Genomic DNA, 57,671 nt, shown 5'->3' on the forward strand with positions numbered 1-57,671 from the left:
CGGTCGAGGGCGAGGAAGACGGTGCCCATGCCGCCGGCGCCGAGCCGCCGCACGACGCGGTAGCTGCCCACCCGCCTCGGATCACCGGGCCGTAGGTCGCCGGGGCCCCAGCTCGACTGGTCGGCTCCCCGCTCGGTGATCCGGGTCCGTACGCGCACCTCTCCACGATGCATCGACAGTGCAACGACCAGGTCTCCAACGCGCCTCAACTCCGCCGATCGGCTGACCGCTACGGGGGAGCGACCTGCTGACAGCGCTCGTGCGGCCCAGGTCACGGCCAGATTACGAACAGGTATAGCGCTATCTGCTATATGGCAACTTGTGGCCTAGCGGACAGTGATGCGGCGCCGCATACTCAGGTTACCGGTCAGAAACAACCGCCTGTGGGTGAGAACGCACCGGCACCCGACGGGCCACCGGGTGGCATTGGCGCCTCAACTCCGCCGCGAGCGCACCCTCCTCCCCGCTCGCAAGGAACGAGAGGGCAGGGAGATGACGATCTACTACCGGGGCCCTGAGGTCTTGATTACCGACCAGGTCTTCGTCGCTCGCCGGCCTACCCCTCGGACGTTCGTGATCGACGAGCTGGACGACGTCCATGTGGTGGTGCTGACCATGCGCTGGTTCGGTCCGCGCCGTCACGAGCTTCGGGCCAGGCACCGCTCCGTCGCGGTGCTGCTGTTCGCGTCCTTCGACCCCACGACGTTCGGGCAGGTCAGGCGAGGTTTGATGCGCGCTGTGGAGTGCCAGCGGGAGCAGCGAGAGGAGTGCGGCGAGCTGGGCTACCGCTGACGTCGCACGCGACGCGCCCAGGCACCGCGTGACTCGGCGGTCCGGCCGTCGAGCGGTCCGCCGGACTGACCCGCCGGCAGCGCGGTCTCCCGCCGACCGGGAGGGGGCTGCGATGGTATGGGACACCGCAGCACCCACCCGGCCGGCGGGAGTTGGTCTCAGTCGGCTTCGCCGCGTACGTCCGTGTGGGCGGCGGGGATGCTGCCGAGGCGCCCCGCCTGGTAGTCCTCGAACGCCTGGACGAGCTCGGCCCTGGTGTTCATCACGAACGGGCCGTACGCGACGACCGGCTCGCGGATCGGCAGGCCGCCGAGCAGGAGGACGTCGAGCTGCGGGCTGCGGCTCTCCTGGCTCGCGTCGGCGGCCACGGTCACCGTGTCACCGGCGCCGAAGACGGCGAGCTGCCCGGCCTCGATCGGGCGCAGCTCGTCGCCGACCGTGCCCCGGCCGCCCAGCACGTACGCGAGGGCGTTGAAGTCCGTACGCCAGGGCAGCGACAGTGCCGCGCCCGGGCTGACCGTCGCGTGTACGAGCGTGATCGGGGTGTGCGTGGACCCCGGACCGGAGTGTCCGGCGACCTCACCGGCGATGATCCGTACCAGGGCGCCACCGTCGGCCGACGAGAGCAGGGCGACGCTGGTGGCGCGAATGTCCTGGTAGCGCGGTGGCGCGAACTTCATCACCTTCGGCAGGTTGACCCAGAGCTGGAAGCCGTGGAACAGGCCACCGCTCATGACCAGGTGCTCGGGCGGCGTCTCGATGTGAAGCAGGCCACTGCCCGCTGTCATCCACTGCGTGTCCCCGTTGGTGATCAGCCCGCCGCCGCCGTTGGAGTCGGAGTGGGCCATCTCGCCGTCGATCATGTACGTGACGGTCTCGAAGCCCCGGTGGGGGTGCCACGGGGTTCCCTTCGGCTCGCCCGGCGCGTACTCCACCTCACCCATCTGGTCCATGTGGATGAAGGGGTCGAGGGCGCGCAGGTCGACCCCGGCGAACGCCCGGCGTACCGGGAAACCCTCGCCCTCGAAGCCGCGCGGCGCCGTGGTGACCGAGACGACCGGGCGCGTACGGGCGGTCGCCGGATCGGACCCCGGGACGCGGGGGAGGACCAGGATGTCCTCGACGGTCACAGCAGGCATGGGAGCCCTCCAGGAAAGCTGGCCGGGGTCTGGTCCGTTCCGGCGCGTCCTCCACTGTACTTGCTCGAACAATATTACGCAAAGCAATAAAGTACGTGGAAGGCATCACATGATCAAGGAGATCCAGGGCGATCAAGTTGCCGGGGCACCGATATCGAGGTGGACTGGACCGCGTGGGCGAGATCCGGGTCGGTACCGCCTCGTGGACCGACAAGACGCTACTGGCCTCCGGCTGGTACCCGAACGGGGCCAACACCGCCGAGAAGCGCCTGGGGTACTACGCGCGCCAGTTCCCGCTGGTGGAGGTCGACGCCACCTACTACGCGCCGCCGGCGGAGCAGACCGCCAGGCTGTGGGCGCAGCGCACTCCCGATCACTTCACGTTCAACGTCAAGGCGTTCGCGCTGCTGACCGGGCATCCGGCGAAACCCACGGCGCTGCCGACCGATCTGCGCCCGGAGACCGACAAGAAGAACATCTACCCCAATGATCTTAAACCGCAGGTGTACGAGGACCTGTGGAGCCGTTTCCTGTCCGCGCTCGACCCGCTCGCGGACGCCGGCAAGCTCGGCGTGATCCTGTTCCAGTTCCCGCCCTGGTTCACCATCCGTAAGTCCAACAAGCAGTACATCCTGGAGGTGGCCGAGCGCTGCAAGCCGCTGCGGGTGGCGGTGGAGTTCCGGCACCAGTCGTGGTTCGCCGGTGACAACGCCGACGAGACCCTCGACTTCCTGCGCGAGCACGACCTGCCGTTCGTGGGAGTGGACATGCCGCAGGGGTACCGGTCCTCGGTACCGCCGCTGCTGGCAGCCACCTCGGACCTGGCCGTGGTCCGCTTCCACGGCCACAGCGACAACTGGACCAGCCACGACATCCAGGAGAAGTTCAGGTACCTCTACTCCGACAAGGAGCTGGCGGAGTGGGCGCCGCGGATCCGGCAGCTCGGGGACGAGGCCGATCAGACCCACGTACTGTTCAACAACTGCGCCGGCGACAACGCCCAGCGCAACGCCGCGGAGCTGATGAGCCTGCTGGAGTCGGAGTCAGGGGACGGGCAGTAGCAGGTCCGGGATCGTCCGCCCCTTCGCCAGCAGGGCGTCGACCTCGTGCGCCTGGAGCGGTTTGGAGAAGAGGTACCCCTGCCCGAGCTGGCAGCCGGACCTGCGGAGCTGTACGAGCTGGTCGGCGGCCTCGATGCCCTCCGCGACGGTGCTCAGCCGCAGCTTGCGGCCGAGCTGGACGATGGCGAGGGCGAGGGCGGAGTCGTCCGGTTCACCGGCGATCTCGTCCACGAACGACTTGTCGATCTTGATGATGTCGATCGGGAACTTCCGGAGGTAGGCGAGCGACGAGTACCCGGTACCGAAGTCGTCGATCGCCAGCCGCAGGCCCAGCGTCTTGAGCTGTCGCAGCCGCCGGGTGGTCGCCACGGTGTCCAGCAGCAGCAACGACTCGGTGATCTCCAGGACCAGGCAGGACGGGTCGAGCTGCGTCTCCAGCAGGATCTGCGCGACCACGCCGGGCAGGTCGGGCTGCTGGACCTGGCGGGCGGACAGGTTGACGCTGACCGTCAACGGCGGCTGCCCTCCCCGCCCGGCGTTCCAGGCACTGGCCTGCCGGCACGCCTCGCGCAGCACCCACCGGCCGATCGGCACGATCAGGCCGGTCTCCTCGGCGAGCGGGACGAACGTCGACGGCGCGATGACGCCATGCTCCGGATGGCGCCAGCGCACCAGCGCCTCGACCCCGGTCACCCGGCCCCCGGCCAGCTCCACGATCGGCTGGTAGTGCAGCACGAACTCGTTGCGGCCGACCGCCCGGCGCAGGTCGGCCTCCAGCTCCAGCGTGCTCGTCAGGGCGGCCTGCATCTCGCACTGGAAGATCTCGTACTGGCCGGTGCCGTTCTTCTTCGCGCGGTACATCGCCAGGTCGGCGTTGCGCATCAACTCCTCGCCGCACCCGGCGCCGTCGGTGTTGAACGCGACGCCGATGCTGGCGTTGACGAAGACCTCCTTGCCCGCGATCACGAACGGCTGGCCCAGCGCCTCATTGATCCGCTCGGCCACCGCGGTCGCCTGGCCGGCGTGGTCCACGTCGTGCAGGAGGACGGCGAACTCGTCGCCGCCGAACCGGGCGGCGCCGTCGGTACCGCGCAGGCAGGCGCGCAGCCGCTCGGCCACGCCGATGAGCAGGGTGTCGCCGGCCGCGTGGCCGAGGGAGTCGTTGACCACCTTGAACCGGTCGAGGTCGACGAAGAGGACCGCGAGCCGGGTCTGCTGCCGCGAGGCCCGGATCAGGCTCTGCTCCAGCCGCTCCATGAACAGCGCCCGGCTGGCCAGGCCTGTCAGCGAGTCGTGGTACGCCTCGTGCATCTTCTGGCGGGTGTTGTGGTCGGTCACGGCAAGGCTGACGTGCTCGGCGAAGACCTGCAACATCTCCTGCTCGCCCCGGCTGTAGGTGCGCGGGGAGAACGAGGCGACGACGAGCGCGCCGGCCACGTCGCCGGCGTCGTGGACGGGTGCCGCCATCGCGGCCCGCAGCCGGGCGGCCGCCGCCTCGGGGGCGTGGTGCGGGGAGGCGGTGTAATCCTCCATCACCACCAGCTCGCCCTGGTGCACGGCGCGGCCGGCCGCACCGGCGTCCTGGACGCTCACCCGCCACACCTCCCTGGCGAGCTCGGGCGGCACGCCGGTGTGCGAGACGAGTACCAGCATCCGGGGATCGTCCGGGTCGCGGATCCGCAGGCCGACCACCTCGTCGTCGGCGAACAGCTCCTTCGCGCTCGCGGTGATCGTGTCCAGGGTCTCGGCCAGCGGCTCGCGGCGACTGATCGAGCGCTGGATCCTCGACATCTGCTCCAGTAGCCGGTTGCGGTCGCGCAGCGAGGCGAGGAGCCGTACGTTCTCGTCGGCCTGCCGCCGCTCGGCCTCGATGCGGTGCAGGTTCTCGATGGTCAGGTCGAGCACCCGCGCGATGCCCCGGAGCAGGCTCACCTCGTCGACGGTGAACCCGTCGTCACCCGAGCGGGCGATGACCAGATGCCCGGGTACGGGCCCGCGCAGCGGCGTCACGGCGGTGTGGCACGGGCCGGCGCCCGGTACGTCGATCCGGCACCGGTCCCCGGCGACCACGTCGGTCAACTCGGCCACCGGCACCCGGCCCAGGGGAAAGCCGACGGAGCTGACCACGGCGTCGGCCCCCTGGCCGTCGCGCCGCAGCAGGACGGCGACCTCGGCCTCGAGCGCTCGGGCCGCGCGTTCGGTGGCGACCCGTGTGGCCGATCGGGTGTCGGGCATCGCCGACACCGAAGCGAGGAACTCGGCGAGCTGCTGGGTGGAGAGGGCGGTCGTGGATGGCAGCATCTCAGGCCACCGCGAGGACGACCAGCGTCTGGTTGTGGAAGCCGTTGATGCCCCGGGTCCGCCCGATCTCGCCCCACGTGTACATGCCCGCGACCGGAGCGCCGCCGGCCTGCCCCGTCATCCGGGCGAACTCTCGGCCCGTTCCCTCCGGGCCGAGGAACCGGCCGCGCGACTCGCAGTCGAACGCCACCAGCCCCAGCGGCGGCTGCCCGCCGAGCGCCTCCACCGCATCCCGGCAGGCGTCCGTCGCGGCGGCCAGCACCGACTCCTCGTCGCCCACCATCGGCCAGACGAGGCAGCCCTCAGGAACCTCGCCGCTGGAGCACAGCAGGCCGTCGCGCAGCAGCGCCGGTGAGCTGACGCCGCGAACTTCCACGCCGCTGCGCCGCCGGATGCCGATCGGCCGGGACTGCGCGAAGTTCGAGAAGGTCGCCGGGTCGGTGTAGGCCTCCGGCGGCGCGTCCAGTCGCTGCAGGTACGCCGACAGGGCCGGGCGGTCGTCGAGCGTGAACACGTCACCGCCGGTACTCTTCGTCACGATCATCGGCTCGCCGACCTCGCGCCAGCCGTGGCGGAGCGCCACGCCGAGGGGGCCGTCGGAGGCGATCGACGCGCCCACCACCGAACCGGTCAGCACCTCGTCGCCGTGCAGTTGGAACGTGCGCGGCTCGGTCGGATAGTGCGGACTCGACGAGCCACCGAGCAGGGGTACGCTCGCGCCGACCACGCTGTACGCCCCGGCCAGGATCTCCTCCTGCCCGGACCGCAGACCGTCGGTGAGCAGGACGAGCACCTGGTGCGGGCGGTCTTCGACCAGCCCCGCCGTCATGGCGACGGTCGCGCCCGCGGCGCGCTGCTGCCCGTTCGCGCCGTCGGCGGCGGCGGTGACCACGGAGAAGCCGGGGCCGCCCAGCGCCACCACGACGACGCCGTCCTCGATGGGCCCGGCCGGCCCGATGACGGCTCGGGATGAGCACCCGATCAGCGGTACTCCGGCACCGACCGCCCTGATGCCGGCGAGGACCGCCCGTGGATCGCGCAGCGCGGAGCAGAAGACCATCAGCAGCCGCGGACTCGCGCCGGTCAACGCCGCCCGCGCCGCGATCTCGCCGGCCAGGCGCGGGTCGGTGGCTGCCGACCTGCCGACGGAGAGCCAACGGTGGGCCGTGGCCGCCGGGCTGGGGACCGGGGTGGGGTCCTCCGTCAGATCCATGACCTTAGTTTTGGGCACCGTGCCCCGCCCTTCAAGGTTGCCTGCGCAAACCGGCCACAAAGGAGGGTGCGTGGGGTCTCGGCGGCCGACGCCGAGGGGGAGTGTACGCGGCGGTGAGCCGGGGCGGGCGCCCGACGTATCCACCGACGGCGATGCCCGGGCCGGGTCGACGGACCCGGCCCGGGCATCTGGACGTCAGCGCTCGACGTTCCTGGCCGTCACGGCGGCGTACGCGTCCACGATGCCGTGCCCGTAGAACCCGTTGAACCGCTCGTCACCGGCGCAGTAGGCGTCGAACTCCGGCGACTGCCCCTCCGCGGCGTAGCTGCGCAGCCGCGGCTCGGGGCAGGCGTGCCGGGCGGCGGTACCGGTCAGTACGGACTCCACCGTGGACGGAGCCATGGTCAGCGTGCCGGCGTGCGCCCGGTCCGGCTTGCCGAACCTGCTCACGATCAGGGCGGCGACGCCCGCCGCGTGCGGCGAGGCCATCGAGGTGCCCTGCAGGTACGTGTAGTACCCGCACCTGCCGTCCGCGGTGCACTCCTTGAACACCGTGGCCGCGGCGGCCGGCACCACGTTGCCGTCCGCGTCGACCAGCTTCTTCTCCTGCAGCACCTTCTTCGGGTACGTGGACAGGATCCGGTTGCCGGGGCTGAGGTACGACGGGGTGCCGACGAAGTCGCGGGCGAAGCCGCCCGGCGCGGACACCGAGATCTGCTCGGTGCCGTAGTTGGAGTAGTCGGACTTGCCGCCGGACGGGCCAAGCGCCGACACGCCGATCACGAACGGGCCCTCGACCGGCAGGTCCAGGCAGGCCCGGTTGTCGATCGGGCGGTCGTACGCGGCGCCGTCCGGGTAGTCCGGGCTGCTCTTGTCGGTACGCGGGTTGCCGAGGTCCTCGTGGTTGTTGCCGAGCGCACCGACCAGCGTCACTCCCCGCAGGTGGGCGTAGGTCAGCGCCCGGGTCATGGCCTTGATGATGGTGCGCTGCTCGGCCTGTGCGGCCGGCGCGTCGGCCGAATTGCTGACGCAGTTGTACAGCCACGGGTCGAGGTAGAACGACATGTTGACCACGTCGAGGCCGGCGTCGCCGGCGTGGGTCAGGGCGTTGACGACCGGCTCGAGGAAGAACAGGCCGGCGTCCTGGCCGCCCTTGAGCTCCACCAGGGACACGTTGGGCGCGACGCCGGAGACGCCGAAGCCGTTCGCCGCGGCGCCGATGGTGCCGGCCACGTGCGTGCCGTGCCCGTTGTCGTCGGTGCCGACCGGGTCCAGGCAGCTGGCGACCTCGCAGGGGCCGTCCGCCTCGGGGATGTCCTTGGCGAAGTTGCGTGACAGCTTCCAGTCGAAGTTGGCGGCGATGTCGGGGTTGCTGGCGTCGACGCCGGTGTCGAGGACGCCGACCGACACCCGGCGGTCCCCGGCGGTCACCGTGCGGGCCAGGTCGGAGCGGACCATCCGCAGCCCCCACAGCTTGTCGTCGAGGGGGTCCATGCCGGCGATCTTGGGGCCGGCCTTGGCGGGCGTGGTCGCGGCGGTCGGGCCGAAGGCCTCCTGCTCCACGTCGGACTTGCGGGGTGCCGGCGCGCGGCCGATCGGGGTGCGGTGCGCGGCGCCGGTCAGCTTCGGTGACGCGGCCACGCTGTCGGTGAAGCCGGAGGCCGGGCCGGTCACCCGGAACATGCCGACCGCGTCGTTGCGCTCCACGACCCGTCCGCCGGCCCGCTCGATGGCGGCCACCGCGTCCCTGGTACCGACGTTGTCCGCCGCGAGCACGGTGTACTCGGTCGACCCGCCGTTCTCCGCGGCGGCCGGCGACGCGGCCGCGCCGAGCCCGGCGCCCGTCACGACGAGCGCGGCGGCGACCAGCGAGCGCCTGATGCGCCGATGTCTTGTCACCTGTCACTCCCTCTCCAACTGGTGCCGACATGACATCGGACTTCGGCCGCGCATGCCAGGTGTCACAGCCGATGTCATCCCTTTCGGGCACCCTCGCTGTCGACCCTCGACGGACGCTGGGCGGCACGGACGATCAGAAAAGCCGCATATAGGGTGCCGGCACGGGGGAGTATAAGTAGCTTCTATAAGCGCCTGATATAAATGCCCGCATGGCGAACGGCGGCAACCCCGACCCGACCCAGCTGGCGATCAGCTTCGAGCGCCTGTTCATCTCGGCGGTGCGGCTGAACCCGCGTACGGATATCAGCCTGACCGCGGTGTCCACGCTCCGCACCCTGGAGCGGGACGGGCCGCACCGCCTCTCGGAGCTGGCGGTCAAGGAGGGCGTCACCCAGCCGGCAATGACCCAGCTGGTCTCCCGGCTCGAACGCGACGGGCTGGCGCGGCGCTGTACCGACCCGACCGACGGCCGGGTGGTGGTCGTACGCCTCGCCGACGCCGGACGGGACCTGCTCTCGGCGCGGCGCGAGGCGCGGGCGCAGAGGCTGTCCGAGCTGATGGGCGCGCTGGCCGACGACGACCGGGCGGCGATCCTCGCCGCGCTGCCGGCACTGGACCGCCTGGCCGACCTACTCCCGCCGTGACGGATGACACCACGGGGGCAACCACGACGAAGGAGACCTGGCGCAGATGGCATCGAGCACGCCGGCCGGCGTGATGACCGCGACCCACCCGAGCTACAAGTGGGTGGCGCTGTCCAACACCACGCTCGGAACCCTGATCGCCACGATCAACTCGTCGATCGTGCTGATCTCGCTGCCGGCGATCTTCAACGGCATCAGGCTCGACCCGCTCGGCGCCGGCAACGTCAGCTACCTGCTGTGGATGCTGATGGGGTACATGCTCGTCACGGCCGTGCTGGTGGTGACGCTCGGGCGCCTGGGCGACATGTACGGGCGGGTGCGCATCTACAACGCCGGCTTCGCGCTGTTCACCCTCACCTCGGTCGCGCTCGCGCTCGATCCGTTCAGCGGCGGCAAGGGTGCGCTGTGGATGATCGGCTGGCGGGTGGTACAGGCGATCGGCGGATCGATGCTGATGGCCAACTCGGCCGCGATCCTCACCGACGCCTTCCCGGCCACCCAGCGCGGTATGGCGCTGGGAATCAACATCGTGGCCGCGATCGCCGGACAGTTCATCGGCCTGGTACTCGGCGGCGTGCTCGCCGAGTGGAACTGGCGCTCCATCTTCTGGGTCAACGTACCGATCGGCGTCCTCGGTACCGTCTGGGCGTACCGCTCCCTGCGGGAGACGGCGCACCGGCGCAAGGCGCGGATCGACTGGTGGGGCAACCTCACCTTCGCGGTGGGCCTGACCGCGCTGCTGGCCGGCATCACGTACGGCATCCAGCCCTACGGCGGGCACACCCAGGGCTGGACCAACCCGTGGGTGCTGGCCGGCCTGATCGGCGGCGCCGCCGTACTCGTGATCTTCTGCGTGATCGAGGCGAAGGTGGCGGAGCCCATGTTCCCGCTCGAACTGTTCCGCAACGCGGCGTTCGCCAGCGGTAACGCCGCCAACCTCCTCAGCTCGATCGCGCGGGGCGGCCTGCAGTTCATGCTCATCATCTGGCTGCAGGGCATCTGGCTGCCGCTGCACGGGTACGACTACGCGCAGACCCCGCTGTGGGCAGGCATCTACCTGCTCCCGCTGACCATCGGCTTCCTGGCCGCCGGGCCGGTCGCCGGCGCCCTGTCCGACCGGTTCGGCGCCCGGCTGTTCGCCGCGGGCGGCCTGCTGGTGATGGCGGCCTCGTTTGTCGGCCTGCTGCTGATCCCCAGCGACTTCAACTACGGAGTCTTCGCCGTCCTGGTCTTCGTCAACGGACTCGGCGGCGGCCTGTTCGCCGCCCCGAACACGTCGCTGGTCATGTCCAGCGTCCCGGCCCACCTGCGCGGCGCCGCCTCGGGCATGCGGGCGACGTTCCAGAACTCCGGCATGGTGCTGTCGATCGGCGTCTTCTTCTCGCTCATGGTCGCCGGGCTCGGCAACTCGCTGCCGAAGACGCTCGACACCGGGCTGACCGCGCAGGGCGTACCGGCGTCGGCCGCGCACACCATCGCGTCCCTGCCTCCGGTCGGTACACTGTTCGCCGCGTTCCTCGGTTACAACCCGGTCGAGGAGTTGCTCGGCAGCCGGATACTCGGGAACCTGCCGGCCGCTAACGCGCACACGCTGACCGGCCGGCAGTTCTTCCCGCACCTGATCTCGGGACCGTTCCACGACGGCCTCGTCATCGTGTTCTGGCTGGCGATCGCGATGGCCGTGGTCGGCGCGCTGGCTTCGCTGCTCACGCCGAAGGCGCCACGGCCGGCGCCCGAACGGGACCTCGTCGCATTGGAGGACACGTTGGAAGAAGAGGTCTACGGCGCCACTCCGCTGGCCCCGTTACCCGGCGCCGCTCCGGCCCTGGCTGACAACGCCCCGAGCATCGACGGTCCCGGTATCGCGGGTCGGGTCGAGGGCCCGGACCGGCGGCCGGTCGCCGGCGCGGTGTTGACGGTGACCGACTTCGCCGGCCGGCAGGTCGCGCGCGGCGTGACCGGCGCCGATGGCGCGTACCGGTTGGACCTGCCCACCGGCGGCTCGTACCTGCTGATCTGTGCCGGCGAGCAGCACCAGCCGGTGGCGTCGCTGGTCGCGGTCGGCGCCGGTACGGTCAGTCGCCACGTCACGCTGGTCGGGGCGAGCCTGGTCGAGGGGCGGGTGCTCCAGCACGGTGGCGAGCCGATCTCCGGTGCGACGGTGACGCTCACCGACGCCCGTGGCGAGGTGGTCGGCGCGGCCGTGACCGGCCCGGACGGGGAGTACGTGCTGGCCGACCTGTACCCGGGGGAGTACACGCTCACGGCGTCGGCGCAGGACGTCCGTCCGGTCGCCCAGGCGGTGTCGGTCGAGGGCATCGGGTCGCACCGTGTCGACGTGGTGCTGCGCTCGAACGCCACCGCCGGGGGTACGGTCCGCGAGGCGCGGACCGGGCAGCCGGTGGCCGACGCGTCGGTGATGCTGGTCGACGGGTACGGCAACGTGGCAGGTACGGCGGTGACCGGTGCGGACGGCCGGTACGAGTTCCGTGATCTGCTGCCCGGCGGGTACACGGTGACCGCGAGCGGCTATGCGCCGGTGGCGGCCCGGATCGACCTGGTGGGTGACCGCGTCGAACGCGACGTAACGTTGGGCGGTCCGCAGCCGCAGGCCGCGGTATCGCCATCGAACTACCGCCGGGATGAGGGCTGAACAGGTGTCGCAATTGGATCTTGAGACGGGGTCGGCCACCGGAGCGGGCCCGGATCCGGTACCGGGCGTACGCGGGGTGGTCTCGACGGTGGACGGGTGGCCGTTGCCCGGGGCTGCGGTGACGGTGGTGGGTGCTACCGGGGCGCAGTTGGGGCGGGGTGCGGCCGACGAGGCTGGTGCGTTTTCGGTGGCGGTGGCGGCGGCGGGTCCGGCGACGTTCATCTGTGCGGCGCCGGGGGTGGATCCGGTGGCCCGGTCGATCACGGTCAGTGGGCGTGGGGCGACCGATGTGGGTGTGGTGTTGATGGACAGTCCGCGGCGGACGGCGTTGCCGGAGCCGGGGGTGTGGGTGTTGGATCCGGCGCATTCGATCGTGCGGGCGAAGGCGCGGCATCTGGCGTTGTCTCATGTGGAGGGCCGGTTCATGGCGTTCTCCGGTGAGGTCCGTGTCGCTGATCCGGTGGAGGCGTCGACGGTCGAGGTGACGATCGAGGCGGCGAGTATCGATACGGGTAACGCGGATCGGGATGCGCATCTGCGGTCGCCGGACTTCCTGGATGTGGAGCGGTTTCCGGTGTTGCGTTACCGGGGTGAGCGGGTGGTGCGCCAGGGCGAGGACCGGTGGCGGGTGGAGGGGTCGTTGACGATCCGGGACGTGACGCGTGCGGTGGCGTTGGAGGCGACGTATCTGGGTAGCGGGTCGGATCCGTGGGGTGGTCAGCGGATCGCGTTGGTGGCGTCGACGCAGTTGGCGCGCCGTGATTACGAGATGAACTGGAACATGGGGCTGCCCGGGGGTCTCGTGGTCGTCGGTCCGACGCTGCGGGTCGACCTCGAGATCCAGGCGGTCCGTCAGCAGTAGCGCTCGGCCGGACCGGATCTCGGTGTCCGAACGCGACAGGCATAGACTTTCCCGGATATCCTGCACGTGCTCGGACACCTGGGGGCTGGCACCCATGACGCACCCGCACGGGCGGAACCGACCGTGGCTCTCGGCCTGCGCCACCGCCGTGGCGGTCGCGGTGGCCCTTCCGCCCGCGGTGACACCACCGCCGCCGCGGCCACCGTCGCCCGGTGCAGCGGTCACCGGCCCCACCGACTTCTCGTCGTCGCTGGAGCCGACCGACCCCCAGCCCACCTGGACCGACACGGCGGAGACCGACGCCGCCGGGCGCAAGAAGATGTCCGGGGTCATCGGCGACCAGTCGGCCGGGATCCCGGGCAACATCATGGGCAAGGTCGTGGACGTCCGGGCCAGCGGCGACAACCCGCCCAGCGAGACGGTGCGGCAGGTCGTCGACGGCGACGTCAACACCAAGTGGCTGGTCTTCTCGAACACCGGCTGGGTGCAGGCCAGGCTGAGCGAGCCGGTCGCGGTGGTGGAGTACGCGCTCACCAGCGCCAACGACGCGCCGGGGCGCGACCCGAAGGACTGGAAGCTCCAGGGCTCGGCCGACGGCCAGACCTGGACCGACCTGGACGCCCGCAGCGGCGAGCAGTTTCCCGACCGGTTCACGACCCGGCGGTACCGGATCGTCAACACCACGGCGTACCCGTTCTACCGCCTGAACATCACCGCCAACAGCGGTGACGGGCCGACCCAGCTCGCCGAATGGCAACTGTCCAATGGTGACACCACCCCGCCGCCCGCCTCGGACATGAAGGCGTTCGTCGGCGGTGGCCCGGCCAACAGCGCGACCGCGAAGCCCAACGCGGGGTTCAGCGGCCTGAAGGCACTCCGGTACGCCGGCAATCACATCGTCACCGGGCGGGGGTACGCCTACGACAAGGTCTTCGACGTCGACGTCGCGGTCACCCGGGACTCCGAGCTGTCGTACCTGATCTTCCCCGAGTTCACCGCGGCCGACCCGGCCTACCCCAGCACGTACGCGGCGGTCGATCTCGCGTTCGACGACGGCACGTACCTGAGCGACCTGAACGCCGTGGACCAGCAGGCCGTGCGGCTCAACCCGCGCGCGCAGGGGGAGTCCCGCACCCTCTACGCCGACCAGTGGAACCGCAAGGCCGCGGACATCGGCGCGGTGGCGGCCGGCAAGCGGATCCGCCGCGTCCTGATCGGGTACGACAACCCGAACGGGCCCGCCCTGTTCGGCGGCTGGGTCGACGACATCCGGATCGTCGGCAAGCCGGCCCGCAACACGTCGACCCACCCGTCCGACCATGTCATCACCACCCGCGGTACGAACTCCTCGGGCGGGTTCTCGCGCGGCAACAACATCCCGGCGGCGGCCGTCCCGCACGGGTTCAACTTCTGGGTACCGGAGACGAACGCCGGCACGACGACCTGGCTGTACGAGTACGCCCGCGCCAACAACGCCGCCAACCTGCCGACGATCCAGGCGTTCGCGGCGAGCCACCAGCCGAGCCCGTGGATGGGGGACCGGCAGACGTTCCAGGTGATGCCGCAGGCGCTGCCGTCCACCGGGCTGAACGCCGACCGGCGCGCGCGGGCGCTGGCGTTCCGGCACGACAACGAGATCGCCCGGCCCCACCACTACGCGGTGACGTTCGACAACGGACTGCGTACCGAGATCGCACCGACCGACCACGCCGCGATGTTCCGGTTCACCTTCCCCGGTACCGACGCCAGCCTCATCTTCGACAACGTCAACGACAGCGGCGGCCTGACGGTCGACGCGGCCGCCGGCGTGGTGACCGGCTACTCGGACGTGAAGAGCGGCCTGTCCACCGGCGCGACCCGGCTGTTCGTGTACGCCACGTTCGACCGGCCGATCGCGGGCGGCGGCAAGCTTCCCGGGGGCGGCGGGCCCGACGTCACCGGGTACGCGACCTTCGGCGGGGTCCAGCCCGGTGGTTCCGTCACGATGCGGATCGCCACCTCGCTGCTCGGGGTCGACCAGGCGCGGCGCAACCTGGAGCAGGAGATCGCGCCGACCGACACGTTCGAGTCGGTGCGCAACCGGGCGCAGCGCGCGTGGGACGCCACCCTCGGCATCGTCGAGGTGCAGGGGGCCAGCGAGGACCAGCTCACGACCCTGTACTCCAACCTGTACCGGCTGTTCCTCTACCCCAACTCCGGCTACGAGAACACCGGCGACGTGCGGCGGCCGGTCTACCGGTACGCCAGCCCGTTCTCGCCGGCGGTCGGCCCCGACACGCCGACGGAGACCGGCGCGAAGGTGGTCGAGGGGAAGGTGTACGTCAACAACGGGTTCTGGGACACGTACCGGACCACCTGGCCGGCGTACACGCTGCTGACCCCGACCAAGGCCGGCGAGATGATCGACGGGTTCGTGCAGCAGTACCGCGACGGCGGCTGGATCTCGCGGTGGTCCTCGCCGGGCTACGCCGACCTGATGACCGGTACGAGTTCCGACGTGGCGTTCGCCGACGCGTACGTCAAGGGCGTGCGCAACTTCGACGCTTCGGCGGCCTACGAGGCGGCCGTCAAGAACGCGACCGTCGCGCCGACCAATGCCGGGGTGGGCCGCAAGGGCATGGACACCTCGGTCTTCCTCGGCTACACCCCGACCACGACCGGCGAGGGGATGTCGTGGGCGCTGGAGGGGTACATCAACGACTTCGGCATCGCCACCATGGCCAAGGCGATGGGGCGCGAGGACGACTACCGGTACTACCTGAACCGGGCGCAGAACTACGTCCACATGTTCGATCCGTCGATCGGCTTCTTCCAGGGCCGCAAGCCGGACGGCTCATTCCGCGCGAAGGCCGGCGACTACGACCCGCGGGTCTGGGGCGGCGACTACACCGAGACCGACGGCTGGAACTTCGCGTTCCACGTACCGCAGGACGGGGCGGGCCTGGCCGCGCTCTACGGTGGCCGAGCCGGCCTGGCCAGTAAACTCGACACCTTCTTCACCACCCCGGAGACCGCGCGGTACCCCGGCTCCTACGGCGGGGTGATCCACGAGATGCGCGAGGCCCGCGACGTGCGGATGGGCCAGTACGGTCACAGCAACCAGGTCTCGCACCACATCATCTACATGTACGACTACGCCGGGCAGCCGTGGAAGGCGCAGGCCAAGGTGCGCGACGTGCTCGCGCGGCTCTACTCCGGCAGCGAGATCGGCCAGGGCTACCCCGGCGACGAGGACAACGGTGAGATGTCGGCGTGGCAGATCTTCAGCGCGCTCGGCTTCTACCCGCTGCAGATGGGCAGCCCGTACTACGCGGTCGGCTCGCCGCTGTTCACCAAGGCCACCGTCCACCTGGAGAACGGCCGGTCCCTGACGATCAACGCGCCCAAGAACAGCCCCACCAACGTGTACGTGCAGGGCCTGAAGGTCAACGGCAAGCGGTACGACAAGGCGTACCTGCCGCACGACCTGCTCGCCAGGGGTGCTGTGCTCGACTTCGACCTGGGGCCTGCGCCGTCGGCCTGGGGGAGTGGGCGGGACGACGCCCCGCCGTCGATCACGCAGGGCGACGCGGTACCGCGCCCGCTGGCCGACGTGAGCGTCACCGTCACCGGCAGCCCCGGCGCCGGTCCGGCGCTGGTCGACAACTCGTCGGCCAGCCAGGCGACGTTCGATGTGCCCACCCCGTGGGTGCAGTGCCGGGTGAGTGAGCCCGCGGAGGTGTCGTACTACACCCTCACCTCCGGTACCGGTCCGGGCGACCCGAAGAGTTGGGTGCTCAAGGCCTCGGTGGACGGTCGTAACTGGATGGTCATCGATTCACGGCGCGGCGAGACGTTCCCGTGGCGCCGGCAGACCCGGCAGTTCCGGGTGGCTAATCCGGGGAAGTACGCGTACTACTCGCTGGAAGTGGTCGAGGGGAGTGGCGGGGCGACGTCGGTTGCCGAGATGGAACTGCTCGGGCGGTGATTTCCGGCGATCTTGGATCCTTGGGTGCAGACGGCGCTACGGCCGCTCGACGCGCCCGCCCCCGCCTGAGCGCACTGATCAGGCCGGCATCGCGACCTGCTCGGCCCGGGTGGCTGCGGCGATCTTCTGGCGGTCGAAAACCCGCCAGGTCGCGGCGGTGACGATCGCGGCGACGACGAACGCGATCCAGAACGGGGCGGTGAGGCCGAACCGGCTGGCGATCGCGCCGCCGAGCAGAGCGCCGACGGCGTTGCCTCCCGCGGCCAGGAACAGGTAGGCGCTGTTGACCCGACCGAGCATCTCCGGTGGAGTCAGCCGCTGCCGCAGCGACGTCGTGACGATCATCCACAGTGCATCGTGGACACCGAACACCGCCAGGGCGACGCCGACCGGGATCGGGCCGGTGGATAGCGCCATGGCCAGGTGGAAGAGGGTCTCGACGATCAGTCCCGCGCGCAGTGTCACGCTCGCGGTGAACCGTTGGACCAACCGCTCACCGAACAGCGCGCCGACAAGGCCGCCAACCGCGAGCGCGGTGAACAGCAGGCCGTACCCGATCGATCCCAGCCCCAGCCGCTTCGTGGCCAGCAGCACGAGAATCGAAAGCGCCGCGCTCAGCGTCACGTTGAGCAGGCCGATCAGGATTGCCAACGTCCGCAGCAATCGGTGCGCGAGCAGCCAGCGCAGCCCGGCGGCGACCTCGTACCGGAACGACGGGCGCGCCGCCGGATCCGGACCGGGCCTGCCGTCCGGCCGGAACGTGCCGGACAGCAGGCCGAGCAGCACCGCGCCCACCGCGAACGAACCCGCGTTGACCAAGAGCGGCACGGCCGCCGCGACCGCGAACAGGAACCCGCCCAGTGGACCCGCGATCATGTCATGCAGCACGGTGCGTGCCGCGGTGAGCCGGCTGTTCGCCCGTTCGAGCAGATCCGATCCGACGACGGACGGCAGCATCGACAGGTTCGCGGCGCGGAAGAGCGTCTCGCCGACGCCGATGAGGAACATCACCGCGTACAGGAGCATCAGGCTGTCCCAGTGCAGCGCGACCGCGACGCCCACCCCACCGATGGCCGCGGCGCGGATCCAGTCCACGACGACCATGACCCGGCGCCGGTCGAGCCGGTCCACCAGTGCGCCGCTGGGCAGTGAGAACAGCAGCCAGGGCAGGGTCAGGGCGAACGTGGTGCCGGACACCAGGAGCGGGCTGCTGGTCATCGACGCGGCCAGGAGCGGAGCGGCGACCAGCATCACCCCGTTACCCAGCATGGAGATCGCGCTGGCGGTCCAGAAGAGAGCGAACTGGCGGCCGAGCCGGGCGCTGGGTGACGCATTCATCACCGGCAACGTATCAGCACGGGCCGCGGCCTGACCTTGCATTAAGCGCGAATGGTTGTCTCGGTGAGGGCATAGAGCAGGGCTGCGACGGTGGTCCCGCCGACGATCTGTCTCGCGGCGATCATGTCAGGTACCTTGGCGAGCGGAATCCACGCCGTGTGGTCTGCTTCGAAAGCCTCTGTGGGGTTCCCGATATGTACGGCCGTGTTGGTGATGAAGATATGGTGTCGGGCGTCCATGAGGCCGTTGGAGGGTTCGACGTAGAGCAGAGGTCGTAGCGGGCCTGGACGCCAGCCGGTTTCCTCTTCGAGTTCACGGGCGGCGGCGCTCGCTGGGTCTTCCCCGGGGTCAATGCCGCCCATGGGGATCTCGTACGCCCATGTGTCGGTAATGAACCGGTGGCGCCAGAGTAGTAGCACTTCCCGCTGTTCATTGACAGCGACCACGCCAGCGCCGGGACCTGTGCGAATCACTCGGTGATCTATCCGGTCTCCGCTGGGTAGCTCTACATCGGCAAGGCGGATGTCGAGCCACTGGTCGGCGTACAGGGACTGCTCCGAGTGCACGCGCCATTGCATCTGCGGAGTATGGCACTCACAGGGGGGACGGACAGCACGCTGTCCGCCCGGCGCAGAAGATCCCGGCCCGCATCACTGAGCTGATTTCATCCTGACTTGCGCCACTTGGTTGCACTGGAGGCGCAGGCTCGCTGTGAGGAGCGGGGCGGCTCGTCGCGGGCAGCGGGTGGGCGGTGGTTCCTCTGAACAAATTGATCACTTTTTATGACTGAATGGCGAACGGGAGCGGTGTTACGGTCTCTGATCATGCCTGAACTCATCACCCCGACCGAAGACCTCCATTCCTCCTGGATGGCAGCACGCGACGAGTGGCCGCCCGGGGCCCACCAGGACGGATCCGGTCTTCGCCTTGCCCGTGAGGACCTCGATAAGCCGGGGGGCTTCTCGACATGGGTCGACTGCCTGCGCCGGCAGTCGGACCGATCGGTTCCCGTCGGAGAGGGCCGGGTGCACGCCACGCACTGGTGGATCGTCGAGGGCGGAATCTACCTGGGCGCCATAGACGTGCGGCACTACCTGAACTCCCTCCTCCTAGAGGCCGGCGGGCACATCGGCTACAGCATTCGACCTTCCGCCAGGAGGCAGGGCCTCGCGACATGGGCACTGGGAGCTGCACTGCCGAGAGCACGGCAGCTGGGTTTGGCCCGAGTGCTGGTCACATGCGACGACGACAACATCGGCTCGATGCGCAGCATCGAACGCAACGGCGGTGTCCTGGAGGACGTGCGCGACACCTCCATCGGTGTCAAGCGCCGCTACTGGATAGCCCTGTAGCATCGAGCTCCGCCTTCTCCTGAGTCAACGCATAGGAGCCCGACGCAGGAGATCACGCATACGCGGCGACCTCACTTGATGAGTGACACGGCCGCCCTCCCGCCCCAAGGTTCTTCAACAGGCTCTGAGTCGATCAGGCCAACTCGCCGCATTCGAACCGGATGGCGGCTCAGGCGACGTTGAGGTGGATGTTGCCGATCCTGGCGACGATGTCCAAGTGGCCGCCGAGACCGGCGACATAGGCGCGCAACGTCTCCAAGCTGGTGACCTCACCGTTTTCGATCTGACTGATTCGTGCCTGCGACACCCCGGCAGCCTCGGCGAGCTGGGTCTGCGTCATGCCGAGTTGCTTGCGGATCTCAGCCAGCTGGGCGCCGCTGACGGACGCGAGCATCTGCTCACGCATCCGCCCGCGCCGCGCTACCCGTTCCGGGCTGTCCCACTCAGGGTCGACCGCGCGGGCCTTGGCCTTCACATCGCGCCAGTTGGGTGGGCTGCTCATTGCTGCTCTTCCTTCAACCTGGTCAGATGCTTCTCGAAACGTGCGTCCGCCAACGGGATCACCGTGCGGTACCACGACTGCCACTGCCCGGACTTCGCATTAGTGGACAGATGACGGAGTCGCCACCCCGTCACCTGTCCATGGTCCCCCGCTCAGCTGGCGTACTGCCAGAGCGCCGGCACGTTCGGCGGCTCCCAGCCGGGTTGCGAGGTGTGGCTCTGCAGGCACCGGTACGTGTGGCCGCCGTAGGTCACCTGCTGGCCGACGGTGTAGGCGGTGTTGGGCTGCCACGAGCCGCCGCTACCTCCGCCTCCGCCGCCGCTTCCACCGCCGCCGACCTGGTTGACTGCCGCCTGCGCCTCGGCCATGTGCGACTGGTACGCGCCGTTGTTGTAGGTGGTCCACTGGGTCCAGCCGCCGTTGGCCCAGATGGTGTGGGTGCCACGGGCGTTGCAGGGCGGGTCGAAGGCGCAGGAGTCGGAGACCTCGCCGTGCCAGTACGAGTTGATCTGCCACAGTCCACGGTCGACGCTGCAGTCGGTGTTGATCAGCCGGGCCCGGGTCCAGCCGGCGCTCTCGGCCTCGGCGACCGCGACCGAGATGACCCAGTCGTTGCCGCCGAATCCGGCGTCGCGGGCCAGTTGGGCGATCTGGACGGCGCTGTAGTGGTTGCCTTCCAGGAAGCTCTGTTGTTGACAGGTGGCCTGCGGGGCGACCGCGGCTCTCGGTTCGACGGGTGCCGCGCGGGTACCGGCGTTCGCTGGGGTGGCGAGGAGCGCCGCCACGGCGGCGGCGAGGAACATAATGGCGCCGCTGGCGGCGCGTCGCGCGAACATGGGCGTTCTCCTTACTCTAAAGAAACTTAACTGACATGCTCGACACGGTACGCCAGGCATAGACATAGTTCAATTACGTTTGGGGCCGATGGTGCCGGGCACCCCATTCACCGTGTTCGAAGGATTCGCGCTGGACCGGATCGACGTCGGGGAAGCGGTGCTGAGGGTACGCCACGGCGGGTCCGGCCCGCCGGTCCTGCTGCTGCACGGGCATCCGCGTACCCATGCCACCTGGTACCGGGTCGCGCCGCTGCTCGCCGCCGACTACACGGTGGTCTGTCCGGACCTGCGCGGCTACGGCGAGTCGTCCAAGCCGCCGACCACGCCCGACCACGAGCCGTACTCCAAGCGCGCGATGGCCCGCGACTGCCTGGCCCTCATGCGCGCGCTGGGCCACGAGCGCTTCGTCGTGGTCGGGCACGACCGGGGCTCGTACGTCGCGATGCGCACCGCGCTGGACCACCCGGACGCGGTGGTGGGGCTGGTGGTGATGGACGGGGTGCCGATCGGGGAGGCGCTCGACCGCTGCGACGCCAGGTTCGCGGCGGCCTGGTGGCACTGGTTCTTCCTGGGCCAGACCGCCAAGCCGGCCGAGCGGGTGATCAACGCCGACCCGGACGCCTGGTACACCGCGACCCCGGAGCAGTTGGGGGAGGCGTACGAGGACTTCCGGCGGGCGATCCACGATCCCGAGACCGTGCACGCGATGTGTGAGGACTACCGCGCGGGCCTGGGCATCGACCGGGCCCACGACGACGCCGACCGGGCGGCGGGCCGGCGGATCGCCTGCCCGACGCACATGCTGTGGGCGGCCAAGGACGACATGGAGGAGCTGTACGGCGACCCGCTCGCGATCTGGCGCAACTGGGCCGACGACCTTCACGGCGGGCCGATCGACTCCGGCCACCACATCATGGAGGAGGCGCCGGAGGAGCTCGCCGCCGAGCTGCGGGAGTTTCTCGCCCGCTGCTACGGCTGAGGCGGGCCGGGGTCGGGGATCGCGACCCTGGCCACCCGGCGCTGGACGTCCAGTATGCGCATGGCCCGGGCCAGGACCTCGCCGTGGATCTCGGTCTCGCCGCGCTCGAACATGAGCGCCAGCGAGTCCCGCAGCGCCGTCGCGTGCGAGGCCAGCGCCTGCGCGGCGAGCAGCGCCCGGTACGTGTGCTCGGCCCGGGTGGGGTTGATGCGCCCGAGGCAGTCCACGGCGGCCAGGTAGTGGTCGACGACCCCGGCCTCCGCCTCGGTGAGCGCCGGCATGTCCAGTCCGGCCCTCATGTCCGGGCCAGCTCTCGCTGCTTGGCGGCGGGGATCAGCTCGTCCACGAACCCGTACGCGAGGGCCTGCTCGGCGGTGAGGATGGTGTCGCGTTCGAGGTCGGCGTGGACCCGCTCGCGGCTCTGTCCGGTGTGCCCGGCCAGGATCTCCTCCATCGCCGCGCGGGCGCGCAGGATCTCCCGGGCCTGGATCTCCAGATCGCTGGTCTGCCCCTGGCTGACGTCCATGGCCGGCTGGTGGATCAGTACGCGGGCGTTGGGCAGGATCATCCGCTTGCCCGGCGTACCGGCGGCCAGCAGGACCGCCGCGGCGGAGGCCGCCTGACCGAGGCAGACGGTCTGGATGTCGGAGGAGATGTGCCGCATCGTGTCGTAGATCGCGGTCATCGCGGTGATCGAGCCGCCCGGCGAGTTGAGGTACAGCGAGATGTCCCGCCCCGGGTTGTCGTAGTCGAGGTGGAGCAGCTGCACCATCACGTCGTTGGCGGCGGTGTCGTCGACCGGCGTGCCCAGGAAGATGATCCGTTCCCGGAGCAGCTTCGAGTACGGGTCGGTGGCGTACTCGCCTCGGGCGTCGCGCTCGACGACGCTCGGCAGGATGTACCGCGTCATGATCACTCCCTGTACGTTCCGTACGTTCTGTACAGAACGTATCATGGGTGCATGGCTTTCGAAATCCCGGTGACCCAGGCGCGCGCCGAGTTCGCCGATCTGGTGAACCGGGTCGTGTACGGCGGGGAGCGGGTCGTCGTCACCCGGCACGGCAAGCCGATCGTGGCTCTGGTGCCCGCCGCCGACCTGGAGCGTCTGGACGACCTCGACCAGCAGGTTCACGACGACCAGGAGCAGCCGGCCACGGTGCTCCGGCTCTCCACCGACGCGCCCGGCCAGTCGATCGGCTTCGAGCCGCCGGCCGGCCGACCGCTCCGCATCGCCGCCCGGCACCGCCCGGCCGGCGGCGACCCGACCCGCTGACCCCTGCCACAACCTCCGACGCGGAAGTTGTGGTCTCCGGCGGGGTTTGAGACCCCGACTTTCCGGAAGTTGTGCCACCGTGCACAGGGATCAGATCCGGGCGGTCCTTCAGGGCGCGCGCCTGGCGCTGCCGTACCTCACCGGCCGCGCCCACACCGAGGCGAGGGACGCCATCGACAACCTGTTCGCGGTACTGGACCGGCGCGCTCCGGTCGGGGACGCCGCCGCGAACTACGTCTCCCTGATGGAGCTGCGCAGTGAGGTGCGCGCCGCGATGCGCAGCGACGGCATGAGCACCCCCGTACCCGTACGGGCGGTCCTGGCCGAGCGGTCGGTCGTCGCCGCGTTGCGGGCCGTGGCCCGCGACAACTGGGACGACGCGGCGGAGTCGGAGGCGTACCTGCGCCGGCTCGCACCGGACCTCATGTTCGAGCTGACCGTCGAGGTCGGACAGTCCACCCGGGCCAACTTCACCGGCCGGTGGCTGGTCGAACCGCGCCCCGCCACCGGCCGGCGGGAGCGGCAGCCGGACTCGTACTGCGGAGTGGCGCAGACGAGCGGGGGCAGCGTGATCGTGTACCTGGCCGACGTCGACGAGCGGCTGCCGGGCCGCCTGGACGAGTACGACGACCTGGCCGCCGCGGCGAAGACCCTGCCCGACCACGTCGTCAGGCAGGCCACCGCGGCCATCGTCCGGGAGTTCAACCGGCAGGCGTGGCTGCGCGAGTTCGGTAGGCCGGCGCCGGTGGCCGCCCCCGCGACGGCCACCCGGGACCGGGCCACCGCGTGGGACGGGACCGCCGCCCTCCGCCTGCAGGTCGACGCCGACGAGGCCGCCGCGGGCCGCCGGAGCGCGGTGCCGAACCGGTCGACCGGCTGAGTCGACCGGCTGAGTCGACCGGTCGAGTCGACCGGTTGAGGGGCCTCCGTCGGGGGTAACCGGCGGAGATGAGGATCGTCATCGTCGGGGCCAGCGGCAACGCCGGGACGGCACTGCTGCGCCGACTGCGGCGCGAGACCGACCTCGACCTCGTCGGGGTCGCCCGGCGTCCACCCGGGCCGGCGTCCGGTCCGCCGTACGACACCGTGCAGTGGTACGCCCAGGACATCGGTGCCCCGGACGCGCCCGCACGGCTGACCGGGATCTTCGCCGGCGCGGCGGCCGTCGTACACCTGGCCTGGCAGATCCAGCCCAGCCACGACCGGGCTGTCCTGCGCCGCACGAACGTCGAGGGCAGCCGCGCCGTCATCGACGGGGTCGTCCGGGCGGGCGTACCGGCGCTGGTGTACGCGTCGTCGGTGGGCGCGTACGCGCCCGGGCCCAAGGACCGGTTCGTCGACGAGAGCTGGCCGACGACCGGCGTGCCCGAGTCCTCCTACAGCCAGGACAAGGCGGCCGTGGAACGGCTGCTGGACACGTGCGAGGCCGAGCACCCGGGGCTGCGGGTGGTGCGCCTGCGTCCCGGCCTGAACTTCCAGCGCGACGCGGGTACCGAGATCGCCCGGTACTTCCTCGGCCCCCTGGCGCCGGTGGGGCTGCTGCGCTTCGGCCGGATACCGGTCGTACCGCGCAACGACCGGCTGCGGATGCAGGCGGTGCACACCGACGACGTCGCGGACGCGTACGCCCGGGCGCTGCTCGGCGACGCGCGAGGCGCCTTCAACATCGCCGCCGACCCGGTGCTCACCCCGGAGCTGGTGGCGTCGCGCTTGCACGGCCGTACCGTGCCGGTACCCCCGGCGGTGCTGCGGGTCGCCGCGGACCTGACCTGGCGGGCCCGGCTGCAGCCGGTCGACCGCGGCTGGGTCGAGCTGGCGCTCAAGGCCCCGCTCATGGCCTGCGACCGGGCCGCCGCGGAGCTGGGCTGGCGGCCGTCGGTGGACGCGGTGACGGCGCTGCGGGAGCTGATGGCCGGGATGGCGCATCGCGCCCACACCGGGAGCCCGCCGCTGTCCGACGCCACCGAAAGCCCCGGACGGCTGCCGGCCCTGCTGCGCGGTCGCCTGCCCGGCCAGGGCAACCCGTACTGACCCCAACCCCTGACCGGGGAGGGCTCAGCGGGCGCGGGCCATCTCCTCCTGCTGCGCCTGGACGATGAACTCCAGGTGCCCGTCCCGGGCGTCGACCTTGACGTGCTGTTCCGGGCTCAGCCGCCCGTCGAGCAGCATCTCGGACAGCTTGTTGTCGACCTCACGCTGGATCACCCGCCGCAGCGGGCGGGCGCCGAACTGTGGCTCGTACCCGTGCTCGGCGAGCCAGTTCAGCGCCTCCGGCGTGATCTCGACGGTGATGCCCTGGGCGTGCAGCCGCCGCCGGGTGTGCTCGAGCAGCAGGTCGGCGATCTGCCGGACCTGCTCGAACTCCAGCCGCCGGAAGACGACGATCTCGTCGATCCGATTGACGAACTCGGGGCGCATGTGCTCGGTGAGCACCCGCATCAGGCGGTCACGCAGCGGTGCCTCCACGTCCTCGGCCTGCGAGAAGCCGAGGGCGCCGCGCTGGGCGGTGATGATGTCCGAGCCCAGGTTGCTGGTCATGATGATGATGGTGTTCTTGAAACTGACCACGTGGCCCTGGGCGTCGGTGAGGCGGCCGTCGTCGAGGATCTGCAGCAGGATGTTGTAGACGTCGGGGTGGGCCTTCTCGATCTCGTCGAGCAGCAGGACCGAGTACGGCTTGCGCCGCACCGTCTCGGTGAGCTGACCGGCCTGCTCGTACCCGACGTAGCCGGGCGGCGCGCCGATCAGCCGGCTCACGGTGTGGCGCTCCTGGAACTCGCTCATGTCCAGGCGGATCATGCGCTCCTCGGCGCCGAACATCGCCTCGGCCAGGGCCCGGGCCAGCTCGGTCTTGCCGACGCCGGTGGGGCCGAGGAACAGGAAGCTGCCGATGGGCCGGTTGGGATCGCCCAGCCCGGCGCGGGCCCGGCGTACGGACTGCGCGACGACGCGTACCGCCTCGTCCTGACCCACGATCCGGCGGTGCAGTCGCTGCTCCAGCTCCATCAGGCGCTGGCGCTCCTCCTCGGTGAGCTGGCGGGCCGGGATGCCGGTCCAGCGCGAGACGACCTCGGCGATCTCCTCCGGGGTGACGTCCGGGACGCCCCCGCCGCCCTCCTTGGCCTCGTCGATACGCTGCCGCAGCTGCGTCATCTCGTCGCGCAGGGCGCTCGCGCGCTCGTACTGCTCGTCGGCGACCGCCTGGTCCTTGTCCCGGGTGAGCTGATCCAGTCGCAGCTCGGCCTCCCGGACGTCCACGGTCGGCACGTGGGAACGCAGCTGGACCCGGGCACCGGCCTGGTCGATCAGGTCGATCGCCTTGTCCGGCAGGAACCGGTCGGCGATGTAGCGGTCGGACAGCTCGGCGGCCGCGACCAGCGCCTCGTCGGTGTACCGGACGCCGTGGTGCGCCTCGTAGCGGTCGCGCAGCCCGCGCAGGATCTCGATGGTGTCGTCGACGCTCGGCTCAGGGACCAGGATCGGCTGGAAGCGCCGCTCCAGGGCGGCGTCCTTCTCGATGTGCCGGCGGTACTCGTCGATCGTCGTCGCCCCGATCACGTGCAGCTCGCCGCGCGCCAGCGGCGGTTTGAGGATGTTGGACGCGTCGGTGGAGCCCTCGCCGCCGCCGGCGCCAACCACGGTGTGGATCTCGTCGATGAAGACGATCAGATCCTCGGTGTGCTGGCGGATCTCGTCGAGGACGTTCTTGAGGCGCTCCTCGAAGTCGCCGCGGTAGCGGGTACCGGCCACCAGGCTGGTCATGTCGAGCTGGATCAGCCGCTTGCCGGTGAGGGTCCGGGGTACCTCGCCGTCGACGATGCGCTGGGCGAGCCCCTCGACGATCGCGGTCTTGCCCACGCCCGCCTCGCCGATGAGGACCGGGTTGTTCTTGGTGCGGCGGGCCAGGATCTCGATCATCTGCTCGAGTTCCTCGTCGCGGCCGACGACCGGGTCGACCTTCTCCTCGCGGGCGAGGGCGGTGAGATCCCGGCCGTACCGGTCGAGCGTCGGCGTCGGATGCTCCTGCGGGCCCGGCCCCGGCCCCGGTGCCGGCGCCGCGCGCTCGGTCGCGGCGCGCTGCAGCGACTCCGGGGTGGCGCCGCGCTCGTTGAGCATGCGCCCGCCCTCGGACTCGGGGTTGAGCGACAGCGCCAGCAGGATGTGCGCCGGGCCGAGGTAGGACGCGCCGAGCGCGCGTGAGATCTGGTGCGCCTGGAGCAGGGCGCGCTTCGCCGCCGGGGTGAGTGCGGGAACCACGTTGCGGGGGCCGTTGCGGCGCCCGCGCCGCTCGATCTCCTGCGCGAGCTCGTCGGGGTCCACCCCCGCCCGCTCCAGCAACTGGCGCAGCGGCTCGCGGTGGGCCGCCGCCCACAGCAGGTGCTCGGTGTCGAGGTCGGAGCTGCCCAGGTCGGCCGCCTTGGCAGCGGCGGTGGCGAGCAGTTCGCGGGCCTCCTGGCTCATCATCCGGGTGATGTCGACCCGCTGCATCGGTTGCTGGGTCGATTGACTGCCGCTGAGGAAGCGCGCCAGGAAGTCGTCGAACTGGCCCGACCCGACGTCGCCTGGGCCCCACATTCCACCGGTCACGATCGTCCCTCTCCGCTGCGGACGTTCCGTCGCGTGTTCAGTCGGTCGGGATCGGCGTCGGCGTCGGTGCCGGCGCCCAGCCACGGGCGGTCAGCCCGCCGGCCGACCCGTCGACCGCCCGTCGCACCGGCGTGGGGACGACGAACACGGCGGTCCCGTACGCGCAGATCTCCGTCCAATGTGTGCTGAGGTCCCGGTGGTCGAAGCGCATGCACACGATCGCGTTGGCGCCCCGCAGATAGGCGCGCTGGCTCATCTGCGCGACCGCCTCGTCCCGCCACCGGCTCAGCGCGATGCCCATGCGGGGGTTCGAGCCGCCGGAGAGGAGTTTGATGCCCTCGTTGTAGACGTTGCGCGACCGGGCGGTGATGCCGTGCACCTCGCCCAGCACGTCCCGGATCTCGTACCCGGGCACCCACTCCGTGGTCACCACCAGCATGCGAAGGCCACCCTACCTGGGGTCCGTTGAGTCGGACATGGAGGTCGAGAGCGCCTTTCGACCCCCGACCGGCGCGACCCCACAGGTGCGCCCCTTCCCGGTCGGGCAGTCGTCAAACCCGCCGCGGCAGCGGCCACTCTCGGCAGGTGCTCACCCGGCGACGGTGGCCACCTGGTCCACTGCGGTGAGCAGTTCCGGCAGCGAGTACCCGCCGTCGTGGCGCAGGCCGTTGATGAAGAACGTCGGCGTGCCGTTCACCCCGCTGCGGGCGCCGCTGACGAAGTCGCGCCGGATCCGGTCCAGGTAGATGTGGTCGTTGACCTCCTGGACCACCTCGTCGACGGGCAGCCCCACCTCCTCCACCCCGGCGGCCAGGTGCACCGGGTCGAACTGGTCCTGGTGCTCGAACAGCCAGTCGTGCATCTGCCAGAAGCGCTCGCGCACGCCGGCCGCCTCGGCGGTCTCGGCGGCCACCTCGGCGAACGGGTGCACGTTGGTCAGCGGGAAGTGGCGGTACACGAACCGCACCACGTTCGGCCGTTCCCGCAGCAGTTCCTGCACGACCGGATGGGCCATGCCGCAGTACGGGCACTGGTAGTCGCCGTACTCCACCAGGGTGACCGGTGCCGTCGCCGGTCCCCGGATGTGGTCGATCTCGGTGACCGGCGCGGCCAGCCGGCCGGTGTCGACGCGGAACGGGGTCGTCACGTGACCACCTGCGTTTCGGGGACGAGGGAGTGGAGCGCGGCGAGAATGCCGTCCACACCCGGGTTGACGGTGGGCGGGTACAGCTGGCTCCAGGCGACGTAGCCGTCCCGGTCCAACACGAACAGCGCCCGCTCGGCGACGCCGTCGGGCAGCCGGTAGGCCTGGTAGGCGCGGGCCACCTCACCCTTGGGCTCGAAGTCGGACAGGAGGGGGAAGCTGATGCCGCGGTCCTCGGCGAACGCGCGGTGACACCACACCCCGTCGACGGAGATGCCCAGCACGGTCGCGCCGTAGCGGGCGAACTCCGGCAGGACCGCCTGGTACAGCGCCATCTGGTCGCTGCACACCGGGCTCCAGTCCGCGGGGTAGAACACGAGGATGACCGGCTCGCCGCGAAGCCGCGACAGAGTGACCTGCCGGTCGGTGGCGGAGGGGAGGGAGAAGTCGGGGGCACGCTGACCCCGCAGGGAGCGTGCGACATTGGTCATGGGGCGATGGTCGAAGCGGGCGGGGTGAGTCAACGTCACCTGGCTCGGGTGGTTCACCGGTGGTCGGCTCACCCCACACGCTCAGGCCCCGGCGGGCGCCATCCGGCCCGCGCCCCGGCCGGTCAGCGACCGGTGCACGCGCCAGGACTCGACCAGCATCAGCACTCCGGCGGCGATGGCGTACACGCCGATCGTCAGCGCCAGCGCGACCGCGCCGATGACGGGCCGCATCAGGACCAGCACACCGACGATCATGGTCAGGGCGCCCATCACCAGCGTGAGCCACTGGCCGGGCACGCGCGTCGCGGCCCAGATCTCCATCGCGCCGGTGACGACCGCCCAGGCGCCGAACAGTACGACCAGGACGAGCGAGGTGACGCCCGGCCAGACCAGGGCGACGATGCCGGCCAGTACGCCCAGCACGCCGGCGATGACCAGCGCCGTACGCCGGGCCCCGTCCACCGGGCGGCGGAACGCGGCGACCATCGTGACCGCGCCGTTGACCAGTGCGTACGCGCCGAACAGGATCGCCAGGGCGATCAGGGTCACGCCCGGCCAGACGACGGCGAGCACGCCGAACAGCAGTGCCGCCACGCCTCGCACCACCAGCAGCCACATATGCCTCTTATCCATAGCTCCACCTCTCGTGCGCCTCAGACGCCCGCCTGGACGGCGGCTTCGGCGGGCTGCTTCCAGGTGACGGTGAGTTCGCCGGCCTCCAGGTCGACCACGATCGTGCTGCCGGCCTGTACCTCGCCTTTGAGGAGCGCCCGCCCGATCCGGGTCTCCAGTTCGCGTTGCAGGAACCGGCGCAGCGGCCGGGCGCCGTACACCGGGTCGAACCCGGTACTCGCGATGTGCCGGCGCGCCGGCTCGGTGACCTCGAGCTTCAGACCCCGGTCGGCCAGCCGCCGGCGCAGGTCGCCCAGCATCAGGTCCACGATCCGCTCGATCTCGGGCAGGGAGAGCGGCTTGAACAGCACCGTCTCGTCGACCCGGTTGAGGAACTCGGGCCGGAAGAAGCGCCGCAGTTCGATCATGACCGCCTCGCGCGCCTGCTCGGTGATGTGACCGTCCGCGGTGACGCCGTCCAGCAGGAACTGCGAGCCGAGGTTGCTGGTCATGATGACGACCGTGTTGCGGAAGTCCACGGTGCGGCCCTGGGCGTCGGTGAGCCGGCCGTCGTCGAGGACCTGGAGCAGGATGTTGAAGACGTCGGAGTGGGCCTTCTCGACCTCGTCGAGCAGGACCACCGAGTACGGCTTGCGGCGCACCGCCTCGGTGAGCTGCCCGCCCTCCTCGAACCCGACGTAGCCGGGCGGCGCGCCGACCAGGCGGCTGACCGTGTGGCGCTCCTGGTACTCGCTCATGTCGAGCCGGATGATGTTCTCCTCGGAGTCGAACAGCGCCTCGGCCAGGGCCCGGGCCAGCTCGGTCTTGCCGACGCCGGTGGGGCCGAGGAACAGGAACGACCCGATCGGCCGGCGCGGGTCCTTGATGCCGGAGCGGGCCCGGATGACGGCGTCGGCGACGACCTGGACCGCCTCGTCCTGGCCGATGACCCGCTGGTGCAGGATCTCGTCGAGGTGCAGCAGCTTCTCGCGCTCGCTCTCGGTGAGCCGGCTGACCGGGATGCCGGTCCAGCGCGAGACGATCTCGGCGATCTCCTCCTCGGTGACCACCTCGACCAGCAGCCGGCGCCCGCCCTGCTTGGACTCCAGCCGCTCCTCCTCGGCGCGCAACCGCCGCTCCAGCTCGGGGAGCCGGCCGTGGCGCAGCTCGGCGGCGCGGTTGAGGTCGTAGGCGCGTTCGGCCGCCTCGGCCTCCCGGCGTACCCGTTCCAGCTCCTCGCGCAGCGCCTGGATCTTGTGGATGGCGTTGCGTTCGGCCTCCCACTGCGCGCGCATCGCGTCCGCCTCGGCGCGCAGGTCGGCCAGCTCCTTGCGGATCTGGTCCAGCCGGGCCTTGCTGGCCGGGTCCTCCTCCTTCGACAGCGCCGCCTCCTCGATCTCCAGTCGCCGTACCCGCCGGGTGATCTCGTCCAGCTCGGCGGGCTGAGAGTCGATCTCGGTACGCAGCTTGGCGCACGCCTCGTCCACGAGGTCGATGGCCTTGTCGGGCAGGAACCGGTCGGTGATGTACCGGTGCGACAGGGTCGCGGCCGCCACCAGCGCGGCGTCGGCGATGCGGACGCCGTGGAAGACCTCGAAGCGTTCGCGCAGCCCCCGCAGGATGGAGATGGTGTCCTCGACGGTCGGCTCATCGACCATGATCGGCTGCATCCGCCGCTCGAACGCCGGGTCCTTCTCGACGTGCTTGCGGTACTCGTCGAGCGTGGTGGCGCCGATCATGTGCAGCTCGCCGCGGGCGAGGGGCGGCTTGAGCATGTTGCCCGCGTCCATCGCGCCCTCCGCACCGCCGCCGGCGCCGATGATCGTGTGCATCTCGTCGACGAAGAGCAGCACCCGACCCTGCGACGCGATGACCTCACTGATCACCGCCTTGAGCCGCTCCTCGAACTCGCCGCGGTACTTCGCGCCGGCCACCAGCGCACCCATGTCGAGGGCGAACACGATCTTGTCGCGGAGCCCCTCGGGTACGTCGTTGTTGACGATCCGCTGGGCCAGCCCCTCCACGATCGCGGTCTTGCCGACGCCGGGATCGCCGATCAGGACCGGGTTGTTCTTGGTCTTGCGGGACAGGATCTGGATCACCCGCCGGATCTCGGCGTCGCGGCCGATCACCGGGTCCATGGCCCCGGCCCGGGCGTCCGCGACCAGGTCGCGGCCGTACTTGTCGAGCGCCTCGTACGTGACCTCGGGCATCGCCGAGGTGACGCGCTGGTGGCCCCGGATGCTGGTCAGCTCGGACAGGAACCGCTCCCTGGTCAGACCGTGGGCGTGCAGCACCCGCCCGGAGGCGGTGGCGGAGCCCTCGTCGAGCAGGGCGAGCACCAGGTGCTCCACCGACACGTACTCGTCCTTGAGGCGCTTCGCCTCCCGCTCGGCCGCGTCCAGCAGGCGGGCAAGCCGCTGGGTGATGAACACCTGGCCGGGCTGGGCGCCCGGACCCGTCACCGACGGCCGGCGGCCCAGTTCCCGTTCGATGTCGGCGCGTAGCTGGTCGACGTCGACCCCGGTCGCGGCGAGCAACCGCGGCACGAGCCCCTCGGGCTGGTCGATCAGGGCCAGCAGCAGGTGCTCACCGTCGACCTCGGTGTGCCCGAACCGCAGCGCCTTGGTCTGCGCGTCGTGCAGGGCCTCCTGCGACTTCTGGGTGAGCTTGTTCATGTCCATGAGGGGTTCCTCCGGGAGGGTAGGCGCCGCCCGGCCCGCAGCGCCGCCTCCAGCTCGTCGATCCGGGCGAGCAGGTCGAGCACGACGCCGAGCGCCGCGTAGTTGAGCCCCAGCCCGTCGTGCAGCCGGCGGGCCCGGGCGATGGTGGAGAGTTCGGTGGGCGAGAACCAGTACTGGCCCGCGCCGTCCACGTACGGGTCGAGCAGCCCGAGCGTGATCAGCCGGCGCAGCAGTTCCGGGTGGATGCCGGCGTTGGCGGCGAAGGCGTCCAGCGACAGCCGCGCCTGCCTCGGCGCCGTCACGAGCGTGTACGCCATCAGGTCCCCTCTCGCGGGTTGAACGTGGACGCCTTGGCGAGCTGCTCGAACAGGTCGCGCTCCTCCGGCGACAGGGTCTTGGGCACCATGACCCGGACTTCGGCGTAGAAGTCACCGGGACGCCCGTTGGGGTTGGGTAGGCCGCGGCCGCGCAGCCGCAGCTTCCGGCCGCAGGAACTGCCGGGCGGGACGGTGACGCGTACCGTGCCGTCGGGGGTCTCGACCGGCACCTTGGCGCCGAGTGCGGCCTCCCACGGCGCGACCGGCAGCGGAGCCGTGATGTCGCGGCCGTCGAGGCGGTACCGCGGGTGCGGCGCGATGCGGACCACCAGGTACAGGTCGCCGGACGGGCCGCCGGCGCCGCCCCCGCCACCCTGCCCCGCCAGCCGGATGCGCTGCCCGTCGACCACGCCGGGCGGGATGTTGACGTCGAGGGTGCGGGTGCCCTCCGCGGTCTGCAGCGTGACCCGGTGGTGGCCGCCGTGGTAGGCCTCCTCCACGGTCAGCGGCAGTTCGGCCTCGGCATCCGCGCCGGCCACCGGGCCGCGGCCGAACCCGCCGCGACCGCCGTACCCGCCACCGAAACCGCCGCCGCCCCCGCGTCCGCCGAAGAAGCTGCCGAACAGGTCCTCGAAGTCGAACCCGCCGCCCTCGCCGTAGTCGCGCGGATCGACGCGTACGCCACCGCCCCACGGTCCACCGCCGCCACGGGCGCCCGCGCCGGCGCGCTGCCGGAACCCGGCGCCCGCGGTCTCGAAGTCCTCCGGCACCTGCCGCCACTGATGGCCGAACTGGTCGTAGCGCTTGCGCTTGTTCGGGTCCGACAGGACGTGGTACGCCTCAGTGATCTCCTTGAACCGCTCCTCGGCGCCGGGCTCCTTGTTCACGTCCGGGTGGGCGCGACGGGCCAACTGGCGGTAGGCCCGCTGAATGTCGGACTGGCTGGCGTCGCGAGGGACGCCGAGTATCTCGTAGTAGTCCCGTTCGCCCCTCGCCATGTCACTCCTGCTTTCCGGCCACCGCCACTACCGCGGGCCGTAGCAGCACGTCGAGCGCCGCGTACCCCGGCCGTACCACTTCGACCACGGTCCCCGGTACGGCGTCGGGGGCCTCCACCACCCGGACCGCCTCGTGGCGGCTCGGGTCGAACGGGATACCCACCTCGTCGAGGCGGCTGAAGCCGAGGCGGTGCAGGACGTCCACGGCCTGCTGGCGGATCGCCTCGACGCCCTGGGCGATGGCGCTCGGATCCGCCGCGGCGTGGCCCAGTGCGAGCTCGAGGTTGTCCACCACCGGCAGCCACTCGGCTGCCACCCGGGCCCGCTCGGCCCGCCAGTCGTCGGAGCGCTGGCGTTCGTACCGTTTCCGGGTGTTGTCCAGCTCGGCCTGGGCCCGCTGCCAGCGGTCGCGCATCTCGGCGATGGCCTGTTCGGCGGTGGCCGTCTCATCGGTGACCGTCATCCGCCCGTGCTGCTGATCCTCGTCCGCCGGCTGCCCGGCTTCCCGGGTACCGGCCGCCTGCTCAGGCGGGGCGCCGGTCGCGGTCTCGTCGAGCGGCCGTTCGGTCGTCGTGGTGGCCGTCGCCTCCAACCGGCCGGTCGGCCGGTCGGATCGCTGGCCTGTCGTTCGGTTCGTCTGTGGTTCGTTCATGATCAACCCGTCGTGAAGTCGGCGTCGATGACCTCGTCCCCACCGCCACCGCCACCGCCGCCCCCGGCACGGGCGCCGGCCGTGGCTCCGCTGGGCTCGCCGGCGCCGGCCGGACCGGCACCCGGTCCGCCCGGTGTGCCCGCACCGGCGGCAGCACCGGCGGCCGCGGCGGCGCTGCGCAGCGACTGGAGAATCTGCTGAAGGTCGGAGCTCAGCTGGCGCAGTCGGTCCAGCGGCACGTCCTCCTTGACCGCCTGCCGGGCCTCGTCGACGAGCATCCGGGCGCGCGCCACCTCGTTGCTCGGTGCCCGGTCGCCGACCTCGCTCAGCACGCGCTCCACCTGGTAGGCGTAGCTGTCCACCTCGTTGCGGGCGTCGATCTGCTGACGGGCCTGCTGGTCCTGGGCCCGGTTGCGCTCGGCCTCGTCCACCATCCGCTGGACCTCGCCCTCGTCGAGGGTGCCGCTCTCGGTGATGGTGATGTTCTGTTCGGCGTTGGTGTCCCGGTCGCGGGCGTGCACGTTGAGGATGCCGTTGGCGTCGACGTCGAACGTCACCTCGACCTGCGGTACGCCCCGTGGCGCCGGGCGGATGTTCTCCAGCCGCATCCGGCCCAGTACCCGGTTGTCGGCGGCCCGCTCCCGCTCGCCCTGCAGGACGACGACGTCGACCGCCGGCTGGTTGTCCTCGGCCGTGGAGAACGTCTCGGCCCGCCGGGTCGGGATCGTCGTGTTGCGCTCGATGAGCCGGGTCATCAGCCCGCCCAGGGTCTCCAGGCCCAGCGACAGCGGCGTCACGTCGAGCAGGACGACGTCCTTGACCTCGCCCTTGAGTACGGCGGCCTGGATCGCCGCGCCGATCGCCACCACCTCGTCGGGGTTGACCGACATGTTGGGCTCTTTGCCCCGGGTCAGCCGCTTCACCAGCGCCTGCACCGCGGGGATCCGGGTGGTGCCGCCGACCAGGATGACCTCGTCGATGTCGTCGGCGCTGACCCGCGCGTCCTGCATCGCCTGCTGCACAGGTCCCTGGGTGCGCTCCACGAGGTCGTGCGTCAGCTCCTCGAACTGGGCCCGGGTGATGGTCATGGTCAGGTGCTTCGGCCCGGACGCGTCGGCGGTGATGAACGGAAGGTTGACCTGGGTCTGGGTGACCGACGACAGCTCCACCTTCGCCCGCTCCGCGGCCTCCAGCAGCCGCTGCAGGGCCTGCGGGTCCTGACGCAGGTCGATACCCTGCTCCCGCTTGAACTGGTCGGCGATGAAGTCGACCAGGCGGCGGTCGAAGTCGTCCCCGCCCAGATGGCTGTCGCCCGCGGTGGCCCGTACCTCGATCACGCCCTCACCGACGTCGAGGATGCTCACGTCGAAGGTGCCGCCGCCGAAGTCGTACACCAGGACCGTCTCATGGCCCTTCTTGTCCAGCCCGTACGCGAGCGCCGCCGCCGTCGGCTCGTTGATGATCCGCAGTACGTTCAGTCCCGCGATCCGGCCGGCGTCCTTGGTGGCCTGCCGCTGCGCGTCGTTGAAGTACGCCGGCACCGTGACCACCGCTTCGGTGACCCGCTCGCCGAGCTGCTTGCCGGCGTCGTCGGCCAGCTTGCGCAGGATCGCGGCGGACACCTCCTCCGGGGAGATCAGCTTGCCGTGCACGTTGAACCGGACCGCGCCGTCCGGGCCAGGTACGACGTCGAACGAGACGACCTTCGCCTCCTCGGTGACCTCGTCGTACTTGCGGCCGATGAAGCGCTTCGCGGAGTAGATGGTGCCCTTGGGGTTCAGCACCGCCTGCCGCCGGGCCATCTGGCCGACGAGGCGCTCGCCGGTCTCGGTGAACGCCACCACCGAGGGCGTGGTACGGCTTCCCTCGGCGTTCGGGAGAACCTGGGGTTGGCCGTCGATGTAGGCGGCGATGACGGAGTTGGTCGTGCCGAGGTCGATACCAACGGCTCTGGCCATCAGTTGTGCTTCCTTTCAACGGCCCGTCCGTAGCCGAAGCGACCACGGACGGAAGGAGGAACGGGGCGGCACTCGGCGCGGCGTGCCGTGCCGTGTCCCGCCGCCCCGGCCCGGTGCTATCTCGAGGTCCTGCCAGAACCGCCCCCTGGCTGGACCCGGGTCTGGGTGCCGGGCGCTTCGGCGCTGCTGACGCCACCGGTGGTGGCTTCGGCCATCGAGCCCGCGACCGGAGGGGTCCGGCCGGCCGCGCCCCCGCCTTGACCGGTGGCGCCACCGGCCTTGACCGGGATGCGGTGTGCCTGGGGCTGCGCCTTGGCCGCGCGGATCGTCAGCACGCCGTGCTCCAGCGAGGCGTCGATCTGGTCGGCGTTGATCTCACCGGGCAGGATGATGTCGTACTCGAAGTCGGCGCCGCCGTCGCCGCCCTGTCCGGCCTGGCTGCTCTGGCGCTCCTGGCGCCGCATGTGGCCGGTGCGCTGCCGGGCGGTGTACCGGCCGGTGATCCGCAGCGTGTCGCCGTCGATCAGTTCGATGTTGACGTCCTCCGGCCGTACGCCCGGAAGGTCCATCTCCATGATGTACGAGTCCTGGGTCTCCTCGATGTCGAACGGAGGCACCCATACCGGAATGACCGCGGGCGCCATCGGGCCCGCGAGGAAGGGGTCGGAAAAGAAGGTCTGGAGTAGATCGCCCATCCGGTTCTGGAGGTCGGCCAGCGGGTCGCCGGCGGCTCGTCCGCCTCGGCCTCCTCCTCGTTGCTCCGTGAGCTGTCTACCGCGGCGTGGGGCAAGAGAGGTCATACCTAGGCACTTCCTTTCGCGGGCCAAGATCTTGTCTGCGCACGACTGTTCGGTTCCGCATGGACCCACCGGTCCGGCCGGGGCCGGCTGTCCGGCAACGTCACTCGCGCTCCGCGAGTCCCCATCAAGACCATGTTTTGAACGCGGTGGGTGAGCATGCCTCACCCACCGCGGACGAATCCGCAAGATCCACTGGGCCCCGTCGGGCAACCTCGTGGCCGCGCGAGGTTTACACAGCCCGGTCGCGGCTATCGAGCGGACGTGCCAGCCGGGGAGCAGGATGCGCGGTGATCGGGGTGTTCGCTGACGCGAACGATCAGGAGTACGTGGCGGTGCCGGCGGCCCCGACAGGCCCGTCGTCGGGCGTGCCGCTGCTGACATCCAAGCTGGCCGTCCCGGTACTCCCGAACGGGCTCGTGACCCGTCGCCGCCTGGTGGAGACGCTGGACAGGGGCGTGCGCGGCCCACTCACGGTGCTCATCGCGCCGGCCGGGTGGGGCAAGACGGCGTTGCTCAACGCCTGGGTACGGTCCGGCGGGCCGGTCCAGACGGTCACCTGGCTGACCGTCGAGCCCGAGGACGTCGGTGACCGTTTCTGGTCATACCTGCACTTCGCCCTGAACGCCTCCGGGGTGACCAAGGGTGAGGACCAGCAGAGCGTGCCGGCGCCGGGGTTCGTCCCGCACAACGTCTACCTCGCCCAGCTCGCCAACGCGCTCGCGCGTACGCCCGGGCCGGTCGTGGTGATCCTCGACGACTTCCACCGGTCGACCGACGACGCCATCCCGGACGGGCTGGAGTTCCTGCTGCGCCACAGCGCGGGACGGCTGCGCCTGGTCATCGCGACCAGGGTCGAACCGGCGCTGCCGCTGCACCGTTGGCGGCTGTCGGGCGAGCTCGCCGAGGTACGCGCGCGGGAGCTGGCGTTCACCCTGCCCGAGACCGCCGAACTGCTGGCGCGTCACGGCGTCGAACTCCCCGAGGGGCATCTGGCGGCCCTGCACGCCCACACCGAGGGCTGGCCGGCGGGGCTGCGGATGACCGCGCTGGCGATGCGGGAGCACCCGGACCCGGCGCGCTTCGTCGACCTGTTCTCCGGCGACCAGCACGACATCGCCGAGTACCTGACGGGGGAGGTGCTCGCGGACCTGTCGCCCGACGTGCGGTACGCGCTGCTGTGCACCTCCGTGCTGGAGCGGGTGTGCGGTGGGCTGATGGACGCGCTGACCGGGCGGTCCGACGGCGCGCAGACCCTGGCCGAGCTGGAGCGCCGCAACGCCTTCACGATGCCGATCCCGGGCCGGTACCCGTGGTACCGGTACCACCGGCTCTTCGCCGAAATGCTGCGCGCCGAGCTGTGGCGGCGCTCGCCGGAGCAGGTGCCGCCGGCGCACCGCGCGGCCGCCTCCTGGTACGCCGGGCACGAGCTGCCCGGCGACGCGCTCCGGCACGCCCTCGCGGCCCGGGACTGGCGGTACGCCACCACGCTGCTGGCCGAGCACTGGCCGGCGCTCGTACTCTGCCAGGCAAACGGGGCGGAGCGGACGCTGGTGCCGTCTCCGCCGCCCGGCGACGACGCCCGGACCGACCCGGAACTGGCCCTCGCGTACGCGGCCGACCGGCTCGACCTCGGCGACCTGGGCGCAGCCGAGGGGTACCTGCAGCTGGCCGACAGCCACCGGTCCCGGCTCGCCGCGGACCGCGCGGACCGGTTCACCCTGATGAGCGCCGCGTTCGAGCTGGCAAAGGCCCAGCTCGCCGGGGACACCGCGGGCGTACTGTCGCTGGCCGCCCGGCTGATCGCGCTGACGCCGACGTCCGACCCGGCGGCGGACGTGTCCCACCAGGACGCGGCCACGGCGGCGATCGCGTTCACCGCCCGCGGCGCGGCCCACCTCAACGACGGTGACCTGGCGGCCGCCGCGGACGCGCTCGGCGCCGGGTTGGCGGCGGCCGAGCGGGCCGGGCCGACCTGCGCGCGGCTGCTGTGCGCGAGCAAGCTCGCCCTGGTACGGGCGCTGCGCGGCGAGCTCCGCCGCGCCGACTCGTCGGCCCGTGGCGCACTGGCCCTGCCGCCCTGCCCCGGCCGGTGCCGCCTGGTCAGCAGCGCGTGCGCGTACCTGGCGCTGGCGTTCGTGCGGTACGAGTGGGACCGGCTCGACGACGCCGAGCGCTACCTGGAGCTGGCGTCGGGCGTGGCCGACCCGGTAGCCGAGCCGATCCTGACGGCCGGGGCGGCGATCGCCCGGGCGGGCGTCCTGCGGGTCAGGGGCGAGCTGGCGGCCGGGTACGAGGTGCTGGTGTCGGCCCGGCGCGACCTCGGCGCGGACCCGCCCCGATACCTGCGGGACTGGCTCACCGCCACCGAGGCCGACCTGCGGACGTCCTATGGGGACACCGACACGGCGCGGGAGGTGCTGACCCCGCTGCTGGAGGACCGCCGGCAGGCGCCACCGTTCGTGGCCGTGGCGCTGGCCCGGGCGTACCTGCGCGACGACGACCCGGGCGCCGCCGCCCGGGTCCTGCCTGCCTGGGCGGAGGACCGGCGCGACGGGCCACCGCTGTCGCTGCGGCTGGAGGCGGGGTTGCTCGCGGCCGTGACCTCCCGGCTGGCCGGCGAGGACCACCGGGCCTCGGCCCGGATGGAGCGGGTGTTGCAGCTCGCCGAGCGGGAGGGGTTCCGGCGCCTGTTCACCCACGGCGGACCGCAGCTCCGGGAGCTGCTGGTCGACCACCTCGATGCCGGCACGGCGTACTGGTCGACGGTGAGCGAGGCGCTCAAGGCGACCGCATCGCCGCCCGCCCAGGGAAGCCTGCCGCCGGCGTCCTTGGTCGAGCCGCTGAGCGAGCGCGAGCTGACGGTCCTGCGGTACCTGCAGGGCGCGCTGTCGAACCTGGAGATCGCCTCGGATCTGTCGTTGTCGGTGAACACGGTGAAGACGCATGTGCGCAGCATCTATCGCAAGCTGCACGCGGCGCACCGCCGTGAGGCGGTCCTGAAAGCGCGTCAGCTCCGGCTGCTGTGACCTTGGTCCGAAGCGTTGACCCGTCTCCCGGAGCCCCCTAGCATCGACGTCAATGAATTGTTAAGAAGTCTGCCCAACCAGGGTGGGCGAGGGCTCGGAGGCACGGCATGCGGTTGCCGGCACGTCTTCAGAAGTCGGTACGGTTCCTGGCGGCCATCACGTTGGCGGCCGCGACCAGCGCAGTCGCCTCGCCGGGCAGCGCCGCCGCACCGCCGGCCCGTGCCGTCACCGTGGCCGGTGGCCCCGGCTCCGCGACCCCGATCGCCGGATTCCTGATCCAGTCGTCGGCCAAGGTCGCCGACGAGGCGGCGGTGTCCCGCCCCGGGTACCCCGCGGCCGGCTGGTACCCGGTCAGCCCCCGCTCGACGGTCCTGGCCGGGCTGGTGCAGAACCACAAGTACCCCGACCCGTTCTACTCGACGAACCTGCGCTCCATCCCGGAGGCCGACTTCGCCGTGCCGTGGTGGTACCGCGCCGACCTCACGCTGGCCGGCGGCCCGGACACCCGTACCTACCTCGACGTCAGCGGCGTGCTGTCGCGGGCGGACGTATGGGTCAACGGCGTCCGGGTCGCCACCTCCGACCGCGTCGTCGGCGTGTACACGCGCCACGACCTGGACGTGACCGACCACGTACACAGTGGACGCAACAGCGTGGCGCTGAAGGTGTACCCGAACGACCCGAACCGGGACCTCACGATGGGCTGGATCGACTGGGTGCAGTCACCGCCGGACCGCAACATGGGTGTCGTGCGCGATGTGGTCGTCCGGCGCGCCGGCCCGGTCGCGCTGCGCGACGCGCACGTGGTCACGTCCCTCGCGGTACCGTCGCTGCGCCACGCCGAGCTGACCGTCAAGGCGACCGTCCGCAACGACTCGGCGCAACCGGTGCGCGCCACCGTCTCCGGTACCGTCGCCGACCGGCGGGTGACGCAGCAGGTCGCCCTCGCCGCGCACGAGACCAGGACGCTCACCTTCGGCACGGTCGGCCTGGACCGTCCACGAATCTGGTGGCCGGCGGCCATGGGCGGCCAGCCGCTGTACGACCTGAGGTTGACCGCGTCGGTGCACGGCAGGACCTCCGACACCGCCGGCGAGCGCTTCGGCATCCGCGACGTGCGGGCGCCTCTCAACGCCGACGGCGGCCGGGAGTACCAGATCAACGGCCGGCCGCTGCTCGTCAAGGGCGGCGGCTGGTCGCCGGACCTGTTCCTGCGGTGGAACCCGGACTACGTCTCCGACAAGCTCCGGTACGTACTGGACCTGGGCCTGAACACGGTCCGGCTGGAGGGTCACCTCGAACCCGACGAGTTCTTCGACCTGGCTGACAGGTACGGGATCCTGACCCTGCCCGGCTTCGAGTGCTGCGACAAGTGGGAGGGCGACGTCAACGGCGACGAGTCCGGTGAGCCGTGGACCGGCGCCGACTTCCCGGTGGCGAAGGCGTCCATGGCCGCCGAGGCGGCCCGCCTGCGCGACCACCCGAGCGTCATCTCGTTCCTGATCGGCTCCGACTTCGCGCCGTCGGCGGCCATCGAGAAGAACTACGTCGACGCGCTGCGGGCCGCCGACTGGTCGCTGCCGATCGTGCCGGCCGCTTCCGCGAACTCGGCGCCGATCACGGGCGAGTCCGGGATGAAGATGAACGGCCCGTACGACTGGGTGCCGCCGAACTACTGGTACGACAAGCACCCGGACGGCGGCGGCGCGTTCGGCTTCGCCTCCGAGACCAGCGCCGGCCCGGACATCCCGACCCTGGACACCCTGCGGCGGATGATGTCACCGTCCGAACTGGACACGCTGTGGAAGGACCCGGCCGCCAAGCAGTACCACAGCGCGCCGTCGTGGTCCACCTTCTCCACCCTGAAGATCTTCGACACCGCGCTCGCCGGCCGCTACGGCCCCCCGACGAGCCTGGAGGACTATGTCCGCAAGGCGCAGCTGGCGCAGTACGAGAACGTGCGGGCGCAGTACGAGGCGTACGGCCGCAACTTCACCGACGCGTCCAACCCGTCCACCGGCGTCATCTACTGGATGCTCAACAGCGGCTGGACCTCACTGCACTGGCAACTGTTCGACTACTACCTCGACCAGAACGGCGCGTACCACGGCGCGAAGAAGGCCAACGAGCCGCTGCACGCCCAGTACTCGTACGACGACCGCTCGGTGGTCGTGGTCAACTCCCGGCACGCCGTCGCGGGCGGGCTCACGGTGCGGGTCAGCCTGTACAACCTGGACGGTACGGAGAAGTTCAGCCGGACCGTGACCGGCCTGTCGGTGCCCGGCGACGGCGGCCGGGCGGTGGCGCTGACGGTACCCGCGGTGGGCGGGCTGTCGCAGACCTACCTGGCGAAGCTCGTCGCCACCGACGCGTCCGGTACGGAGGTCAGCCGCAACGTGTACTGGCTGTCGACCAAGGCCGACGTGGTCGACTGGGCCCGCAACGACTGGTACTACGCGCCGACGTCGAGCATGGCCGACCTGACCGGCCTGGCCGCGATGGCGCCGGCCACGGTCCGGGCGGTCACCGCGTCGGTGGCGCACCCGGACGGCACGACCACGACGGCGGTGACGCTGCGCAACACCGGTACCGGAAAGACCCCGGCGCTCTACCTGGACGCCCACGTCCTCGGTACCGGCGGCGCGCCGGTGCTGCCGGTGCGCTGGAGTGACAACGCGGTCAGCCTCTGGCCGGGGGAGTCGACGACGCTGACCGCCACGTACCGCACGGCCGACCTCCACGGCGCCCGGCCGTCGGTACGGATCTCCGGCTGGAACGTACCGACGGTCGTGGTCCGCTAGCCGAGGTCCGCGAGGGCGGCCTCGATCGCGCGGTGGAACGTCGGGTACGCGTAGATCATGTGGCGTAGCCGCTCGACCGGCACCTCACCGTGCACCGCGACGGCGAGCCCGGAGAGCACCTCGCCGCCGGTCGGGCCGGCGGAGGTGGCGCCGACGAGCACGCCCCGGTCGGCGTCCGCGACGAGCTTGATGAAGCCGTCGTTGCCGGCCTTGTGGATCCAGCCCCGCGACGACTCCGGGATCTGGGCGGTACCTACCCGGACGTCGACGCCGCGGTCCCGGGCCTGCTGCTCGGTCAGCCCGACCGCGCCGACCTCGGGGTCGGTGAAGGTGACCCGGGACAGCGCCCGGTAGTCGACCGGCGGACCGCCCCGGCCCAGGATGTCGGAGATGGCGACGCCGGCCTGGTACATGGCGACGTGGGTGAACGCGCCGTGGCCGGTGACGTCGCCGACCGCCCACAGCTTCTCGCCGGCCCGCATCCGATCGTCGACCTCGATCGCCCTGGCGTGCGGATCCAGCCCGGCGGTCTCCACGCCAAGCCCGGTCAGGTTGGTCCGCCGGCCGGTGGCCACCAGTAGCTTCTGGCCCGTCACCTGACGGCCGTCGGAGAGGGTCAGGGTGAAGGCCGCGCCATCGTGACCGACCGACGCCGCCCGTGCGCCGGTGAGAATGCTGACCTTGTCCCGGCCCAGCGCCTCGGCCAGCAGGGCGGACGACTCGGGCTCCTCCATCGCGAGGATCCGGTCCGAGGCCTCGACGATCGTGACGTCGACGCCGAACCGGGCGTACACCTGGGCCAGTTCGAGGCCGATCGCGCCGCCGCCGAGCACGAGCAGCGATCCGGGGAGCGTCTCGGCCTCGATCGCGTCCCGGTTGGTCCAGTACGGGGTGCCGGCGAGGCCCTCGATCGGCGGGATCGCCGGCTCGGTACCGGTCGCGACGACCACGCCCCGGCCGGCCACGAACTCGGTGTCCTCCACCGCCACCCGGCCGGGCCCCACCAACCGCCCACGGCCGCGCACGAACCGGCCGCCCTTGCCGGTGAACCGGTCCACCGCGGCCCGGTCGTTCCAGTTGTCGGTGGCCTCGTCCCGGATCCGACGCGCGACAGGGGCCCAGTCCGGGCTCACCCGGGCGCTGCCGGCAAGGCCGTCGACCCGGCGCGCCTCGGCCAGCAGGTTGGCCGCCCGGATCATCATCTTGCTGGGGATGCATCCCCAGTACGGGCACTCGCCGCCGACCAGACGGTCCTCGATCCCGACGACCGACAGCCCGGCCTCGGCCAGCTTCCCGGCGACCTCCTCGCCGCCCACGCCCAGCCCGATGACGACGACGTCGACCTGTTCGCTCATCACGGCGCCTCCCGGCAGTCAGCCTAACGGAAGTTCTTTTGCGCGAATACTCACCTTTTGTACGGGAATATGCCGTTCGTGAAGTCGTACACATAGACTTCAATCCATGTCTGCTGGCCGTCGTAAATTTCAACAACCGCACGGAGGGCAGAGGAATGAACCTGTTCAACCGGATTCACGGGGAGACCGTCTCGCTTTACCGGATGGTCATCGGCCTGCTGTTTCTGTGCCACGGCCTCGCGTCGCTGTTCGGCGTGCTGGGCGGCGCTTTCGGCGCGGGGCATACGGTTGCGGCCGGGACCTGGCCGGGCTGGTGGGCAGCGCTGATCCAGCTCGTGACCGGTGGTCTGGTATTGGTCGGGTTCCTCACCCGCCCCGCCGCACTGTTGGCCTCCGGTTCAATGGCCTTCGCGTACTTTACCGTGCATCAGGAGCGAGGGCTGTGGCCGATTCAGAACGGTGGCGAACTGGCTGCCCTGTTCTGCTGGTCGTTCCTGCTGATCGTCGTCGTCGGGCCGGGGCGCTGGTCCGTGGACCGGCTGCTCGGCCGGGCGCGTAGTGAGCCGGCGCGGGAGCTGGCCGAGGCGTAGCGGATCGGGTCGCTGCCGACCAGGCCGGGGGGGGCGGCAGCGGTTTCAGTCGCGCGGTACCGACGACGTGAGCCGGCCGCCGGTGGCGCGGCGGCTGCGCTTCTGCGCGTACATCGCGATGTCCGCGCGATACAGAAGCTCCGCGGACCTGAACGAATACCCGTAGTCAGCCCGTGACGCCGGTCGCGCCGTCCGTCTGCTCGCGGAGGATGTCGGCGTGACCGGCGTGCCGGGCTGTCTCCTCGATGACGTGGACCATGATCCAGCGCAGCGACACCTGACCGAGCTGCGGGTGCGGGTGCGTCACCACGTCGTCCAGGGCGAAGCCCGCGGCCACCTCCCGGGACACCTCGCACGCCCGGTCGTACCCGGCGATCAGCGACCCGATCGTCTCCGCCGGGCCCACCTGGAAGCCGTCGTCCGCACCCGGAGCGGGGGAGGAGGGCCCGGTCAGCAGCTCCGGGAACCAGGTGCGCTCCACGACGGTCAGGTGCTTGATCAACCCGGCGAGGGTGGTCTCCGAGGGTACGAGCCGGCGGCGGGCGTCCTCGTCGGATACCCCGGAGACCTTGCTTCTGACCACCCCGCGATGGAAGTCGAGGAACGCCTCCAGCACGTCGCGCTCGGTACCCGTGGTCATCAGGAGCGGCCGGGGTAGTGACGTTGTCATGTGGGACACGTTAACCGGGCCGACCGCATCCGTCGGTCCCTGCGCCCGTTGTACGGGTCAGGTACGGCGACGGCGGTGGCGAGAGAGGTGCCCGAATGGCGCTTGTGATGGTGGCTGACGACAACGAGCGCATCCGGGAGGTCGTCACCCGCGTCCTGCAGCGCGCCGGGCACACGGTCATCGCCGAGCCCGACGGCGAGTCGGCCTGGCGACGGCTGCACGAGTGCAGGCCCGATCTGGTCCTCCTCGACAGCGTCATGCCGGGCGCCGACGGGACCGAGATCTGCAAGCGCATCCACGACGATCCCGCCACGGCCGACATCCCGGTGATCCTGGTCAGCGGCTGGCTGCCCCCGGACTCCGAGGCGTCGTGCGCCACCGCGATGCTGGCCAAGCCGTTCATGCCGCACGAACTGATCGAGCGGGTCGAGCAGGTCCTGGCACCTGCCCGAGCGGAGCCCTAGTCGATCCGGAACCGCTTGACGAGGGCGCGGAGCTCCTCCGCGCCGCGGGCGACCTCGGCACTGCTGTCCCGCGCCTGGTTGGCGGCCTCGAGTGAGGTGGCACCGACGGCGGCCACGTCGGCGATCCGGCCGTTGATGCTGCCGGTCGCCGCACCTACCTCCTCGATGCTGCGGCTCATCTCCTGCGTGGTGGCCGTCTGCTCCTCGACGGCGCTGGCGATCGCCATCTGCCCAATTCTCATCGTGTTGGATAAATCGCGGTGCTGGCGATCTCTGACATGACGGGGGGTCGGCCCGCGGCTGAAAGGAGTGGTGGGCAGAATCGGTCCTGTCGCGGGCCACCAGGGGAGGACGAGTGTCACGACGCGGTTGGATCCTGTTCGCGGCGATGTGCCTCATCTGGGGCGTGCCGTACCTGCTCATCAAGGTTGCCGTCGGTACGTTCACGCCGGCGTCGCTGGTCTTCGTCCGTACCGTCATCGCCGCCGCCGTGCTGCTTCCCCTGGCCGCGATGCGCGGTCAGCTCCGCGTGCTCCTGCCGCGGTGGAAGCCGCTCCTGGCGTACACGGTCGCCGAGCTCGCGGTGCCCTGGCTGCTGCTGTCGAGCGCCGAGCAGCGCCTGTCCAGTTCGCTGGCCGGACTGCTGGTCGCCGCCGTGCCGCTGGTCGGCGCGGTCCTCGCGCGGGTCGCGGGAAACCACGAGCCGCTCGGCGGCCGCCGACTCCTCGGCCTCCTGGTCGGGCTGGTCGGGGTCGCGGCGCTCGTCGGCGGGGACTACCACGGTGGAAACGCGGTCGCGTTCCTCCAGATGGCGGCCGTCGCCATCGGGTACGCGCTGGGGCCGTTCATCCTGGCTCGCAGCCTGTCCGACCTGCCGGGACTCGGGGTGGTCGCGGCGTCGCTGACGCTCACCGCCATCGGTTACGCACCGGTCGGCATCGCGCAGTTGCCGACGCAGTGGCCGGCCCCGATGGTCGTCGTGGCGATTTTCGTCCTGGCGCTGCTGTGTACCGCGATCGCGTTCCTGATCTTCTTCGCCCTGATCAACGAGGTCGGCCCGGTCCGGACGACGGTCATCACGTACGTCAACCCGGCCGTCGCGGTCGCGCTCGGGGTCGCCCTCCTCGGCGAGCCCTTCACGGCCGGCATCGCGGCCGGCTTCGCGCTGATCCTCGTCGGCTCGGTGCTGGCCACCGGCCGGTCGCCGGCCTCATCGGAGGGCGGGGAATCGGGCGCGGGGCCCACGCAGCCCGCCCCGGCGGCCCTCGCCGAGCCGGCCGCCGTCCCCGAGCCGTAAGCCTGCGCCGCCGCTAGGGGGACCGCCACGCCGAGCGGCGCCGCATCGGCGCCGGTCGCATCGGGACCGGTCGATCGGGACCGCCGCATCGGTGCCCGCCGCGCGGCCCAAGAGCCGCGCAACGTCGCACATATCGCTGCTCTCTCATCGAGCGAAGCAGCAATATGTGCAACATTGTTCGATTTTGGACCCGGGGGGTCGAGTTGGGCGCCGGGCGCGAATCCGGACGCGGGATCGCGCGGTACCGCGGGACCGACGGCGCTAGCGGTCGAGCAGGCCCGCCCGGCGGAGCGCGTCGGCCAGTGCGGTGTCGGACGGCGCGCCGCGCCCCTGGCCCTGGCGTCCCTGCCCCTGGCCCTGGCGTCCCTGTCCCTGTCCCTGCCCCTGGCGCCCCTGTCCCTGGCCGCCTCCGGGGCCGCCCCGCCGCCCGTCGCGGCGTGGCTCGGCCGGGCCTCGCCGGTCGGGGCGGGTGTCCACCTCGTCGTCCAGCCGCAGTGTGAGCGAGATGCGCTTGCGCGGGATGTCGACGTCGAGCACCCGCGCGCGCACGATGTCGCCCGGCTTGACCACGTCACGGGGGTCCTTGACGAAGGTCTTCGACAGCGCCGAGACGTGGACCAGGCCGTCCTGGTGTACGCCGATGTCGACGAACGCGCCGAACGCGGCGACGTTGGTGACCACGCCCTCGAGCACCATGCCCGGCGTGAGGTCGGCCAGGGTCTCGACGCCGTCGGTGAAGGTGGCCGTCTTGAACTCGGGGCGCGGGTCGCGGCCCGGCTTCTCCAGCTCGGCCAGGATGTCGGTCACGGTCGGCACGCCGAACGTGTCGTCGACGAACTGCTCCGGCTTGAGGGACCGCAGCGTACGGGTGTTGCCGATCAGGCCCTTGAGGTCGCCGCCGGTCGACTCCAGGATGCGGCGCACCACCGGGTACGACTCGGGGTGCACGCTGGAGGAGTCGAGCGGGTCGTCGCCGCCGGGGATGCGCAGGAAGCCGGCGCACTGCTCGAACGCCTTGGGGCCCAGCCGCGGCACATCCTTGATCGACCGGCGGGACCGGAACGGGCCGTTGGCGTCGCGGTGCGCCACGATGCTGCGCGCCAGGCTGTCGCCGATGCCCGACACCCGGGTCAGCAGCGGTACCGACGCGGTGTTGACGTCGACACCGACCCCGTTCACGCAGTCCTCGACCACGGCGTCGAGCGAGCGCGACAGCTTCACCTCGGCCAGGTCGTGTTGGTACTGGCCGACGCCGATCGACTTGGGATCGATCTTCACCAGCTCGGCGAGCGGGTCCTGGAGCCGGCGGGCGATCGACACGGCGCCGCGCAGCGACACGTCCAGGTCCGGCAACTCGGACGAGGCGTACGCGGAGGCCGAGTACACCGAGGCGCCGGCCTCCGAGACCACGATCTTGGTGAGGTTCAGCTCGGGGTGGCGCTTGAGCAGGTCACCGGCGAGCTTGTCGGTCTCCCGGGAGGCGGTACCGTTGCCGATCGCGATCAGCTCGACCTTGTGCGCCGCCGCGAGCCGGGCCAGGGTCGCGAGCGACTCGTCCCAGCGGCGGCGGGGCTCGTGCGGGTAGATCGTCTCGGTCGCGACCACCTTGCCGGTCGCGTCGACCACGGCCACCTTCACGCCGGTACGCAGGCCGGGGTCGAGGCCCATGGTCGGCCGGGTACCGGCCGGCGCGGCGAGCAGCAGGTCGCGCAGGTTCGCGGCGAACACCCGTACCGCCTCGTCCTCGGCCGCCTGCCACAGCCGGCCCCGCAGGTCGATGCCCAGGTGCACCAGGATCCGGGTACGCCAGGCCCAGCGCACCGTGTCCAACAGCCAGCGGTCGGCCGGCCGGCCGCGGTCGGCGATGTCGAACCGCTGAGCGATCTTCACCTCGAACGAACTGGTCGTCGGCGGCGCGTCGGGGTCCACCGGCTCCGGCTCCAGGACGAGGTCGAGGACCTCCTCCTTCTCGCCCCGGAACATCGCCAGGATCCGGTGCGACGGCAGCTTGGTGTACGGCTCGGCGAAGTCGAAGTAGTCGGCGAACTTCGCGCCGGCGTCCTGCCTGCCGTCGCGTACCTTCGCGACGAGCCGGCCCCGCGTCCACATCTCCTCGCGGAGCGTGCCGATCAGGTCCGCGTCCTCGCCGAAGCGCTCGATCAGGATCGCCCGCGCCCCGTCCAGCGCCGCCGAGGCGTCGGCCACACCCTTGTCAGCGTCGACGTATCCGCCGGCGGTCGCCTGCGGGTCGAGCGTCGGGTCAGCGAGCAGCTGGTCGGCGAGCGGTTCCAGGCCCGCCTCGCGGGCGATCTGGGCCTTGGTACGACGCTTCGGCTTGTACGGCAGGTAGATGTCCTCGAGCCGGGCTTTCGAGTCGGCAGCCATGATCTGCGCTTCGAGCTCGCCGTCGAGCTTGCCCTGGCTGCGGATCGACTCGAGGATCGCGGCCCGCCGCTCCTCCATCTCGCGCAGGTAGCGCAGCCGCTCCTCGAGCGTGCGCAGCTGCGCGTCGTCGAGCATCTCGGTGGCTTCCTTGCGGTAGCGGGCGATGAAGGGCACGGTGGCCCCGCCGTCGAGGAGGTCGACGGCGGCCTTGACCTGCCGCTCGCGTACGCCGAGCTCGTCGGCGATCCGCTGGTACACAGACGTCGTCACGATCTTGATCCGCCTTCGTGGTGGGTTCGGGGTGCATTGTGCCGGTACCCGACCCCGGTTGTCGCGCCACCCGGCCGGCGGTGTCGCACATCGCCGCGTCAAGATCGTCACATCGCGGTCCGCGCGATGTGACGATCTTGCGGTGTCACCGGCCGGGCATGGCACCCATCGCGGCCACGATCTGCCGGCTCACGGCGGTGTACCCGACCGTGGTGCCCGCCTTGACGCCGGGGATGTAGTCGTTGCGGAGGATGACCCTCCGTTCGCCGATGACTTCGCCGCTCGCCGGATCGAAGATCAGCTCGACCCGCTCCTGGCCGTGGTCGGACATGGCGACCGCCACGCCGTGGCGCCCCTCGAGGTTCACCGAGTCACCGACCAGGCGTACGCCCGGGATCAGCGCGGCGGCGCTGAACAGCGCGGCCCGCAGATCGGCGGGGACGACGCCGGAACGCAGGATGTCGCGGACGAACACGAACGCCTCGTCGTCGCGCCCGCGCCCGGCACCCGCCGAGTCGCGGTAGATGCGCTCCAGCAGCTTGCGGGGGTCGCGGGGCAGGCCCGCCATGAACGGCGGGGTCGGCTCCTGCCAGAAGCCGCCGGCCAGCCGCTCGGCGATCTGCTCCGGGCTCCAGTCGTAGACGACGGTCCCGCTGCTGTCGCGCGGCTCGTCGCCGGGCCGGGATACGCCGCGCGGATAGAACAGGCCGGCCGGGGCCTTGCGTACCTCGGTCTTGGGCTCCGCCAGCGCGTCCGGGCAGGCCTCGGCCTTCGCCTCGTCACCCGGCCGCAGGAACCGCCGCTCCGCGTCGGCGGTCTGCCGGGTCATCCACTGGGCGTCCCAGTCCTTCGGCACCCACGTCTCTGAAACGTTCTTGTGCAGGTAGAACAGTCGGTCGCAGGGGGCGCGGCTGGCGATGCCGGTGCTCGCCACCTCCACCCTCCGCAGGTAGTAGAACTGCCCCGGGGCCAGGGGCGGGTCGCTGGCGGAGATCGCGGCTTCGGCGGCCCGGTTGAGCTCGGTGGCCGCGGCCTCGTGTCCGATCACCGGCCTGCCGTCGCGGGTGACCAGCGTGTCGACGGCTACCGTGGCCAGGGCGATCGCGCCGGCCAGGCCGGCCGCGACCGCGAACCGGATCGCGGGGTGGCGGCCGCGCAGGAGAGCAATCGACCAGCGACGCCTGCGAGCCGCCGGGCGCTCCGGCAACCCGGCCAGTACCTCGTGCCGGATCCGGCGCAACGCCGCCGCATCGGGCTCGGGTACGTCCGCACCCAACCGCTTGACCAGTGTGATCTCATCCATTCCGCATCGTCTCCTCCGTCTGGTACGTACCGGGGCCGGCGAGCGCGGGCCGCAGCCGCTTGCGGGCGCGGTACAGGCGCGAGCGCACGGTGCCCGCCGGGATGTCGAGGGCCCGCCCGATCTCGTCGAGATCGAGATCGGCCCAGGCGTACAGCAGCAGGACGTCGCGCTCCCGAGCCGGGAGCCCGGCGAGTAGCGCGCCGACCCGGCGTGCCGCCGCGCCCGCGTCGACCCTGCTGGCGATCCCTTCGGCGGGGCAGGGCACGGCCCCGGGGCCGGCGGCCGCGCGGGCGAGCGCGTCCAGTTGCCGGGCCTCGTCGCGAAGATGTCTGCGCATGAGATTGGTGGCGATGCCGTAGAGCCAGGCCCGGGCGTCCGGGCGAGCGGGGTCGTACCGCTCGCGCCGCTCGAACGCGACGAGGAACGTCTGCCCGACGAGGTCGTCGGCGACGTGCGGACCCAGCCGTCGGGTCACATAGCGGTGCAGCGTCGGGGCGTGCCGGTCGAACAGCGCCGCGAACAGGTCGGGCGAGTCGCCCGACCGTCCGATCAGATCGGCGTCCGTGTACGTCGGCGGCTCCATCGGGTCGGTGAGGGTTGATCTGTCCGGGACCAGTGTCACACCTGTAATTGCCCGCACGGCCGGTTCGCGTTCGCGTGGGGACAATAGCGGCCTCATCGGCCGACCGGATGATGTACAGCCGTCTGTTCCCTTGATAGAACCGGACAACGAGTGCGAACTGTGACCAGCCGCGAGAAAGATCGACAAAGGGAACGGGTGTCCACGCGGATCACTGCCGGTTACCTCACGCTGATGGCCGTGCTCGGCGTCAGCGTGTTCGCCGCACCCGGCTGGGCCGCCGTGACCTGGGCCGCGGTCGGTCTGACCAGCGTCTGTGCGGTGGTGGTCGGCGTGCGTCGGTACGCACCCCGGGCGCGGGCGCCCTGGTGGTTGCTGGCCGGGGCGATCCTGGCGATGGCGGCCGGTGACACCATCTTCGGCGCCGCGGTCCGGCGGCCGGGGGACCCGTCGCCGGTCATGGTCGACGTCTGCTACCTGTCGATGCTCCCCCTCGTACTGGCGGGGCTCATTCAGCTGACGCGGACCAGCGTGGTGCTGCGCGACCGGACCCGGCTGCTCGACCTGCTGACGTTCACCTGCGCGGCGGCGCTGGTCCTCTGGATCGTGGTCCTGGGGCCGGGCATCCGCGCGAACGGCCTCGACGGTCTGGACAAGTCGGTGCTGGCGGCGTACATGGTGGGCGACCTGCTGCTGCTGACCGTGTCGATGCGGTTGATGGTGGCGGCGCGGCGCAGCTCGGCGGTCGCCCTGCTGGCCGTCGGGGTGTGGGGCGTGGTGGCGGCCGACAGCGCCTACTGGATCGCCGACCTGTCCGGCGGCTGGCAGCCGGGAGGGCCGGGGGAGCTCGGGTACCTGCTCTTCTACGTCTGCTGGGGCGCGGCCGCGCTGCGGCCGTCGATGGTCCGGCTGACGATGCCGGCGCAGGCCGGGCCCGCGCGCCTGCCCCACTGGTGGATAGCGGTGATGTGGCTGTCGCTGACGGTCCCCGCCGGGGCGCTGTTCGTCGAGTCGGTGGCCGGCCCGCCGCGGAACGGCCTGGTCATCGCGGTGGCCACGATCATCATGGCCGCGCTCGTCCTCACCCGACTCTCCGACGCCATCACCAAGCACCGCCGGTCCCTGGCCCGGGAGCGCGGCCTGCGCGAGGCGTGCGGACCGCTGATGGTCGCCACCGGCCAGGCCGGCGTGGCCGCGGCGATCCGGGCCGCGATCGACGGCCTCGCACCGTCGGGTGCGCCGCACCGCGTCGTGTTCGACCCGGGGGACGGCGCCGTGCCGGCCGGCGACGGCGAGGGGCGGCGGCCGTCCGATCGCTATCCGGTACCCGCGCCGGCCCCCGACCGGCGCTCGCGGCTGGCACCTACCCGGACCCTGCACCCGGACCTGCGGGGGCGGCTGGGGGGTTTCGAGACCACCCTGGTCTGCCCGCTCACCGTCGACCTGCCCACCGCCGGTGGCGGCGCCCTGTTCGTGGCCGCCGACGACGAGGTCCTCGGGGCCATGCGGGACTCCGTCGAGGTACTCGCGGCACAGGCGGCGCTGGCGCTGGAACGGATCGCGCTGACCGACGCGGCCAACCGCCACGACAGCGACCGGTACGTGCGTACGGTCGTCCAGAACACCGCTGACGTCGTGGTCGTCCTGGACGACGAGCGGATCCGGTACGCGAGCCCGTCGCTGGCCACGGTCCTCGGCATCGAGCTGCCCGCCTTCGGCGCCTTCGGCGACCTGATCCGGCCGGAGGACCGCGAGCAGGTGGTGCGGACCCTGGAGCGGGCCCGGCGGTCCCGGGCCGACGAGGGCGCCCGCGACTGCTGGAGCCTGCGGCGCCCGGACGGCACCCGGGTACTGGTCGAGGTCAGCTGCCGGGACCTGCGGGCCGACCGGATGGTACGCGGCATCGTCGTCACCATGCGCGACGTCACCGCCCAACGCGGCCAGGAGCGGGAACTCATCCGGCAGGCGCTGCTGGACTCGCCAGCCGGCTTCAACCGTCGCAGCTCCACCAGCAAGTACCGGTGACGGGGAGACTAGGCTGTCACGGTGACCGATGCTCTCGCCGCCGGTACCGTCCGCCTCGCCGACCGCAACGTCCCCCGCCTGGGCTACGGCGCGATGCGGCTGCCCGGACCGGGGGTGTGGGGGCCGCCCCGGGACCGCGACGAGGCGCTCGCGGTCCTGCGCCGCGCCGTGGAGCTGGGGATACGGGTCATCGACACGGCCTGGTACTACGGCGACGACGTGGCGAACGAGCTGATCGCGGCGGCACTGCGCCCGTACCCTGACGATCTGGTCCTGGTCACCAAGCTGGGTGGCGCCCGGCGCCCGGACGCCTCCTGGTACCCCGCGGTCAGCGACGCCGAGCTGCGCGCCGGCTGCGAGCGCGACCTGCGGGTGCTCGGGCTGGACTCGGTTCCGGTGGTGCACCTGCGCTGGATGGGCGGGGAGAGCGTCGACGGGGTCACCTTCGCCGATGCCCTCGGCACCATGCTGGACCTGCGCGCCGCGGGCAAGATCCAGCGGATCGGTCTGTCCAATGTGACCCTCGAACAGCTCGAGCAGGCCCTGGCCGTGACCGAGGTGGCGAGCGTGTCCAACCAGTACGGCCCGACCATGCGCGACGACCAGCCGGTCCTCGACCGGTGCGCGGCCGAGGGCATCCCGTACCTGCCGTTCTTCCCGCTGGTGTCCGGCCCCGGGGTGAGCGGCGACGACCGGCTCGCCGAGGTCGCCGGCCGGTACGGGGTCAGCCCGGCGCAGGCCGCCATCGCCTGGCTGCTGCAGCGTTCACCGGTGATGCTGCCGATCCCGGGTACCAGCCGGGTGGCGCACCTGGAGGAGAACGTCGCGGCGGCCGGGCTGCGTCTGGACGACAAAGACCTGGCGCTGCTGGACGGCTGAGCGGGTCAGCCGCCCGCGGGTAGCTCGGCGTGGACCATCGTGCCGCGGCCGGGCGCGCTGACGATGTCCAGGCGCCCGCCGGCCGCCTCGGCCCGCTCGCGCATCGACCGGATGCCGAGCCGCCCGCGGAAGTCGCCGCCCGGGGTGAAGCCCTGGCCGTCGTCGATGATCTCCAGCACCACGTCCGGCTCCTGCGCGTACAGCCGCAGCCTGACCTGACCGGCCCTGGCGTGCTTGGCCGCGTTGGCGATCGCCTCCTGGGCGATGCGGTACAGCGCGCGGCGCACCTCGGGGCCGACGGCGGGCTCCGCGCCCAGCTCCGCGCTGGTACGGCAGCCGTGCAGGGTGTGCAGCGTCTCCAGCAGCCGGCCGAGCGCGGCGGTCAAGCCGTTGTCCGCCAACGCGTCGGGGCGTAGGCGTTGGATGAGTCCCTGCATCTCGGCCAGCCCCGCCACCGCCGTCTCCTGGATCCAGGCAACCGACTGCTGCGCCTGCGCGGTGTCGCTGTGGAGCAGGCCGCCGGCGGCGCCGGCGCCGAGGCTGATGCCGTACAGCGTCTGTACCACCGAGTCGTGCAGTTCGCGCGCCAGCCACTCGCGCTCCCGGACGGCGACCTGCTCCTCGTCCGCGGTCCGGCGCCGGCCGTCGTCCACCAGTTGCGCGGCCTCGCCGGCGGTGAGGTTGATCAGCATCCGCTCGGCCGGGCCGGGCTGGCCACCGTCGGCCCACCGGGCGCACAGTGCGCCCAGGACGGCCGCCCGGGCCGGCAGCGGTACGCAGAGCACGGAGCCGGTCTCCATCCGCCAGAGGGTGGCCGGGCGCCGCTGCGCCAGCAGTCGCGACACGGTGGCCGGATCGAGCGGCCCGGCGCCGTTCGGCGCGACGGAGGTCGCGCTCGACGCCGCGCCGGCGATCGAACTCGCGGCCGCGTCGACCATCGGCGCGGCCGCGACCGGGACCAGCGCCCGCCGTCCGTCGGGGAGGTACACCGCGCAGTCGACCGCCCCGGTCAGTGCGACGACCCGGTCGACCAGTACCTGCAACTGGTCGCCGTGGCGGTTCCGCGCCGCGAGCCCACCCGGCCCACCCGGCCCACCGGGGCCGTCCGGCGCGACCTCCGGCGGTACCAGGCCGGCGACCGTGGCGAGCGGCGCCAACAGGCGGAGCTCGCGGGCGCTGACCCCGCCGCCGTGCCGGTAGCCCAGGCCGAGCACCCCGGTCACCGAGCCGAACCCGGGGATCGGGAGGTAGAGCACCCGGCGCAGGCCGGCGGCGGCGAGCGCCCGCTCGTGGCGGTACCGCGGGTGCCGCAGTCCGGCCACCAGCGGGGTGCCGCCGCGCAGCGCGGTACCGGCGAGCGTGTCGCCGAGCGGCACCCGTACCCCGCGCCGCCAGGTCGCCACCGGTCCGGCCACGGCCCGGGTCACCAGGACCCCGTCGGAGTCGGCGGTGAGGACCGTGGCGTTCGACGCGGTGGCGAGGGCGCGGGCGTGGGCGCAGAGCCGCTCCAGTACCCGCCGGGAGTCGTGCCCGGCGACGACCTCGGCGTTGAGCTCCGCGAGCGCACGGGCGAGCCGTGCGTACCCGTCGGCCGGGCGGGCATGCCGGCGCGAACTGACCACAGGTGGGGCCCTCCGGTCAACTGGGGGTCGTCTCGTTCACGGGCACCAGCCCGACCCGCATGGCGTACAGCGCGGCCTGGGTCCGGCTCTGCGAGTTCAGCTTGGCGAGGATGTTGCTGACGTGGGTCTTCACGGTCTGCGGCGCGATGTGCAGCTCCCGCGCGATCTGGCCGTTGGCCCGCCCCCGGGCCAGGAGCATGAGGACCTGCTCCTCGCGCCGGGTCAGCTGCGGCGGCCCGCCCGACACGTTGACGTCGCGTACCAGCCGCGCGGCGACCGCGGGCGAGAGCTGCACCTGGCCGGCGGCCGCCGCCCGGACCGCCCGCTGCAGCTCCTCGGCGTCGGTGTCCTTGAGCAAGTACCCGACCGCACCGGCGTGCAGCGCGTCGGCGATGAGGTGGTCCTCGAGGTATCCGGTGAGGGCGAGGACCTCGATCGTGGGCAGCTCGCGGCGGATCGCGGCGGTCGCGCTGACCCCGTCAAGCCCGGGCATGAGCAGGTCCATCAGGACCAGGTCGGGGTGCAGCCGGTGGGCGAGGTCGACTGCCTGCCGGCCGTCGACGGCCTCGCCGACGGTGTGCAGGTCCTTGCTCAGGCTGAGGAAGGCGCGCAGGCCGTGGCGCACCATCGCGTGATCGTCGGCGAGCACGATGCGGATGTTCACCTGACCCACCTCTCCTCGGCGATGCCTGACGGTGTCGGTTAGGTCGGACGCTCGAGATCGCGGGTCACGACGATGCGGGTGCGCCGTGGCGGGACCGGATCTACCCGGCATCAGTGGTACCGAAACCGATGCGGCACCGTCGGCAGCCGCGGCCGCGGCCGGGACCGGGACCGTCAGAGGAGCCAGCCGGACTCGGCCGGGTGGGGGAGGCCGAAGGAGGGGACGCGACCGCCTCCACAGCGGGAGGCGGTGCGCCGAGCCGGATCGGCAGGGTGGAACGGAAGACTCCGACCAGTACCCGGAAAGCACGCGGCAGCGTCGCGCCGCAATGGTTGGTACGCCGACCGCGCGGTGCGCGAGGCCCGTGCTCACTACTACGCACCGTGAAGGGGCCGCCATGTCACCGGTCAGTGGCCACCCCTGGCACCCGCCCGGCTGGCGAGCGGTGCCGCCGGTCCAAGCCCCGACTCCGACCCGCCCGACGGGGCGGCACCGTCGGCAGGGAACGATCCGGGTCTTTCCACGGCTGACCCGGTTCTCGATCGTCGGTACCGCGGGTGTCCTGGTCAACAACCTTGTGCTGATCGTGCTGCACGGGCTGCTGGGCGTGGCCCTGCTACCGGCCACGGTGGCCGCGGTCGAGGCCGCGATCGGACACAACTACCTGCTCCACGAGGTGTGGACCT

General features: G+C 71.5%; 47 protein-coding genes and 2 pseudogenes (2 of these 49 only partly in view). 19 read left to right on the top strand and 30 right to left on the bottom strand.

Annotated elements, in window-relative coordinates; translation table 11 throughout:
- On the bottom strand, nt 1–158 hold the 5' portion of the coding sequence (locus Pme01_RS05685; protein ID WP_168117570.1) for a serine/threonine-protein kinase. Its footprint begins 1,288 nt before the window's first position; 158 of the gene's 1,446 nt are visible here — the first part of the coding sequence; it begins with the start codon at nt 156–158; the stop codon falls past the left edge of the window.
- Nucleotides 159–492: 334 nt separating this feature from the next.
- Here Pme01_RS05685 and Pme01_RS05690 point away from each other — a divergent pair, with 334 nt between their 5' ends.
- Nucleotides 493–792, top strand: coding sequence for a DUF6232 family protein (locus tag Pme01_RS05690; RefSeq protein ID WP_168117571.1), 300 nt, complete (start codon nt 493–495; stop codon nt 790–792).
- 158 nt (nt 793–950) lie between these two features.
- Here Pme01_RS05690 and Pme01_RS05695 read toward each other — a convergent pair whose 3' ends face one another.
- Nucleotides 951–1,931 (bottom strand): pirin family protein, encoded by a 981-nt coding sequence (locus Pme01_RS05695; RefSeq protein ID WP_168117572.1) that lies wholly within the window; start codon nt 1,929–1,931, stop codon nt 951–953.
- Between the two features lie 173 nt (nt 1,932–2,104).
- Between Pme01_RS05695 and Pme01_RS05700 the strand changes: the two genes are divergently transcribed.
- Nucleotides 2,105–2,992: a DUF72 domain-containing protein gene (locus tag Pme01_RS05700; RefSeq protein ID WP_168117573.1), complete on the top strand. Its 888-nt coding sequence runs from the start codon at nt 2,105–2,107 to the stop codon at nt 2,990–2,992.
- Here Pme01_RS05700 and Pme01_RS05705 read toward each other — a convergent pair.
- The 3 genes from Pme01_RS05705 to Pme01_RS05715 all read right to left on the bottom strand — a co-directional run bounded on the left by Pme01_RS05705 (nt 2,975) and on the right by Pme01_RS05715 (nt 8,405).
- Nucleotides 2,975–5,293, bottom strand: a complete 2,319-nt coding sequence (locus Pme01_RS05705; RefSeq protein ID WP_168117574.1) for a putative bifunctional diguanylate cyclase/phosphodiesterase — start codon at nt 5,291–5,293, stop codon at nt 2,975–2,977. The two genes, Pme01_RS05700 and Pme01_RS05705, sit on opposite strands and share 18 nt — an antisense overlap.
- 1 nt (nt 5,294) lies before the next feature.
- A complete protein-coding gene (locus Pme01_RS05710; RefSeq protein WP_168117575.1) occupies nt 5,295–6,506 on the bottom strand; it encodes an FIST signal transduction protein in 1,212 nt (403 codons plus the stop codon).
- A 195-nt stretch (nt 6,507–6,701) separates the two neighbouring features.
- A complete protein-coding gene (locus Pme01_RS05715) occupies nt 6,702–8,405 on the bottom strand; it encodes a S8 family serine peptidase (RefSeq protein WP_239088041.1) in 1,704 nt (567 codons plus the stop codon).
- A gap of 209 nt (nt 8,406–8,614) precedes the next feature.
- On the opposite strand from Pme01_RS05715, the gene Pme01_RS05720 reads away from it, so the two are divergent.
- The 4 genes and pseudogenes from Pme01_RS05720 to Pme01_RS05735 form a co-directional block, all read left to right on the top strand.
- Entirely contained in the window at nt 8,615–9,049 is a 435-nt protein-coding gene (locus tag Pme01_RS05720) for a MarR family winged helix-turn-helix transcriptional regulator (protein ID WP_168117576.1), read from the top strand.
- Nucleotides 9,050–9,095: 46 nt separating this feature from the next.
- Nucleotides 9,096–11,702 carry an MFS transporter gene (locus tag Pme01_RS05725; RefSeq protein WP_168117577.1) on the top strand — a complete coding sequence of 869 codons (2,607 nt, stop codon included), beginning with the start codon at nt 9,096–9,098 and terminating at the stop codon, nt 11,700–11,702.
- Nucleotides 11,703–11,715: 13 nt separating this feature from the next.
- Nucleotides 11,716–12,564 (top strand): YceI family protein, encoded by an 849-nt coding sequence (locus Pme01_RS05730; protein ID WP_203935448.1) that lies wholly within the window; start codon nt 11,716–11,718, stop codon nt 12,562–12,564.
- 94 nt (nt 12,565–12,658) lie between these two features.
- Nucleotides 12,659–16,522 (top strand): annotated as a pseudogene (locus Pme01_RS05735) (GH92 family glycosyl hydrolase); the annotation flags it as partial.
- 87 nt (nt 16,523–16,609) lie between these two features.
- Here Pme01_RS05735 and Pme01_RS05740 read toward each other — a convergent pair.
- The gene (locus tag Pme01_RS05740; protein ID WP_168114654.1) at nt 16,610–17,869 is read right to left on the bottom strand and encodes an MFS transporter; all 1,260 of its coding nucleotides are present in this window, start codon (nt 17,867–17,869) and stop codon (nt 16,610–16,612) included.
- Nucleotides 17,870–17,910: 41 nt separating this feature from the next.
- Nucleotides 17,911–18,435, bottom strand: coding sequence for an NUDIX hydrolase (locus tag Pme01_RS05745; protein ID WP_239088042.1), 525 nt, complete (start codon nt 18,433–18,435; stop codon nt 17,911–17,913).
- Nucleotides 18,436–18,693: 258 nt separating this feature from the next.
- On the opposite strand from Pme01_RS05745, the gene Pme01_RS05750 reads away from it, so the two are divergent.
- Nucleotides 18,694–19,221 carry a GNAT family N-acetyltransferase gene (locus Pme01_RS05750; RefSeq protein WP_168114656.1) on the top strand — a complete coding sequence of 176 codons (528 nt, stop codon included), beginning with the start codon at nt 18,694–18,696 and terminating at the stop codon, nt 19,219–19,221.
- 169 nt (nt 19,222–19,390) lie between these two features.
- Here the strand turns inward: Pme01_RS05750 and Pme01_RS05755 are convergent, their stop codons facing one another.
- Together Pme01_RS05755 and Pme01_RS30760 are read right to left on the bottom strand one after the other, a co-directional pair.
- A complete protein-coding gene (locus Pme01_RS05755; protein ID WP_168114657.1) occupies nt 19,391–19,723 on the bottom strand; it encodes a helix-turn-helix domain-containing protein in 333 nt (110 codons plus the stop codon).
- A 152-nt stretch (nt 19,724–19,875) separates the two neighbouring features.
- A complete protein-coding gene (locus Pme01_RS30760) occupies nt 19,876–20,559 on the bottom strand; it encodes a carbohydrate-binding protein (protein WP_239088043.1) in 684 nt (227 codons plus the stop codon).
- 112 nt (nt 20,560–20,671) lie between these two features.
- Here Pme01_RS30760 and Pme01_RS05765 point away from each other — a divergent pair, with 112 nt between their 5' ends.
- Complete coding sequence (locus tag Pme01_RS05765) at nt 20,672–21,538, top strand: alpha/beta fold hydrolase (protein WP_168114658.1); 867 nt, start codon at nt 20,672–20,674, stop codon at nt 21,536–21,538.
- Here the strand turns inward: Pme01_RS05765 and Pme01_RS05770 are convergent.
- Together Pme01_RS05770 and Pme01_RS05775 are read right to left on the bottom strand one after the other, a co-directional pair.
- The gene (locus Pme01_RS05770; RefSeq protein WP_168114659.1) at nt 21,529–21,837 is read right to left on the bottom strand and encodes a hypothetical protein; all 309 of its coding nucleotides are present in this window, start codon (nt 21,835–21,837) and stop codon (nt 21,529–21,531) included. The genes Pme01_RS05765 and Pme01_RS05770 overlap by 10 nt on opposite strands.
- Nucleotides 21,834–22,448, bottom strand: a complete 615-nt coding sequence (locus tag Pme01_RS05775; RefSeq protein WP_168114660.1) for an ATP-dependent Clp protease proteolytic subunit — start codon at nt 22,446–22,448, stop codon at nt 21,834–21,836. Before Pme01_RS05775 ends, Pme01_RS05770 begins: the two co-directional genes overlap by 4 nt.
- A gap of 51 nt (nt 22,449–22,499) precedes the next feature.
- Here Pme01_RS05775 and Pme01_RS05780 point away from each other — a divergent pair, with 51 nt between their 5' ends.
- From Pme01_RS05780 to Pme01_RS05790, 3 genes are all read left to right on the top strand, one after another.
- Nucleotides 22,500–22,811, top strand: coding sequence for a type II toxin-antitoxin system Phd/YefM family antitoxin (locus tag Pme01_RS05780; protein WP_168114661.1), 312 nt, complete (start codon nt 22,500–22,502; stop codon nt 22,809–22,811).
- Nucleotides 22,812–22,890: 79 nt separating this feature from the next.
- On the top strand, nt 22,891–23,691 hold the full coding sequence (locus Pme01_RS05785) for a hypothetical protein (RefSeq protein ID WP_168114662.1): 801 nt from the start codon (nt 22,891–22,893) through the stop codon (nt 23,689–23,691).
- A 68-nt stretch (nt 23,692–23,759) separates the two neighbouring features.
- Complete coding sequence (locus Pme01_RS05790; protein ID WP_168114663.1) at nt 23,760–24,842, top strand: NAD-dependent epimerase/dehydratase family protein; 1,083 nt, start codon at nt 23,760–23,762, stop codon at nt 24,840–24,842.
- 24 nt (nt 24,843–24,866) lie between these two features.
- Here Pme01_RS05790 and Pme01_RS05795 read toward each other — a convergent pair whose 3' ends face one another.
- From Pme01_RS05795 to Pme01_RS05845, 11 genes are all read right to left on the bottom strand, one after another.
- The gene (locus Pme01_RS05795) at nt 24,867–27,386 is read right to left on the bottom strand and encodes an ATP-dependent Clp protease ATP-binding subunit (protein ID WP_168114858.1); all 2,520 of its coding nucleotides are present in this window, start codon (nt 27,384–27,386) and stop codon (nt 24,867–24,869) included.
- Nucleotides 27,387–27,435: 49 nt separating this feature from the next.
- Nucleotides 27,436–27,837 (bottom strand): YbjQ family protein, encoded by a 402-nt coding sequence (locus Pme01_RS05800; protein ID WP_168114664.1) that lies wholly within the window; start codon nt 27,835–27,837, stop codon nt 27,436–27,438.
- Between the two features lie 150 nt (nt 27,838–27,987).
- Nucleotides 27,988–28,545 (bottom strand): DsbA family protein, encoded by a 558-nt coding sequence (locus tag Pme01_RS05805; RefSeq protein WP_168114665.1) that lies wholly within the window; start codon nt 28,543–28,545, stop codon nt 27,988–27,990.
- Nucleotides 28,542–29,033: a redoxin domain-containing protein gene (locus Pme01_RS05810; protein ID WP_168114666.1), complete on the bottom strand. Its 492-nt coding sequence runs from the start codon at nt 29,031–29,033 to the stop codon at nt 28,542–28,544. Before Pme01_RS05810 ends, Pme01_RS05805 begins: the two co-directional genes overlap by 4 nt.
- Before the next feature lie 81 nt (nt 29,034–29,114).
- Nucleotides 29,115–29,666: an HdeD family acid-resistance protein gene (locus Pme01_RS05815; RefSeq protein ID WP_168114667.1), complete on the bottom strand. Its 552-nt coding sequence runs from the start codon at nt 29,664–29,666 to the stop codon at nt 29,115–29,117.
- Nucleotides 29,667–29,686: 20 nt separating this feature from the next.
- Nucleotides 29,687–32,329 (bottom strand): ATP-dependent chaperone ClpB, encoded by a 2,643-nt coding sequence (gene clpB, locus Pme01_RS05820; protein WP_168114668.1) that lies wholly within the window; start codon nt 32,327–32,329, stop codon nt 29,687–29,689.
- A complete protein-coding gene (locus Pme01_RS05825) occupies nt 32,320–32,646 on the bottom strand; it encodes a chaperone modulator CbpM (RefSeq protein WP_168114669.1) in 327 nt (108 codons plus the stop codon). The genes clpB and Pme01_RS05825 overlap by 10 nt, the downstream gene beginning before the upstream one ends.
- Entirely contained in the window at nt 32,646–33,644 is a 999-nt protein-coding gene (locus Pme01_RS05830; RefSeq protein WP_168114670.1) for a DnaJ C-terminal domain-containing protein, read from the bottom strand. Before Pme01_RS05830 ends, Pme01_RS05825 begins: the two co-directional genes overlap by 1 nt.
- A 1-nt stretch (nt 33,645) precedes the next feature.
- Nucleotides 33,646–34,296, bottom strand: coding sequence for a nucleotide exchange factor GrpE (locus Pme01_RS05835; protein WP_168114671.1), 651 nt, complete (start codon nt 34,294–34,296; stop codon nt 33,646–33,648).
- Between the two features lie 2 nt (nt 34,297–34,298).
- The gene (gene dnaK / locus Pme01_RS05840; RefSeq protein WP_168114672.1) at nt 34,299–36,254 is read right to left on the bottom strand and encodes a molecular chaperone DnaK; all 1,956 of its coding nucleotides are present in this window, start codon (nt 36,252–36,254) and stop codon (nt 34,299–34,301) included.
- 116 nt (nt 36,255–36,370) lie between these two features.
- A complete protein-coding gene (locus Pme01_RS05845) occupies nt 36,371–36,949 on the bottom strand; it encodes an Hsp20/alpha crystallin family protein (RefSeq protein WP_203935449.1) in 579 nt (192 codons plus the stop codon).
- A 392-nt stretch (nt 36,950–37,341) separates the two neighbouring features.
- Between Pme01_RS05845 and Pme01_RS05850 the strand changes: the two genes are divergently transcribed.
- Nucleotides 37,342–40,080, top strand: a complete 2,739-nt coding sequence (locus tag Pme01_RS05850; protein ID WP_168114674.1) for a winged helix-turn-helix domain-containing protein — start codon at nt 37,342–37,344, stop codon at nt 40,078–40,080.
- A 107-nt stretch (nt 40,081–40,187) separates the two neighbouring features.
- Nucleotides 40,188–42,881 (top strand): glycoside hydrolase family 2 protein, encoded by a 2,694-nt coding sequence (locus Pme01_RS05855; protein WP_168114675.1) that lies wholly within the window; start codon nt 40,188–40,190, stop codon nt 42,879–42,881.
- Here Pme01_RS05855 and Pme01_RS05860 read toward each other — a convergent pair.
- Nucleotides 42,878–44,239 (bottom strand): dihydrolipoyl dehydrogenase family protein, encoded by a 1,362-nt coding sequence (locus Pme01_RS05860; RefSeq protein ID WP_203935450.1) that lies wholly within the window; start codon nt 44,237–44,239, stop codon nt 42,878–42,880. The genes Pme01_RS05855 and Pme01_RS05860 overlap by 4 nt on opposite strands.
- A gap of 152 nt (nt 44,240–44,391) precedes the next feature.
- Between Pme01_RS05860 and Pme01_RS05865 the strand changes: the two genes are divergently transcribed.
- Nucleotides 44,392–44,826 (top strand): DoxX family protein, encoded by a 435-nt coding sequence (locus Pme01_RS05865; RefSeq protein WP_168114677.1) that lies wholly within the window; start codon nt 44,392–44,394, stop codon nt 44,824–44,826.
- A gap of 166 nt (nt 44,827–44,992) precedes the next feature.
- Here the strand turns inward: Pme01_RS05865 and Pme01_RS05870 are convergent, their stop codons facing one another.
- Entirely contained in the window at nt 44,993–45,496 is a 504-nt protein-coding gene (locus Pme01_RS05870) for a DinB family protein (RefSeq protein WP_203935451.1), read from the bottom strand.
- A gap of 95 nt (nt 45,497–45,591) precedes the next feature.
- Between Pme01_RS05870 and Pme01_RS05875 the strand changes: the two genes are divergently transcribed.
- Nucleotides 45,592–45,960, top strand: a complete 369-nt coding sequence (locus Pme01_RS05875; RefSeq protein WP_168114678.1) for a response regulator — start codon at nt 45,592–45,594, stop codon at nt 45,958–45,960.
- Here the strand turns inward: Pme01_RS05875 and Pme01_RS05880 are convergent.
- Nucleotides 45,957–46,187 (bottom strand): hypothetical protein, encoded by a 231-nt coding sequence (locus Pme01_RS05880; RefSeq protein ID WP_168114679.1) that lies wholly within the window; start codon nt 46,185–46,187, stop codon nt 45,957–45,959. The genes Pme01_RS05875 and Pme01_RS05880 overlap by 4 nt on opposite strands.
- Nucleotides 46,188–46,315: 128 nt before the next feature.
- Here Pme01_RS05880 and Pme01_RS05885 point away from each other — a divergent pair, with 128 nt between their 5' ends.
- Nucleotides 46,316–47,257, top strand: a complete 942-nt coding sequence (locus Pme01_RS05885; protein WP_168114680.1) for a DMT family transporter — start codon at nt 46,316–46,318, stop codon at nt 47,255–47,257.
- Between the two features lie 261 nt (nt 47,258–47,518).
- Here the strand turns inward: Pme01_RS05885 and Pme01_RS05890 are convergent, their stop codons facing one another.
- The 3 genes from Pme01_RS05890 to Pme01_RS05900 form a co-directional block, all read right to left on the bottom strand.
- Complete coding sequence (locus tag Pme01_RS05890) at nt 47,519–49,912, bottom strand: Tex family protein (protein ID WP_168114681.1); 2,394 nt, start codon at nt 49,910–49,912, stop codon at nt 47,519–47,521.
- Between the two features lie 145 nt (nt 49,913–50,057).
- Entirely contained in the window at nt 50,058–51,215 is a 1,158-nt protein-coding gene (locus tag Pme01_RS05895; RefSeq protein ID WP_168114682.1) for a CU044_5270 family protein, read from the bottom strand.
- Nucleotides 51,208–51,837 (bottom strand): RNA polymerase sigma factor, encoded by a 630-nt coding sequence (locus tag Pme01_RS05900; RefSeq protein WP_239088044.1) that lies wholly within the window; start codon nt 51,835–51,837, stop codon nt 51,208–51,210. Before Pme01_RS05900 ends, Pme01_RS05895 begins: the two co-directional genes overlap by 8 nt.
- Before the next feature lie 156 nt (nt 51,838–51,993).
- Here Pme01_RS05900 and Pme01_RS05905 point away from each other — a divergent pair, with 156 nt between their 5' ends.
- The gene (locus Pme01_RS05905) at nt 51,994–53,820 is read left to right on the top strand and encodes a PAS domain S-box protein (RefSeq protein WP_168114683.1); all 1,827 of its coding nucleotides are present in this window, start codon (nt 51,994–51,996) and stop codon (nt 53,818–53,820) included.
- A 21-nt stretch (nt 53,821–53,841) separates the two neighbouring features.
- Nucleotides 53,842–54,699 carry an aldo/keto reductase gene (locus Pme01_RS05910; RefSeq protein ID WP_168114684.1) on the top strand — a complete coding sequence of 286 codons (858 nt, stop codon included), beginning with the start codon at nt 53,842–53,844 and terminating at the stop codon, nt 54,697–54,699.
- A gap of 5 nt (nt 54,700–54,704) precedes the next feature.
- Here Pme01_RS05910 and Pme01_RS05915 read toward each other — a convergent pair whose 3' ends face one another.
- Both Pme01_RS05915 and Pme01_RS05920 read right to left on the bottom strand, forming a co-directional pair.
- A complete protein-coding gene (locus tag Pme01_RS05915) occupies nt 54,705–56,321 on the bottom strand; it encodes a GAF domain-containing sensor histidine kinase (protein ID WP_168114685.1) in 1,617 nt (538 codons plus the stop codon).
- Nucleotides 56,322–56,337: 16 nt separating this feature from the next.
- Nucleotides 56,338–56,985: a response regulator gene (locus Pme01_RS05920; RefSeq protein ID WP_168114686.1), complete on the bottom strand. Its 648-nt coding sequence runs from the start codon at nt 56,983–56,985 to the stop codon at nt 56,338–56,340.
- Between the two features lie 397 nt (nt 56,986–57,382).
- Between Pme01_RS05920 and Pme01_RS31735 the strand changes: the two are divergent.
- A pseudogene (locus tag Pme01_RS31735) lies at nt 57,383–57,671 on the top strand (GtrA family protein); its annotated part runs 176 nt beyond the window's last position; the annotation flags it as partial.

Source organism: Planosporangium mesophilum, assembly GCF_016863255.1.
Taxonomy (GTDB): Bacteria; Actinomycetota; Actinomycetes; order Mycobacteriales; family Micromonosporaceae; genus Planosporangium; species Planosporangium mesophilum.

What these genes read in the sequence shown, in the direction of transcription:
- Pme01_RS05690 (WP_168117571.1), top strand. Translation starts at nt 493, where the DNA reads ATGACGATCTACTACCGGGGCCCTGAGGTCTTGATTACCGACCAGGTC.
- Pme01_RS05695 (WP_168117572.1), bottom strand. Translation starts at nt 1,931, where the DNA reads ATGCCTGCTGTGACCGTCGAGGACATCCTGGTCCTCCCCCGCGTCCCG.
- Pme01_RS05705 (WP_168117574.1), bottom strand. Translation starts at nt 5,293, where the DNA reads ATGCTGCCATCCACGACCGCCCTCTCCACCCAGCAGCTCGCCGAGTTC.
- Pme01_RS05710 (WP_168117575.1), bottom strand. Translation starts at nt 6,506, where the DNA reads ATGGATCTGACGGAGGACCCCACCCCGGTCCCCAGCCCGGCGGCCACG.
- Pme01_RS05720 (WP_168117576.1), top strand. Translation starts at nt 8,615, where the DNA reads ATGGCGAACGGCGGCAACCCCGACCCGACCCAGCTGGCGATCAGCTTC.
- Pme01_RS05725 (WP_168117577.1), top strand. Translation starts at nt 9,096, where the DNA reads ATGGCATCGAGCACGCCGGCCGGCGTGATGACCGCGACCCACCCGAGC.
- Pme01_RS05740 (WP_168114654.1), bottom strand. Translation starts at nt 17,869, where the DNA reads ATGAATGCGTCACCCAGCGCCCGGCTCGGCCGCCAGTTCGCTCTCTTC.
- Pme01_RS05750 (WP_168114656.1), top strand. Translation starts at nt 18,694, where the DNA reads ATGCCTGAACTCATCACCCCGACCGAAGACCTCCATTCCTCCTGGATG.
- Pme01_RS05755 (WP_168114657.1), bottom strand. Translation starts at nt 19,723, where the DNA reads ATGAGCAGCCCACCCAACTGGCGCGATGTGAAGGCCAAGGCCCGCGCG.
- Pme01_RS30760 (WP_239088043.1), bottom strand. Translation starts at nt 20,559, where the DNA reads ATGTTCGCGCGACGCGCCGCCAGCGGCGCCATTATGTTCCTCGCCGCC.
- Pme01_RS05770 (WP_168114659.1), bottom strand. Translation starts at nt 21,837, where the DNA reads ATGAGGGCCGGACTGGACATGCCGGCGCTCACCGAGGCGGAGGCCGGG.
- Pme01_RS05775 (WP_168114660.1), bottom strand. Translation starts at nt 22,448, where the DNA reads ATGACGCGGTACATCCTGCCGAGCGTCGTCGAGCGCGACGCCCGAGGC.
- Pme01_RS05780 (WP_168114661.1), top strand. Translation starts at nt 22,500, where the DNA reads ATGGCTTTCGAAATCCCGGTGACCCAGGCGCGCGCCGAGTTCGCCGAT.
- Pme01_RS05790 (WP_168114663.1), top strand. Translation starts at nt 23,760, where the DNA reads ATGAGGATCGTCATCGTCGGGGCCAGCGGCAACGCCGGGACGGCACTG.
- Pme01_RS05795 (WP_168114858.1), bottom strand. Translation starts at nt 27,386, where the DNA reads ATGTGGGGCCCAGGCGACGTCGGGTCGGGCCAGTTCGACGACTTCCTG.
- Pme01_RS05800 (WP_168114664.1), bottom strand. Translation starts at nt 27,837, where the DNA reads ATGCTGGTGGTGACCACGGAGTGGGTGCCCGGGTACGAGATCCGGGAC.
- Pme01_RS05810 (WP_168114666.1), bottom strand. Translation starts at nt 29,033, where the DNA reads ATGACCAATGTCGCACGCTCCCTGCGGGGTCAGCGTGCCCCCGACTTC.
- Pme01_RS05815 (WP_168114667.1), bottom strand. Translation starts at nt 29,666, where the DNA reads ATGGATAAGAGGCATATGTGGCTGCTGGTGGTGCGAGGCGTGGCGGCA.
- clpB (WP_168114668.1), bottom strand. Translation starts at nt 32,329, where the DNA reads ATGGACATGAACAAGCTCACCCAGAAGTCGCAGGAGGCCCTGCACGAC.
- Pme01_RS05825 (WP_168114669.1), bottom strand. Translation starts at nt 32,646, where the DNA reads ATGGCGTACACGCTCGTGACGGCGCCGAGGCAGGCGCGGCTGTCGCTG.
- Pme01_RS05830 (WP_168114670.1), bottom strand. Translation starts at nt 33,644, where the DNA reads ATGGCGAGGGGCGAACGGGACTACTACGAGATACTCGGCGTCCCTCGC.
- Pme01_RS05835 (WP_168114671.1), bottom strand. Translation starts at nt 34,296, where the DNA reads ATGAACGAACCACAGACGAACCGAACGACAGGCCAGCGATCCGACCGG.
- dnaK (WP_168114672.1), bottom strand. Translation starts at nt 36,254, where the DNA reads ATGGCCAGAGCCGTTGGTATCGACCTCGGCACGACCAACTCCGTCATC.
- Pme01_RS05845 (WP_203935449.1), bottom strand. Translation starts at nt 36,949, where the DNA reads ATGGGCGATCTACTCCAGACCTTCTTTTCCGACCCCTTCCTCGCGGGC.
- Pme01_RS05855 (WP_168114675.1), top strand. Translation starts at nt 40,188, where the DNA reads ATGCGGTTGCCGGCACGTCTTCAGAAGTCGGTACGGTTCCTGGCGGCC.
- Pme01_RS05865 (WP_168114677.1), top strand. Translation starts at nt 44,392, where the DNA reads ATGAACCTGTTCAACCGGATTCACGGGGAGACCGTCTCGCTTTACCGG.
- Pme01_RS05870 (WP_203935451.1), bottom strand. Translation starts at nt 45,496, where the DNA reads ATGACAACGTCACTACCCCGGCCGCTCCTGATGACCACGGGTACCGAG.
- Pme01_RS05875 (WP_168114678.1), top strand. Translation starts at nt 45,592, where the DNA reads ATGGCGCTTGTGATGGTGGCTGACGACAACGAGCGCATCCGGGAGGTC.
- Pme01_RS05880 (WP_168114679.1), bottom strand. Translation starts at nt 46,187, where the DNA reads ATGGCGATCGCCAGCGCCGTCGAGGAGCAGACGGCCACCACGCAGGAG.
- Pme01_RS05895 (WP_168114682.1), bottom strand. Translation starts at nt 51,215, where the DNA reads ATGGATGAGATCACACTGGTCAAGCGGTTGGGTGCGGACGTACCCGAG.